The sequence below is a fragment of the Xanthomonas sp. LMC-A-07 genome (assembly GCF_030208825.1).
Taxonomy (GTDB): Bacteria; Pseudomonadota; Gammaproteobacteria; order Xanthomonadales; family Xanthomonadaceae; genus Xanthomonas; species Xanthomonas campestris.
This window is the reverse complement of record NZ_JARVTF010000008.1, coordinates 572,901-630,571: the sequence shown is the minus strand read 5'-3', so window position 1 is coordinate 630,571 and position 57,671 is coordinate 572,901. Positions and strand designations below refer to the sequence as shown.

Sequence of the window (57,671 nt, the reverse complement as noted above, 5' to 3'; positions counted from 1 at the left end):
GTGGCGCCGCAGCGCTGCTTCAGCGTGGCCGACGCCTGTGGCCAGCCGGCGCCGCGTGCGTGGGGCATGGCGCTGCAGGTGTATTCGGCCCGCAGCGCCGACGATGGCGGCATTGGCGATGCGGCCGGTGCCATGGAGTGGGTGCGGCAGGCCGCCGGCGCCAATGCCGATGCGTTGGCGCTGAGCCCGGTGCATGCCTCGCGCCCGATCACCGGCGGCTACAGCCCGTATTCGCCCAGCGACCGGCGGTTCCTGGACCCCTTGCACGCTGCACCGGTGCGCGTGCTGGGCGATGCCGTGCACACGGCGATTGCGGCCGTGCCCGGCCTGCGCGAGCGCCTGGACGGGCTGCATGGCACCGCATTGATCGACTGGCCGGCCTCGGCCGCTGCCAAGTGGAAACTGCTGCGCCAGCTGTCCACGCAGGTGACGCCGGACCACCCGGAGCTGGCCGCGTTTCGCGCCCAGGGTGGCGCGGCGCTGGAGGCGTTTGCGCACTTCGCCGCGCGCGACTTCGGCGATGGCGATGCGCACCTGCATGTGTTCACCCAGTGGCTGGCCGCACGCAGCTGGGCCGACGTGCAACGTGAAGCGCACGAGCGCGGCATGCGGATCGGCCTGATCGCCGACCTGGCCGTGGGCTTCGATCCGAACGGTGCCGAAGCCGCGGCCGCGGCCGACACCGTGCTGCGCGGGCTGGTGCTGGGCGCGCCGCCGGACGCCTTCAATGCCGATGGCCAGCACTGGGGCATCGGTGCGTACTCGCCCACCGCGCTGCGCCGTAGCGGGTTTGCGCCGTATATCGCGCTGCTGCGTGCAGTGCTGCGCGACCGTGGCGGCATCCGCATCGATCACATCCTGGGCCTGCTGCGGCTGTGGGTGGTGCCCGATGGCGCCAGCTCCGGCGATGGCGCCTACCTGGCGTATCCGCTGCAGGACCTGCTCAATCTGCTCGCGCTGGAATCCTGGCGGCATCGCGCCATCGTGATTGGCGAGGACCTGGGCGTGGTACCGCCGGGCATCCGCGAAGAGCTCTCGCGTCGCGGCGTGATGGGCATCGACGTGCTGATGTTCACCCGCGACCAGGAGGGTGCGTTCGTGCCGCCGGCGCTGTGGCGTGCGGACGCGGTGGCCACCACCACCACCCACGATCTGCCCACCCTGACCGGCTGGCGCGCCGGCCGCGACATCGACTGGCGTCGCAAGCTCGAGCTGATCCAGCCCGCGCAGGCGCAGGCCGACCACCAGACTCGCATGCGTGACGCTTCGCGCCTGGACGCGGCCGTGGCCGACGCCGGCCTGGGTAGCGATGCGCCGTTGCTGGATGCGTTGCGCTTCACCGCCAGCAGCGTGTCGCCGCTGGCCCTGCTGCCGGTGGAAGACGCGCTGGCGCTGGACGAACAACCCAATCTGCCGGGCACCGTCGAGGTCCATCCCAATTGGCGCCGACGCCTGCCCGACCCCTTGCCCCAGGCGCAGCTGACCGCCGCGCTGCAGGGTTTTGCCGAGGCGCGCCGCGTCTCGGCCGTTTCGGAACCGCATCCATGATTCCCCTTCGCGCCACCGCCCGCCTGCAGCTGCATGCCGGTTTCACTTTGCACGATGCGCTTGCGCAGGTGCCGTACTACGCCGGGCTGGGCATCAGCCATCTGTATCTGTCGCCGATCGGCACCGCGGTGCCGGGCTCCACGCACGGCTACGACAACATCGACCCCACGGTGGTCAACCCAGAGCTCGGTGGCGAAGACGCTCTGGTGGCGCTGTCACAGGCCGCACGCGCGCACGACATGGGCCTGATCGCCGACATCGTGCCCAACCACATGGCCACGCACGCGCAGAACGCGTGGTGGTGGGATGTGCTGCGCAACGGCCGCAGCGCCAAGCACGCCGACTGGTTCGACATCGATTGGCGCGCCCCGGGCCGCGACGGCAAGCTGTGGCTGGCGGTGCTCGACCGGCCCTATGCCAACGCATTGGCCGACGGCCTGATCACGCTGGTGCTGGATGACGACGGCACGCCCGCGCTGGCGCATTACGACCAGCGCTACCCGATCCGTCCGCAGACCCTCGACGTGCCGGAAGCCTCGGCGCGCGCGCAGTGGCTGCGTGACTACAACGACGGTGCCAAGCGCGGCGACGGCCGCCTGCACAAGTTGATCGAACGCCAGCCCTACCGCCTGAACTGGTGGCGCGTGGGCAACGACATGCTCAACTACCGCCGCTTCTTCGACATCACCTCGCTGGTGGCGCTGCGGGTGGAGCTGCCGGCAGTGTTCGACGCGGTGCATGCGCTGCCGCTGCGGCTGGTGGCCGAAGGCCATCTGGACGGCCTGCGCATCGACCATGTCGATGGCCTCACCGATCCTACCGGCTATGTGCGCAAGCTGCGCAGCCGGCTGGATGCGGCCGGCCGCCAGCGCGGGCTCAAGCCCGGCAGCCTGGGTCTGTACCTGGAAAAGATCCTCGCCCCCGGCGAGCACCTGCCGGCCGACTGGCCCTGCGACGGCACCACCGGCTATGACTTCATGGACCAGGTGGGCGGCGTGCTGCACGACGCGGCCGGCTTCAAGCCGCTGGCGCGCGCCTGGCAGAAGGTGAGCGGGCGCAGTGGCGACTTTGCGCAGGAAGAACGCAGCGCACGCGATGAGATGCTGCGCGGCTCGCTGCAGACCGAGTTCAATCGCGCGGTGGGTGCGCTGTCGGCCCTGGCGCGGCTGGATCCGCCCACCCGTGAGTTCAGCCCGCAGATGCTGGCACGCGGGCTGTGCGTGTTGCTGCGCTGGTTCCCGGTGTACCGCACCTATGCCAGCGCCAAGGGCCTGAGCGGTGCCGATGCGGAGCGCCTGCGCAGCACCGCCGCGCGGGCGCGCCAGGGCATGCCCGAGGCGATCGTGGCGGCGGTGGATGCCATCGAGCGCTGGCTGCTGGACGACAACGGCGCCGACCGCGCGCAGATCGCGCTACGCCGCATCCTGCGCCGCCGGGTGGAGCAGTTGTCGGCCCCGCTCAATGCCAAGGCTGTGGAAGACACCGCGTTCTACCGCCACGGCGTGTTGTTGTCGCGCAACGAGGTTGGCAGCCATCCGACCCATTTCGCCAACGACATCGCGCAGTTCCATGCGCAGAACCAGGAACGCGCCAAGCACTACCCGCGTGCGCTGCTGGCCACCGCCACGCATGACCACAAGCGCGGCGAAGACCTGCGCATGCGCATGGCGGTGTTGTCCGAACAACCGCGCTGGTGGGTGGAGCAGAGCACGCAGTTCGATGCGCTGACCGAATCGCTGGAGGCACCGGCCCTGGCCGGCGGCGACCAGCAGATGCTGTGGCAGACCCTGGTGGCCGCCTGGCCGATCGGGCTGGGCGCCGACCAGGCCGAGCCGCTGGCCGCGTTTGCCGAGCGCGTGGCGCAGTGGCTGCTCAAGGCCGTGCGCGAAGCCAAGCTGCACACCAGCTGGACCGATGGCTCGCCCGATTACGAGCAGGCCGTGCAGGCCACCGTGGAGCAGGTGCTGTGCAGCCGCGCCGGCCTGCCGCTGCGCCGCGCGCTGTTGCGCGCCAGCAACCACATCGCCGCCGCCGGTGCGCGCAATGCGTTGGCGCAGACCACGCTGCGCCTCACCGTGCCCGGCGTGCCCGATCTGTACCAGGGCACCGAAGGCTGGGATCTGTCGCTGGTGGACCCGGACAACCGCCGCCCGGTGGACTACGCCCAGCGCCAGCAATGGCTGACGCTGCGCCGCGACTGGCATGCGCTGCTGCGCAGCTGGCGCGATGGCGCGGTCAAGGCGCGCCTCACCGCGGTGCTGCTGCAACTGCGCGCCGCGCATCCGGCGCTGTTCGCGCAAGGCGACTACCAGCCCTTGAACGTAGCCACCGGCACGCAGGCGCAAGTGATCGCCTTCCGCCGCCAGCATCGTGGCCAAGCGTTGATCGTGGCCGTCACCCGGCTGGGTGCCGGTGAGCAGGCATCTGGCGAGCTGCCGCTGCTGGTGCCGCCGGCGGAATGGGGCAACGCGGCGCTGGCCCTGCCGGATGGGGCGTATCGCAATGTGCTCGATGGCAGCACACTGCAGCCCCAGCGCGGGCGTCTTGCGCTGTCCACGCTATTTGCACGCTCCCCGGTGGCAGTGTTGCTGACCCCCTCAGAGGAAACACGATGAACGACACGCAGCGCCAGGCACGCCTCCGTCAGCTGGCACAGGAAATATGGGAGGCCGAAGGCCGCCCGGACGGGCATGCCGACCGCCACTGGGCCATGGCCGAGCGCCTGGTCGAGGCAGAAATTCGCGCCGCCGAGCAGGGCGCCGCTGCGCCCGCCGGCCCGCGTATCGTTGCATCGTCGTAATCGCGTTCCCGTATTCGTTCACCGCGTTCTAAGGAGTCACCGATGGCCACTCGCAAGTTCACCCAGCGCTCGCGCATTCGCGAAGGCCGTCCCAATCCACTCGGTGCCACCTGGGATGGCCTGGGCGTCAATTTCGCGCTGTATTCGCGCAATGCCACCCGCGTGGAGCTGTGCCTGTTCGACGAGCGTGGCCGTGAGCAGGAACGCATTCCGCTACCCGAATACACCGACGAGGTCTGGCATGGTTACCTGCCCGACGCGCGCCCGGGCCAGCTTTACGGCTACCGCGTGCATGGCCCTTACGCACCCGATGCCGGGCACCGCTTCAACCACAATAAATTGCTGCTGGACCCGTATGCCAAGCAGATTGTGGGCGAGCTCAAATGGGCGCCGCATCTGTTCGGCTACACCATCGGTCACCGCGACAAGGACCTGAGCTTTGACCGCCGCGACAGCGCCGCGTTCATGCCCAAGTCCGCAGTGATCGACCCAGCCTTTACCTGGGGCCAGGACCGCCCGCCGCAGACCCCGTGGAACCGCACCGTGATCTACGAGGCGCACGTGCGCGGCCTGAGCATGCTGCACCCGGCCGTGCCGCCGGAAAACCGCGGCACGTTCTCGGCACTGAAGACCGACGAGCTGATCGATCACATCAGTTCACTCGGCGTCACTGCGGTCGAATTGCTGCCCGTGCACGCCTTTGTCGATGACCAGTACCTGCTGGAAAAAGGCCTGCGCAATTACTGGGGCTACAACACGCTGGGCTTTTTCGCGCCGCAGGGCCGTTACATGTCCACGCGCACGGTGGCCGAGTTCAAGCAGATGGTGGCGCGGCTGCATCACGCCGGGCTCGAAGTGCTGCTGGACGTGGTCTACAACCACACCGCCGAAGGCAACGAGCTCGGGCCGACGCTGTCGTTCAAGGGCATCGATAACGCCAGCTACTACCGCCTGGCCGACGATCGCCGCTTCTACATCAACGACACCGGCACCGGGAACACCTTCGACCTCACCAATGTCGGCGCGCTGCGCATGGTGATGGATTCGCTGCGTTACTGGGTGCAGGAAATGCATGTCGATGGCTTCCGCTTCGACCTGGCCAGCATCCTCGGCCGCGAGCGCTACGGGTTCGATCCTTCGGGCAGCTTCCTGGATGCCGTGCGCCAGGATCCGGTGCTCAGCCAGACCAAGCTGATCGCCGAGCCGTGGGACATCGGCCCCGGCGGTTATCAAGTGGGCAACTTCCCGCCAGGCTGGGTGGAGTGGAACGACAAATTCCGCGACAACGTGCGTGCGTTCTGGCGTGGCGATGGCGGCCAGCTGGCAGAACTGGCCACGCGCCTCACCGGGTCGGCAGACCTGTTCAACCACAGCGGCCGCCGCCCCACCGCGTCGGTGAATTTCGTCACCGCGCATGACGGCTTCACCCTGCGCGATCTGGTCAGCTACGAAGGCAAGCACAACCTCGCCAATGGCGAAGACGGCCGCGATGGCAGCGATCACAATATCTCCGCCAACTATGGCGCTGAAGGCGAGACCGACAACCCCGCCATCAAGCAGCTGCGGCGGCAACAGATGCGCAACCTGCTGGCCACCTTACTGCTCTCGCAGGGCACGCCGATGCTGCTGGCCGGCGATGAATTCGGGCATAGCCAGAACGGCAACAACAACGCGTACTGCCAGGACAACGAGCTGACCTGGATCGACTGGACCGCGGCCACCAAAGCCGCTGCCGCAGACCAGGCCGCGTTTGTGCGTCGCCTGATCCGCATCCGCCAGCGTTACCCGTTGCTGCATCGCGCACGCTTCTTCGACGGCAAGTTCGACGAAGCGTTGGGTCTGAAGGACCTGACCTGGCTGGCGCCCAACGGCAACGAGATGGACGAAGCCGCCTGGCACGACCCCGAAGCGCGCGCGCTGATGCTGCGCCTGGACGGCCGCTCGCCGACCACCGGCCTGCGCGAAATCGCCGCCAATGTGACGTTGCTGATGCTGATCAATGCCGCGCCCACCAGCGTCGCGTTTACGCTGCCGGCGATGCACGACGAACACTGGCGCGTGCTGGTGGACACCGCACGTCATGGTGGCCGCGTGGTCGCCGGTGGCAGCGAATGGAAGGCACCGGCGCATTCGCTCACCTTGCTGGCGGTGGAGCGTGACCGTATCGCCAGCAGCGCCCGGATCGTGTCGGAAGGCGCCCGCTGATGGCGGGGGCGCACTGATGGACGTGTTGTTGGCCGGGGCGACCGGTCTGGTCGGAAAACATGTCCTGCAGCAATTGTTGGCGGATGCGCGCTGCACCGGCGTGGTGGCGATCACGCGCCGGCCGTTGACGCAGATCCACCCCAAGCTGCGCAACCAGGTGATCGACTTCGAACGCCTGGACAGCTGGACCGCACCGCATATGGAAGCGGCCATCTGCGCGCTGGGCAGCACCATGAAACAGGCCGGCTCGCGCAAGGCGTTTTATCGCATCGACCATGACTACCCGATGGCGATCGCGCGCGCCGCCTGCGCGCAAGGCACCTCAGTGTTCGTGCTGAATTCGGCAGCAGGCGCCAATACCGATTCGCGGATCTTCTACAACCGCGTCAAGGGCGAGCTGGAACGCGACCTGCGCGCCGTGGGATTCCCTTCGCTGACCTTCGTACGGCCCGGGCTGATCGGCGGCGAGCGCGAAGAACGTCGTACCGGCGAACATATCGGCAGCCTGGTGCTGGGCGCACTCGGCCCGATCCTGCCACGGCGTTTGCGCATCAACCCGGCCGACCGCATCGCCGCCGCCATGGTGAGCGCCGCGCTGGCACCAGCGCGCGGCGAGCACAGCGTTGGCGCAGCGGAGTTGGCTGGTTGAGCGTGCGGCGGCGCCAGCGACAGCACCCGTAGGAGCGCGCTCGCGCGCGATGAAGCGCTACGGTGAAACCTCATCGCGCGCAAGCGCGCTCCTACAAATTCTCGTGCAGAGCAGTTCCAGCGCAAGTACGCGCAGGCCCTTGCCGACGCTGTAATGGCACGCCACACAGCACGCTGCACGCTGCACATCATCCGCCGCATGCGAACCCCGCTCGTCGTAGGAGCGCGCTCGTGCGCGATGGGCTTTACCGGTAACGCTTCATCGCGCGCAAGCGCGCTCCTACGACTCCGCGCGCAGAAGAAATCTCGTGCACGCATGCGCTGCCTAGGCTGTATCGCACGCCAGATCAAAGCGCCCACGATCTGCAGCCATACGCAGTCCGCTGTCTGTAGGAGCGTGCTTGCGCGCGATGAGGCATCACCGATAACGCCTCATCGCGCGCAAGCGCGCTCCTACCAGGCCCTCAAACAAACGTGGTTCGAAACACACAGCCACACACCACGCCTCACACCCCCAAGGACTGGCCACCATCCACCGCCAGCACCTGCCCGGTGATCCAGCGTGCCTGTGGCGATGCCAGGAAGAGCGCGGCGTCGGCAACATGCTGCACCTGCCCGAAGCCGCCGAACGGAATGCTGTCGCGGATGCGTGCATACAACGCCGGTTCGTCGCGGCTGCGTTGTTCCCACAGCCCGCCGGGGAATTCGATCGAGCCGGGTGCGATCGCGTTGACGCGGATGCGGTCGCGCGCCAGCTCGGCGGCCAGCGTGGTGGTGTAGTAGTTGAGCGCGGCCTTGGCGGTGGAATAGGCGATCGCGCGCGGGGTGGGGCGCTGGCCGTTGATCGAGCTGATGTTGAGGATCACCGCATCGCCACTCTGGCGCAGATGCGGCACTGCGGCGCGGTTGCAGCGCACCGCGGCCATCAGGTCGACATCCAGGCCGGCTTGCCAGCTTTCGTCGTCATTGCCGTGCCCGTAGCCGGAGGCGTTGTTGACCACCACGTCCAGGCCGCCCAACGCCTGTGCAGCGGCATGCACATAGCGCTCGATCTGCGCGGCGTCGGCCAGGTCGCAGGCAAACGTATGCACCGGCGCTCCGTGCGCTGCGAGCCGGGCAGCGGCGTCAGCCAGGCCGTTGGGATTGCGTGCGCACAGCGAGACCTGCGCGCCGCTTTGGACAAAGGCCTGCGCAATCGCCAGCCCGATCCCGCGGCTGCCGCCGGCGATCAGCACGCGTTGCGGTTGTGGGGGAGGTGTGGACATGGCGGCACTCGCATTGGTAAAGCCGCATTATCGATCACCGCCATGCCAGCCACTGTGCACTTACGGCGCTGCGGCCGGCAGCAACCGCGCGGTGTCATTCTGCGCAGCACGGCGCTGCACTGCGGTCGGCGTGCCATGACGCAGCACCTTTCCCAGGCAGTGCCCGCTGTCATCTGAATGCAACCCGTCGTGCGTGACCCGCGCAGCGCAATCCTCATCACCAAGCGGCATGTGCTCATGCGCAATCGCATGCGCGCCGCTAACCATTTGTTTACACACCGCCGCAGCGCTGCGGGCACAACGTGCAGGTCTTCGAGCGGGAACTGCACATGGAAACCCACATCACGGTCATCGGCGCCGGCTTCTGCGGCAGTGCGCTGGTGCGCGCATTGGCACAAGGGGCCGACGCGCAGGTACGCGTCACGCTGGTGGGTGTGGCCGAGACCTTCGGCAGCGGCATCGCCTACGGCGCTGCACGGCCGGAGCATCTGCTCAACGTGCGTGCCAAGGACCTGGGCATCGATGCCCAGGCACCGGCAGCTTTCGCCGATACGCTGCACCTGGGCGAATCGGGACGGCTGGAATTTCTGCCGCGGCTGGCCTATGGCGACTATCTGCGTAGCGAGCTGGATACGGCAGTCAGCGCGGCGCAGGCGTCGGTCGTGCGGTTGTCGCAGGAAGCGGTGGCAGTGGAGCGCGCGCGGCGGGGTTTTCGTGTGTTCCTGGCCAATGGCGATGCGTTCCAGACCGACCAGGTGGTGCTCGCGGTGGGCGCGTTGCAGCCGCAGGCACTGGCCGGCATCGGGCCGCGTTTGAGCGTGCACCCGCGCTACATCGGCTGGCCATGGCAGGGCGATGCGTTGTCGCGGCTGTCGCCCGACGATGACGTGCTGATCGTCGGCACCGGCCTGACCATGGTGGACGTGGCGCTGAGCTTGCACGCACGTGGCCACCGCGGCCGCCTGCTGGCGATCTCGCGGCGCGGCCTGGCACCGCAGGCGCATCTGCGCCAGCCGGGGGCGGCATTGGAGCTACCGCCGCATCTGCAACGGGCCATCAAGGATGCCGATCTGCGCGCCCTGTTGCGTGGCGTGCGCCAACTGAGCGTGGTGGTGGACGATTGGCGGCGCGTGGTGGATGCGCTGCGCCCGCATCTGCAGCCACTCTGGCAACGTTTGGAGCTGGGCCAACGCGCGCGCTTTTTGCGCCATTTGCGCCCGTATTGGGAAGTGGCGCGGCACCGCGTGGCACCAGGTGCGGCCGACCAACTGGCGCAGCTGCAAGACAGCGGGCAGCTGCAGGTGGTGGCGGCGCGGTTGTTGCGTGCGCGCTGGGTGCCGGACGGTGTGGAAGCAGTGATCCGTCCACGCGGGGGCGCCGATGCGCAGACCCGCCGTTTCGATGCGGTGGTGCGCGCCACCGGGCTGGATACCGACATCGACCGCACCAGCGACCCCTTGATCGCCGGCATGCGCGAAGCCGGCTTGCTGCGGGCAGATCCGCTTGGCCTGGGCGTGGATACCGACGCGCAACTGCGCGTGCGCGATGGCGCCGGCCAGGTGGTGCCGGGGCTGTATTGCGTGGGGCCGCTGCTGCGTGGGCGCTATTGGGAAATCACTGCGGTGCCGGAATTGCGTGTGGCCACGCGCGCGTTGGCCGAGCGCTTGCTGCAGGGCGCAACGCCTGCGTTACAGCCGCAACCCGACGCCACACCGCGCGAGGTCAACGCAAGGCCGTAAGGTGTGGATCGGCTGCCGCCACGCGCGTGCAGTGAGATGTCAGGCGGATCAATGTTGGCAGTCATGACAGCGGTGCGATGCGGCAAGGGTTGGCATGGCATTCGTCAGTTGGCTGGCAACGCCATAGCCTCTGCGCGCATGGGCATAGCCGGCGATGTGGATCGGGTGCGCACTTTTGCGCAGCCGTCGTCAAACAGCGCAAACATGCCGCGTGATGCGTAGCGCACTGCACTGCTGCAGACAGCACTGGGTCATGTTGTGGGCCCTGGATTGCCTAGAGTCCAGGCCGCTTCATTCCCCTGTCTGCCTGGAGCTTGCCATGTTTCGTTCCGCATCTATCGCCGTGACCGCCGCGCTGTGCGCCTGCGCGCTGCCCGCCTTCGCCAGTGAAACCCTCAACAGCCGCACCGACGTGCTTGCCGCACTGGAAGCCGGCTACGACGTCAGCGTGAGCACGGACTTGAGCCGCTGCACACCGGAAGAGGGCACGCCGGTGAGCCGCACGCGTGGCGGCCGCCATATCGATGCGTATCGCATCACCGAGGACGGCAACGTGGCCTTCTCCGGCGCGCATTTCACCGTGGCCAACGACGGCAAGCCGATTCAGCAGTTCATGCGTTATCAGCTGCGTCCGGATGGCAGCGTGCGTTTCACCACTTACATGTACGACCTGCCCGGTCTGCAGCAGCGCGGCCCGGTACTGGCGTATCAGTGCGCGTTCAATGAGGGTGCGCGTTTCCACGCGGATTGAAGCGCTCGCACGTGCTGCTAAAAAAGGCGCGCTGGTTTGTTGAACTGCTGCAAGCAGGCGCCTTTGCGCCGCGCACGGAGCACGGCCGCTAACGCGTGCTCCGCTGTCACGCTGCAGCTGCAGCCTGCACGCAACTACAGCCGCAGGCACCGGCAGCGCTATCGCCCTGCACGGCCCGTGACCGTACGCGCAGCCTCAGTGCTGCGCGGGTCCCTGCACCGCCACTGCGGTGGCGGGCGTGCTCTCCCAGCCGCCGCCCAGCGCCTTGAACGCGGCTACCGCGCTGCGGGCCGCCTCGGTCTGCGCCTGCAGTTGCGCATCGGAGGTGCGCAGCAAGGCGTCGTCGGCATTGAGGACTTCGATCAGGCTGACCACACCCTTCTCGTAGGCTGCTGCGGAGGCGCCGCGTGCCTTGCCCAGCGCGTCCACACCTTGTGCCAGCACGGTGGCCTGCTGCTCGCGTTTGACCAGCGCGGTGAGCGCGTTTTCCACATCTTCGGTAGCGCGCAGCACGGCGAGCCGGTAGGCGGCCAGCTGTTCGGCTTCCTGGCCCTTGGCCTGTGCGATCTGCGCGTTGATGCGGCCGAAATCGAACAGCCGCCAGCGCAGCCCGAGCACGCCCGCCGACTGCGCGGCGTCGCCGGTGAACAGGTTGGCGCCGGAGATGGCGGTGGCACTGCCGATCAATCCACTCAGCGAGAATTTGGGGTAGTACTCGGCCATGGCCACGCCGATGCGCGCGTTGGCTGCGGCCAGCCGGCGCTCGGCCACGATCAGGTCCGGCCGCCGCCGCAACAGGTCCCCCGGCGAGGCGGCGCCGGTCACCTGCGGGGCGGTCGGGATCGGCGTGCTGGCCGCCAGCTCGGCCCGGTGGGTGCCGGGCGTGGCGCCCAGCATCACGTCCAGGGCGTTCATCGCGGCGGTCAGCGCGGTTTCCAGCGCGGGCACGCCGGCCTGGGCCTGGGTCAGCGCGCCCTGCGCCTGATGCACCTGCAGGTCGGCCGCCAGGCCCTTGCCCTGCAGTAGCGTCACCATGGCGAGCAGCTGCTGTTGGGTGGCGACCTGGCGCTGGGCCACCGCCAGCCGTGCCTGCAGGCCGCGGATGCTGATGTAGGTGTCGGCGGTCTGCGCCGCCACCGCCAGCCGCGTGGCGGCCGCACCGGCGGCGCTGGCCTGGTAGTCGGCCAGTGCCGCCTGGCGGCCACGGCGCAGCCCCCCGAACACATCGATCTCCCAGCTGGCATTGGCGGTGGCTTCGTAGACGCTCGCATAGCGGTCGAAGTCCGGGGTGTTGCGCAGCACCTGCCCCAGCGGGGCTTCCAGCGATTGGTAGGTGCGGGTGGCCTGACCATTGATGCTGCCGGAGGGCAGCAGGGCGGCGTTGGCCGCGCCCAGCCCTGCGCGCGCCTGGGTCACGCGCGCGGCGGCCTGGGCCAGATCCAGGTTCTGCGCCAGCGCCACCGTGACATACCGGTCCAGGGCCGGGTCGCCAAAGCCGGCCCACCAGCGCGACAGATCGACCGGGGCAGCGGCACTGCGCTGCTCGGCGGCGTCCTGGGCCAGGTAACGGTCCGGCAGTGGGGCGTCGGGGCGAGCGTACTCGGGGCCGACCGCGCAGCCGGCAAGGCTGGCGGCAAGCAGCACGGTGAGGGTGCGCAAAGAGGGCATGGCAGGGCCGGTCTGGCAGTGGAAGTGCAGTGACTATAATACGGATTGGTCACTTTTGTATGTCCCGCGTGGGAGCGTTAAGCTGTGCGCATGAACAAAGCATCCAGTTACCCCGTGTCCGGCCGCGGCCCGGCCGACCATGACGTGCGCGACCAGATCGTCAACGCCGCCACCGAGCATTTCAGCCGCTACGGGTACGAGAAGACCGCCGTCTCCGACCTGGCCAAATCCATCGGTTTCTCCAAGGCGTACATCTACAAGTTCTTCGAATCCAAGCAGGCGATTGGCGAGATGATCTGCAGCAACTGCCTGCGCCAGATCGAGGACGAGGTGCGCGCCGCCGTGGACGAAACCGATTCGCCACCGGAGAAATTACGCCGGATGTTCAAGGTGATCGTGGAGGCGAGCCTCCGGCTGTTCTTCCAGGATCGCAAGCTGTATGAGATTGCCGCCTCGGCGGCGACCGAGCGCTGGCAGTCGGTGGTGGCCTACGAAGAGCGGGTGCAGACGCTGCTGCAGGAGATCCTGCAACAGGGCCGCCAGAGCGGCGATTTCGAGCGCAAAACCCCGCTGGACGAAGCCTCCCGGGCGCTTTACGTACTGATCCGCCCATACACCAATCCGTTGCTGATGCAGCACAGCCTGGACGTCATCGACGAGGTTCCCGGGCTGTTGTCGGGCCTGGTGTTGCGCAGCCTGTCGCCCTAATTCGTTTGTGACTATTGACTGATTTGGTCACAAGTACCAAGATGCGAGCCATCCTAGAACTCCACTGGAACTCGCATGCGTCGGCGCCGTCTTGTTGTTGCATCCCTGCTGTGTGTGCTGCCGCTGGCGTTGGCCGGCTGTGGCGACAAGACCCCGCCTGATCCGCGCACCGCCACGCCGTTGGTGCGGGTGGCGACGGTGGGCGACGCCAGTTCGGCGGCGCGCAGCTTTTCCGGCACGGTGGCGGCGCGGGTCCAGAGCGACCTGGGTTTCCGCGTCTCCGGCAAGGTGTTTGAGCGCCTGGTCGATGCCGGGCAGCGGGTGACCCGCGGCCAGCCGCTGCTGCGGATCGATCCGGTCGATCTCAAGCTTGCCGCGCAGGCGCAACAGGAAGCGGTGACTGCCGCGCGGGCGCGGGCGCAGCAGGCAGGCGAGGACGAAGCGCGCTACCGCGACCTGCGCGGTACCGGCGCCATTTCGGCCTCGGCCTACGACCAGATCAAGGCCGCCGCCGATGCCGCCAAGGCGCAGTTGAGCGCAGCGCAGGCGCAGGCCGATGTGGCGCGCAACGCCAACCGCTACACCGACCTGCTGGCCGACGCCGATGGCGTGGTTATGGAAACCCTGGTCGAACCCGGCCAGGTGGTTGCGGCCGGGCAGCCGGTGGTGCGGCTGGCGCATGCCGGGCGCCGCGAAGCCATCATCCAGCTGCCGGAGACGCTGCGGCCGGTGGTGGGCTCCACCGCGCAAGCCACCTTGTTCGGCAATGCCGGGGTCACCGAGCCCGCCACGCTGCGCCAGTTGTCCGACAGCGCTGACCGGCTCACGCGCACCTTCGAGGCGCGCTACGTGCTTGGCGGCGCCTTGGCCGACGCGCCCCTGGGCACCACGGTGAGCGTCCGCATTCCCGAAGCCGCCACCGCGCAGACGGGGGTGCAGGTGCCGCTGGGCGCGCTGTTCGATGCCGGCAAGGGCACGGGCGTGTGGGTGATCGCCGGCACGCCGGCCAAGGTGGCGTGGCGGCCGGTGCGGGTGCTGCGCCTGGATGACGATCACGCCAATGTCGCCGGCACGCTCGCGCGCGGTGAGCGCATCGTTGCGCTGGGTGCGCATCTGTTGCGCGACGGGCAGCACGTGCGCGTTGCCGGCGCCACCGCCAAGCCCGCGCCTGCGGCAGGAGCGCAGCCGTGAGCGAAGGTCGCTTCAATCTCTCCGCGCTGGCGGTCCGCGAGCGCTCCATCACCTTGTTCCTGATCGTGCTGATCTCGCTGGCGGGCCTGGTGGCCTTCCTCAAGCTGGGGCGCGCGGAAGACCCGGCGTTCACCGTCAAGGTCATGACCATCATCACTGCCTGGCCCGGCGCCACGCCGCAGGAAATGCAGGAGCAGGTGGCCGAAAAACTCGAAAAGCGCATGCAGGAATTGCGCTGGTACGACCGCACGGAAACCTATACGCGCCCGGGCCTGGCATTCACCACCTTGACGCTGCTGGACAGCACACCGCCAGGTGAAGTGCAGGAGCAGTTTTACCAGGCGCGCAAGAAAGTCGGCGACGAAGCCGGCAACCTGCCGGCCGGTGTGGTCGGGCCGATGGTCAACGACGAATACGCCGATGTCACCTTCGCGCTGTTTGCGCTCAAGGCCAAGGGCGAGCCGCAACGGTTGCTTGCCCGCGATGCGGAAACCATGCGCCAACGCCTGTTGCATGTGCCTGGCGTCAAGAAGGTCAACATCATCGGCGAACAACCCGAGCGCATCTTTGTCGAGTTCTCGCATGATCGCCTGGCCACGCTGGGCGTCAGCCCGCAGGACGTGTTTGCCGCGCTCAATGCGCAAAATGCATTGACGGCGGCCGGCTCGGTGGAAACGCGTGGGCCGGATGTGTTCATTCGCCTGGACGGCGCGCTCGACAACCTGCAGAAGATCCGTGACACCCCGCTGGTGGTGCAGGGCCGCAGCCTGAAGTTGTCCGATATCGCCACCGTCAAACGTGGCTATGAAGACCCGTCCACGTTCATGATCCGCAGCGGCGGCGAGCCGGCCTTGTTGCTGGGCATCATCATGCGCGATGGCTGGAATGGCCTGGATCTGGGCAAGTCGCTCGACGCCGAAGTGGGCGCCATCAACGCCGAATTGCCGCTGGGCATGCAGCTGAGCAAGGTCACCGACCAGGCGGTCAACATCGATGCGTCGGTGGGCGAGTTCATGACCAAGTTCTTCGTCGCACTGCTGGTGGTGATGCTGGTGTGCTTCGTCAGCATGGGCTGGCGCGTGGGCATCGTGGTGGCAGCGGCGGTGCCGTTGACGCTGGCGGCGGTGTTCGTGGTGATGCTGGCCACCGGCAAGAACTTCGACCGCATCACGCTGGGCTCGTTGATCCTGGCGCTGGGCCTGTTGGTGGACGACGCCATCATTGCCATCGAAATGATGGTGGTGAAGATGGAAGAAGGCTACGGCCGCGTTGCCGCCTCGGCGTATGCGTGGAGCCACACCGCCGCACCGATGTTGTCCGGCACGCTGGTGACCGCGGTGGGCTTCATGCCCAATGGCTTTGCTGCCTCCACCGCTGGCGAATACACCAGCAACATGTTCTGGATCGTCGGCATCGCGTTGATCGCCTCGTGGGTGGTGGCGGTGGTGTTTACGCCGTATCTGGGCGTCAAGTTGCTGCCGGATCTGAAGAAGATCGAAGGCGGCCACGAGGCGATGTACAACACCCCGCGCTACAACCGTTTCCGCCATGCACTGGAACGTGTGATTGCCCGCAAATGGCTGGTGGCAGGCTCGGTGGTGGGGCTGTTCGTGCTGTCCATCCTGGGCATGGGCGTGGTCAAGAAACAGTTCTTCCCGATCTCCGATCGCCCTGAAGTGTTGGTCGAAGTGCAACTGCCCTATGGCACTGCGATCACCCAGACCAGCGCGGCCACCGCCAAGGTGGAAGCATGGCTGGCCAAGCAGGCCGAGGCCAAGATTGTCACCGCGTATATCGGCCAGGGCGCGCCGCGCTTCTTCCTGGCCATGGGCCCGGAGCTGCCGGATCCCTCGTTCGCCAAGATCGTGATCCGCACCGACAGCCAGCACGAGCGCGATGCCTTGAAGCTGCGCCTGCGCGAGGCGGTTGCACAAGGCCTGGCTCCGGAAGCGCGCCTGCGGGTGACGCAACTGACCTTCGGCCCGTACTCGCAGTTTCCGGTGGCATACCGGGTGAGCGGCGCCGACCCGGCCGTGGTGCGCGACATCGCCGCGCAGGTCAAGCAACGCATGCAGGACAGCCCGATGCTGCGCACCGTCAATACCGACTGGGGCACGCGCACGCCGACGTTGCATTTCACCCTGGATCAGGACCGCCTGCAGGCGGTGGGCTTGAGCTCGTCCGCGGTGGCCCAGCAGCTGCAATTCCTGCTCAGCGGCGTGCCGATCACGCTGGTGCGCGAAGACATCCGCAGTGTGCAGGTGGTGGCGCGTTCGGCGGGCGATATCCGCTTCGATCCGGCGCGCATTGCCGACTTCACGCTGGCCGGTGCCAACGGGCAGCGCATCCCGCTCTCGCAGGTGGGCAGTGTGGATGTGCGCATGGAAGAGCCGATCCTGCGCCGCCGCGACCGCGTGCCCACGATCACCGTCGGTGGCGATGTCGACGATGCCTTGCAGCCACCGGATGTGTCGGCGGCGATCACCCAGCAACTGCAGCCGCTCATCGCCTCGCTGCCGCCGGGTTATCACATCAAGGAAGCCGGTTCCATCGAGGAATCCGGCAAGGCCACCGCCGCGATGCTGCCGCTGTTCCCGATCATGCTGGCGATCACCTTGATCATCATCATCTTCCAGGTGCGGTCGATCTCGGCGATGGTGATGGTGTTTCTCACCAGCCCGCTCGGCCTGATCGGCGTGGTGCCAACGTTGATTGCCTTCCAGCAACCGTTCGGCATCAATGCGCTGGTGGGTTTGATCGCCTTGTCGGGCATCCTGATGCGCAACACGCTGATCCTGATCGGGCAGATCCACCACAACGAGGCCGAAGGTCTGGACCCGTTCCATGCGCTGGTGGAAGCCACTGTGCAACGTGCGCGCCCGGTGATTCTCACCGCGCTGGCGGCGATCCTGGCCTTCATCCCGCTCACCCATTCGGTGTTCTGGGGCACGCTGGCCTACACGCTGATCGGCGGCACCCTGGCCGGCACCATTCTCACGCTGGTGTTCCTGCCGGCGATGTATTCGATCTGGTTCAAGATCCGCCCGGACAACCACAGCGCAGCACCGGCGCCACTGCCTGCCTGAGGTGTCGCGGCGCCGACCACCGGGCCGGCGCCGATTCGGTAATGCACGTTTGCGCTGCAGAAATATCGCGGTTTTCGCACGCACCCTGGCCTCGCGGCTGCGGTGTCGTGTCCTGTCACGCTTCATCCCATGCAAGGTAGCCTTATGCAACAGCAAACTGTGGTGATCATCACTGGCGTGTCCTCGGGAATTGGCCGCGCGGCGGCCGCGCGCTTCGCCACACGCGGCTGCCTGGTTTACGGCACGGTGCGCGATCGAGCCAATGCCGTGCCATTGCCTGGCGTGCAGTTGATCGAGATGGATGTCCGCAACGCCGCGTCAGTGAGGGTGGCCATCGATGCCGTCATCGATCAGACCGGCCGCATTGATGTGCTGGTCAATAACGCAGGGTCCAACCTGGTAGGGGCCATCGAAGAAACCAGCACCGACGAGGCAGCTGCGTTGTTCGACACTAACGTGCTCGGCATCTTGCGCACTGTGCAGGCGGTGGCGCCTTTCATGCGGGCCAAGCGCCAGGGGCGCATCGTCAATGTGAGCTCGGTGCTGGGATTTCTGCCAGCGCCCTACATGGGCGTGTACGCCGCCTCCAAGCACGCGGTGGAAGGCCTGTCTGAAACGCTGGACCATGAGCTGCGTCAGTTCGGCATCCGCGTGAGCCTGGTGGAGCCTTCGTATACCAAGACCAGCCTGGGCAGCAATTCGCCCCTCACGCAGTCAGCAGTCAGCGACTACGATCGCGAGCGCGGGGTGGTCAGCCGTGCGGTGATGCAGACCATCACTGCTGCGCCGCCACCGGACCGCGTGGCGGAAACGGTTGTGGACGCCGCGCTGGGCGCATGGCGCATGCGGCGTACGCCTGCGGGTGAAGCCTCGTTGTTGCGTACCTTGCGTCGCTTCATGCCCTCTGCTGCAGTGGATTCGAGCTTGCGCAAGAAGCTGGGGCTGCGCTGAGTTTGATGCGGACACTGTGCGTGCTGCTGATGTGACGTGCTGAGGCACTGCATGGCGCTGCACGCGTGATACTGGCTGCTGTGTGAGTCGCATGCGCGCCGGATAGCGCGGCGCGGTGTGGCGTGGCCGATCAATGCGTACCGACGTCAGCGCAGCATGCGGCGCAGTTTGGTCCATTCGATCAGCGCCTGCATCGCAGTGCCCAGCGCAGTGCCGAGTTGGGTCAAGGCGTAGCCGATCCGTGGCGGAATCTGCGCATAAGCGGCCGCTGCACGATGCCGTCGGCCTGCAGTTGCTCGAGCTGCCGCGCAAGCATCCTTTGGGTTGATGCCATTGATGCGCCGCTCCAGATCGGAAAAATGCAGCGGTGCCTCGGCGGATAACAGCCGGCACAGGATGATGGTCTTCCACGTGCCCTCGAGCACACGCAGTGCATCGGCGGTGGATGCGGCCCACTCCAGGCGTTGTTGCGGGCCGCCACAGTCCCCGTCGCGCGTGGCCGTCCTATGCCTTCGGTAAGTCACTTACTTTTTCGTGCGTTCTTCTCATTGCTGCACGCGGCCCCAACACTGGTGTCTTGACCACGTGATGAGGCACACCGATGCGGATTGGAATCATTGGAACCGGCAATATCGGCGGCACCCTGGCGCGCAAGCTGCATGCCGCGCAACACGACGTCCGCGTTGCCAACTCGCGCGGTGAGCAGGGCGTGCGCGCGTTTGCGCAAGAGATCGGCGTGACCCCGGCGGATGTGCGCGAGGTGGTGCGCGATGTCGATCTGATCGTGCTTGCGATTCCATTGCCCGCCATTGCCGAGCTTGCGGCCGGGCTGTTCGACGCAGTGCCGCCGCAAGTGCCTGTGATCGACACCAGCAACTATTACCCGGGCATGCGCGATGCACGCATTGCCGCGCTCAATGCCGGCACGCCGGAAAGCGCCTGGGTGTCCGAGCAGATCGGCCGGCCGGTGATCAAGGCGTTCAACAACATCCTGGCCGAGTCGCTGGCCGAGCGCGGGACACCGGCCGGCAGTGCGGGGCGTCTGGCGGTTGCGGTGGCCGGCGACGATGCCGCCGCCAAGCAGACCGTGATGCAGCTGGTGGATCAGGTCGGTTTCGATCCTGTCGATGGTGGCGCGCTGGCCGACTCCTGGCGGCAGCAGCCCGGCACCCCAGCGTATTGTTGCGACGACGACGCAGCGCGCATGCGTGCGGCGCTGGCTGCAGCGGTCCCGGGTGTGGCGCCGGGCAAGCGCGATCAGCTGCCGCAGTGGTTCGCCAAGCTCGGCCCCAATCCCAGCCATGCGCAGATCATTGCGATGAATCGTGCGTTGAACACGCCGACTGAGCCTGCCGGTGCGTGCCACCGGGACGGCGCTGGAGTGCCGCCCGGTGCAGCGCTGGTCGGTGGGGAAGCGTGCCGCCAGTCTGGCGTCTATCGCCTGGCTAGCGCGTCCGCGTGGCGGCACTGCTTCAACCGGTAGCGCGTCCGCCAGATCGTTGTCTTGACCAGCGCTTCTGCATCAGGCGTCACTGACCTGATCGTCGAAAGCCCGTCTTCTGACACTGCCGGGCTGTGCGGCCAGCGCGTGACCTCAAGGCCGCTGTGGCCGGCGATTCACCCAGAATGGCCGCGCGGCCTCACAATAGGCGGCCAGTTCCGGAACGATGTCCCCATGCGCAAGACCTACCAGCTCAACCTCGAAGGCAAGAACCGCGACCGTCTGCTGGAAGCCAGCAAGAACGATATCCGCAAGTACATCCGCCGCGAGCGCCGCAAGGATTTGCCGGAAGGCGCCGATTACTGGGACTTCGACATGCGCTTTGGCGTGGACGAAGCCAGCGCCGCGCCGCTGCCGCCGGCCGAGTTGATCCGCGCGATCAATGCGCTGACCAGCGAAGGCGGCGACCAGTATTTCGTGGAGATCCTGCGTAAGCCGGGCAAGCGCACTCCGCGTGTGGCCGGCGAAAGCGACCACGGCGATGAGCTGGATTTCGAGCAGGACTAAGAGCGTCCCGCGCCTGCGCGCTGCCGGCTCTGGCCGTCACCGCATGCGCGGGCTTACCACCCGCCTGCGCACCAGCCGCACCACGCTGGGGTTGAAGCGCGCATCGGCGCGCCGGTATCAGTGCTGGTCGCCGGATGCCGCGGCGGCCTGGGCCGCGCGCAGCTTGTCCTTCTTGTTCGGGCGCTTGCCCTTGATGCCGCCGGTGGTGTCCGGCGCACGCGCGGTTGCATCGGTTTGCGGCGCGGCGGTTGGCTCGAAGCCTGCCAACACCTCGACCGGCACGCGCGCACCCTCACGTTTTTCGATCAGGCGCCACTGCGGTTGACTGTCCGGTGTGACGAAGCTGATCGCGGTGCCGCTGGCACCGGCCCGCGCGGTGCGGCCGATGCGGTGGGTGTAGTCCACCGTGGCGCGGGGCAGGTCGTAGTTGAGCACTGCGGGCAGCGCGGCGATGTCGATGCCGCGCGCAGCCAGATCGGTGGCCACCAGCACCTGCACCTCGGCCTGTTTGAAGGCGTGCAGCGTGCGCTCGCGCCGGCCCTGGCTCAGGTCACCATGCAGCGGCAGTGCGGTGATGCCGGTTTTTTCCAGCTTCTCGGCGACTTTTTCGGCGGTGTGCCGGCTGGCCACGAACACCAGCAGCTGCGGCCAGCCGTGGTCCTGCAGCAACTGCCGCACCAGCTGGGTGCGCAGGCCGGCGTCCACGGCGATGGCGCGCTGGGCGATGGCCGGGGCCTGCTCAGGGGTGGCCGCGATGGTGATGCGCAGCGGGTCGCGCAGGCGGCGCTTGGCCAAGACCGTGATTGCCGGCGGAAAGGTGGCCGAGAACAGCACGCTCTGCCGCTGCGCCGGCAGCAGCGTCAGGATGCGTTCGAGCTCGGCGCCAAAGCCCAGGTCGAGCAGGCGGTCGGCTTCGTCCAGCACCAGCGTGGCCACTGTGCCCAGCTGCAGCGCGTTGTGTTCTACCAGGTCCAGCAGGCGCCCTGGCGTGGCCACCACGATGTCGGCGCCGCCCCGCAACGCCATCAGCTGCGGGTTGATGGAGCTGCCGCCGGTAGCGGCGACGATCTTCAGCCGTCGCGGTAGATGCGCGGCCAGCTGCAGCAGGCTCTGCTCCACCTGGGCGGCCAGTTCGCGGGTGGGCACCAGGATCAGGCCACCGAGCACGCGCGGTGCCTGGTCCGGCGCCTGCATGCGCTGTTGCAGCAGCGGCAGCGCATAGGCCAGCGTCTTGCCGGAGCCGGTCTGCGCCATGGCGATCAGGTCGCGCCCGGCCAGCATGGCCGGAATTGCCTGCTGCTGGATCGGCGTGGGCGTGTGGTGCCCGGCCTTGGCCAGTGCGGTATCGAAACAGGGCTGCAGCGTTGGCGACAGCGAGAGGTGGGCAAATGACATACGGCGATTATCCGACCATTTGCAGCGCAGCGGCTGACTGCGGGCGTGATGGGGGTTCTATGCCTGTGTCTGCGAAGGAAAACGGACGCTCCGGGGCCGGCATCAACGCAGGCGAGGTAGCGCGTCGTGGTGGCGCTACGCAGGCTGTTGTTCCGAGGTGTCTGCCGTGCAGCAGCATGCGGCTACCCATGCAGCGGTGTCGTGCTGTAGCGCAGCCAGGTGCAAAGGCGCGGCGCACTCGATCTGTCAGTGCAGGCACGCAAATGCCGCATGGGTTTGAGCATGCGGCGTGCCTGGCTTCCTCAGCTTACGGGCAAACAGCCTGAAAACCACTGGCGGAATTGCGTGCATCACTGCGCGCACAAACCAACATTCCGCACAGACGAATCGTCATGGGGAGCTGCGGTGCAGCACGCAGTGCGGTTGCACGGATTCAACAGGGTCTGGCGCAGAGCGCACGACGGCAGTAGGGCGCAAGGCAGCGCCTAGCACGAGCACGGTCCAGGGCGCTGCAACAGCCCAGTGACGCCATCTGGCGCCACTGGACAACCACTCAGTTGGCCAATGCCAGATCGTCGATCAGTGCGCGCAAAAAACGCGCCGCTTCGCCACCGGTGGCGGCGCGGTGGTCGAAGGTCAGCGACAGCGGCATCACCTTGTGCGTTTCCACCCCGCCCATCACCGGGGTGAGCTGGTAGCGCGCACGGCCGGCGGCGACGATCGCCACGCACGGCGGCACCACCACCGGTGTGGCGTAGCGGCCGGCAAACATGCCGAAGTTGGACAGCGAGATGGTGTAGCCGCTCAGCTCGGACGCGGCGATGCTGCGGTTTTCCACCTGCTGGCGCAGGCGATTGATGCTCTCGCGGATGCCGTGCGCGTCCAGCATGTCGGCGTTGCGCAGTGCCGGCACGAACAGGCCTTCTTCGGTGTCCACCGCAATGCCGATGTCCACCTGCGGGTGCAGCGTGCGGCTCAGCGCCTCGCCGTCGAACCAGGCGTTGAGCGCGGGCACGGCCTGGCAAGCGCGCACGATGCCGCGTACCAGGCGCACGGTGACGTCGTTGCCGGGTTGCCAGGCGTGCAGGTCGGCGTCGTCGTTGAGCGTGGTGGGCACCACCTTGCTGTGCGCATCGGCCATCACGCGTGCCATGTTGCGGCGCACGCCCTTGAGCTGTTCGGGCTGGCCCTTGACCAGGGTGCCCGGCGATTGCGTGCGCATCGGCTTGCCGCTGGCCGACAGCGTGGAGCGCGCCTGGTCGGCAGTGCGTGTGGTGTTGTTGGCCTGCGGCGACGTCGTGCCGGCTGCGGCCGGGCGCTGCCCATGATCGCCGCCAAGGCTTGCCGCCGCTGCGCCGCCGATTGGCGCGATCACTGCGCCACGCACGGCCTGCGCCGTGCCTGCCGCCGCCGCCTGCTTCACGTCCACCAGCGTCACCGTGCCATCCGGGCCGGTGGCGCGCACCTGGGTCAGGTCCACGCGCAACTTGCGTGCGAGCGCGCGCACCACCGGCATGGCTCGCACGCCGCCCACGGCGATGGCCTGCTCGCTCTGCACGGCGTTGGAGCTCTGCATCGCGCCGACCACGGTGCCGGCATCGTCGCGGCCACCGTCGCTGTCGGCATCGGCAATCTCGCCGCCCTCATCGGAGGCCACCACGCGGGTGGTGGGGCCGGCCGCGCTTTCGCCGGTGCTCGGAGTCGGCGCTGCGGCAGGCGCGCCATGGCCATGCCCGTGGCCGGTGTCCTGGCCGTCGGCACGCTGCGGCTGCGAGGCATCCAGCGCGAACTGCGCCAGCACCGCACCGGTGGTGATCACATCGCCGGCCGCGCCAGCCAGCTTGACCACGGTGCCGGAGAACGGCGAGGGCACCTCGACCACCGCCTTGGCGGTCTCCATCGACACCAGCGGGTCGTCCAGGCGCACGGGGTCGCCCTCCTTGACGAACCATTCGACGATGGTGGCGTCGGGCAGGCCTTCGCCCAGGTCGGGCAGGTGGAAATTCTTGGCTTCGCTCATGGCAGGTTCTCTTGCGCCGTCTGCAACTGCGGCGTGGTGTCGTCGAGGAGTTCGAGGTCGGCGGCCGGCAGCCAGCCCTGCGTGCCATCGGCACGCTCGGACCACCACCACCCCCCGTGTTCGTAATGCAGCAGCACGTGCTCGCCCTGGTGGGCATCGAGCTCGCGTGCATCGTAATCACGCAGCGCTTCAGCCAGACCGTCGCCCAGCGGGCGCAGCCAGGCCACAGGCGCCCAGCCGGCATGGCCTTCACCGGTGTTCACCCAGGCAAACGCCGGCCATTCTTCATCGCGCACCCCAATGGCGACCTGCTGGCCGGCATGGAAGCGGATCGGGTTGGCGTAAGCGGCGCGGTAGTCGCAAAGCAGGCGGGCGCGCATGTCAGCCGGCAGCCACCGCGCGGCGGGCGGCGGTGACGATGCGCTCCACGCTGGGCAGGAACTTCATCTCCAGCCGGAACAGCGGGATGTGCGTGTCATAGCCGGTCACCCGTTCCACCGGAGCGAGCAGGTCGTACATCGATTTTTCGGCCAGCTGCGCAGCAATCTCCGCACCGAAACCGGCGGTGCGCGGGGCTTCCTGCACGATCACGCAGCGGCCGGTCTTGGCGACCGATTCGGCAATGGTGTCGAAATCCAGCGGGCGCAGCGTGGCCACGTCGATGACTTCGGCGCTGATGCCTTCACCGGCCAGTTTGTCAGCTGCTTCCAGCGCTTCCTTGACCTGCGCGCCCCAGGTCACCAGGGTGACGTCGGTGCCGTCGCGCAGCACGAAGCAGACATCCAGCGGCAGCGCTTCGCCGTCATTGGCCACCACTTCCTTGTACTGGCGGTAGATGCGCTTGGGCTCCATGTAGATCACCGGATCCGGGTCGCGGATCGCGGCCAGCAACAGGCCGTAGGCACGCTGCGGCGAGGACGGCAGCACCACGCGCAAACCAGGCACGTTGGTGAAGATGGCTTCGTTTGCTTCGCTGTGATGTTCCGGTGCGCGGATGCCGCCGCCCCACGGCACGCGCAGCACCATCGGGCAATGCAGGCGGCCACGGGTGCGGTTGCGCAGGCGTGCGGCGTGGCAGATCAGGTGATCGACCATGGGATACACGAAGCCGTCGAACTGCGCTTCGGCCACCGGCTTCATGCCTTGCGCGGCCAGGCCGACGCTCAGCCCGGCGATGGTGGTTTCATCCAGCGGCGTGTCGAGCACGCGCGCGCTGCCGAAGCGTTGCTGCAGGCCGGCGGTGGCGCGGAACACGCCGCCGTTGACGCCCACGTCCTCGCCCAGCACCAGCACCGCGGGGTCGTGTTCCAGCTCCCAGGCCAGCGCCTGGGTGATGGCTTCGATCAGGGTGATGGGCGAACTCATGGCGATCTCTCCGCGCGTGGCAGCGGCGTTGTAAGGGGCACTGGCCTGCTGTGAGCCGGCGAGCTGTGCGTGGTTGAGCTCATCCATGACGGGCCTCCAGGGCGATGACCTCGGCGCGCTGGGCCAGTAGTTCGGCCGGCGGGTCGCCGTACAGATAATCGAACATCGCTTCCGCCGGCTGCACCGGGGTATTGAGATACGCATTGACCTCTTCGTCGATGCGCGCGCCGCACTCGGCCTTCCAGGCGTCTTCCTGCGCCTCGTCCCACAGACCTTGCGCAGTGAGATAGCGGCGCAGGCGCAGCATCGGTTCGCGTGCCCAGGCCTGCTTCACTTCGTCCTCGCCACGGTAGCGGCGGGCGTCGTCGGCGGTGGTGTGGTCGGTGAGGCGATAGGTGAGGAATTCGATCACGGTGCCGCCATCGCCAGCCAGGGCGCGCGCACGTGCCTGGCGCATGGCTTCGAGCACGGCGATGAGGTCGTTACCGTCCACCTGCAGGCAGTGCAGGCCGCCGGCCAGGCCCTTCTGCGCCAGTGTCTGCGCACCGGTCTGCGCCGAGCGCGGCACCGAGATCGCCCAGCCGTTGTTGATCACGCACAGGATCAGCGGCAGCTTGTAGGCGCCGGCCGAGTTGAGCGCGGCGTAGAAGTCGGTCTTGGAGCTGCCGCCATCGCCGCAGCACGCCACCGCCACCTGCGCCTTGCCCTGCAGCTTGAACGACAGCGCCGAGCCGGCCGCGTGCAGGCATTGGGTGGAAATCGGCACGCAGATCGGGAAGTCGATCGCCGCATCGGCATCGCGCGGGTAGTCGCTGCCGCGCTCGTCGCCGCCCCAGTACAGCAGCACATCGCGTGGACGCACGCCGCGTTCGAACATGGTGCCGTATTCACGGTAGCTGGGCGCGAACACATCGCCGCTGCGCATCGAAGCGCCGATGCCCACATGGGTGGCCTCGTGGCCCAGGCTGGCGGCGTAGGTGCCGAGCTTGCCGGTGCGCTGCAGCGCGATCGACTTGCTGTCGAAGGTGCGCACGAACAGCATGCGCTTGAACAGGGCGAGCAACTGTTGCGGGTTGGCGGCGTCGGCCGGCAGATCGTCGCGGACCAGTTGGCCGTCCGCATCCATGTATTGCAGATATTCGATTTCGAACTGCGCGGCTACGCTCATTGCGGCGACACCTTCATCAAGAAGTTTCAAATGATATGAGTTGCGATGTTAAGGACGGCGAAGCAAAAAGCTGTCCTGCACCGCAGCACACAATGATGCTGGGTTGCACAAAAAAAAGGGCGCGGACCAGGCCGCGCCCTTTGCCACAGTTGAAAACTGCGACGTGTTGCAGTGCGATCAACGCAGCCCGGCGCCGCCTCCAATTGGAGTGCTGATCCGCGCAGCGTTGTCGGCCGGGTTCGCATCCGGTGAACTGGAGCTGGCCGTGGCCTGCACCTGCACCGCGCGTTCGGCCGGGATCGGCTTGGTCGCCACGGTCAGCTGGAAGGCGGTCTGCGCACCGGGCTGCAGCGCAGCCGTAGTGGTGCAGACGAACACCGCACTGCGCAGCGACTGCAGCTGCTTGTCGCAGCGCCAGCCGCGTGGGGGCACCAGCAGCGACAGCGCAGACAGCGTGTTGCCCTCCACGCGCACGCTGACGCCGGTTGCCGGTGCGTTGCCGCGGTTGTCCACCAGCACGCGATAGCTCGCGTTGAAGGCGGTGGTCGGCAGGCTGGCGGGGCCTTCCAGACGCACGGCCAGGTCGCTGCGCAACCGGGCCTGCACGGCCACCTTGGCGGTGTCGGTGTTGTTGTCCGGCTGCGGGTCGGGCGATTGCGAGGCGACCGAGGCGGCCAGGGTGAGCGTGCGGCCCGCCAGGTCCGCACCGGCATCCAGCTGCACGGTGAAGCTCTGCGCGTTGCCGGCGGCCAGGAGCGGGATGTTGCAGGTGAACGTGGTCTGCGTGGCATTGGTTAGGTTTTGGCAGATCCAACCGGCGGGCGCGGTGATGCGGGCTTGCACCGGGAGGTCGAACACCAGCGCGAGCGCTGTGAACGGTGCCCGATCCGGACCGCCGTTTTCCACATCCACGGTGTAGTCGATGCGCTCGCCTTCGAGCACCTGATCACGTGCTGCGGTAACTGCCACGCGCATGTCTGCATTCACCTGCGGCGTCATGCGTAACAGCACCACGGTGGGATCGTGATCGGACAGGCGGGTGGGCGTGTTGGCATCGTTGCGCGCGGTGCCGGGGAAGTCGGCATTGATGCGTGCATGGCCCACCGACAACGAGGCGATGTTGGATGCGCGCATCAAGGCGTCGTTGGCCAGGATGTGGTCCAGCGACTGCACGTTGCCATCGAACGCGTAGGAGTAACTCTGGTCCGGTGTGTTGAACCAGGTCAGGTCGGTGTAGTCCGGGTCAACCAGATCGATGCCATCACCGCTGACCACCGTCTGCGCATCCGCGGCCGGCTTGCCGGTGACCGTGCCCATCGCGTCCACATAGCCATCGTTGAACTCGAAGGCGTTGAAGTCGCCCATCACCAGCACGCGTTCGGCCGGATCCAGCTGCTGGCGCGCCTGCAGTAAACGCGCCAGGTAGCTGGCCTGCGCCTGGCGCTTGGCACGGATGCGGGTGCCGGCGGCGTCATCGGTTTCGGCGCCGTTGAGCGAGCGCTGATGCACCACGATGGTGGTCAGCGGCAGCACGCGGCCGTCGGCCTGATGCACGCGGGTGCTGAGCACCAGCGGCGGGCGGTCGTTGAGCAGGCTCACCGCGCCGCCCGGTTCGGTCCAGGTGGTGGCCTTGCCTTCCTGCGCCACCGAAACCACTTCGACGCGCGGTACACCGCCGCTGACGTCGGCGGTCTTGACCAGGAAGCCGACGTCGATGCCGCCAACGTCATTGCCTTCCTGCAGATACGCCACGTACTTGGGGTCCTGCTGGCCGGCGGCCACGGCGTCGGTGTTGATGCGGGCGGCCAGGGTCTGCAGCACGCTGATGTTTTCCACTTCCACCGTGCCCAGGATGTCGGGCGTGTGCAGATAGTTGCGGATCGCCAGCGAGGCCTTGTTGAGGCGGGCCTGGAATGCAGCCGGAGTGAGCACCGGTTCGCCGATCGCCGGGTCGTTCTGGTCGTCGAAGAAGCGCTCCATGTTGTAAGTGGCCACGGCCACGTCGTCGGCTTGCGGCCGCGGCGCCGGACGCGGCTGGTCGGCACCGTTGCAGCTCACCTGCGGGGTGCGTTCCGGGTACAGCGTGTAGCGGCGGAAGCTGTAATCCAGCGGGCCGACGACATTAAACACGCGGCAGCCGGCGGCCAGATCCAGGCGCTCGGCGCCCACCCCGGCACTGCCGACGGCGATCACTTCCGGATTGGTGTTCCAGCGCGGCACGCCCGCCGGCGAGCCGGCCGGCAGGGGGTCGGGCAGTTGCACGCCGGGCTCGCGGAAGGCGCGCGGCAATTCACTGACCACGGCATGGAAGACGCCGTTGCTGGTGGCGGTGGCGGTGGTCTCGTTGACGTTGCCGCCGGTGGGCGCATTGACGGTGAGGCTGGGCGCCGCCACGCGCATGCCTTCCAGCGCTTCGAGCTGATCAAAGGCGCCATTCGGGTTGGGCAGGGCCGGGCTCAGCAGCATGGGCTCAGGCAGCGCATTGCCGGTGGAATCCAGCAGCACGGTCAGGGTGCCGCCAATCTCGGTCAGCGGCGGCTGGGTCGGGTCGGCGGTGGGCACGTATTCGATCACCGTGCCCTGCACGCGCACCCGGTTGCCGATGGCGGCGGTGTCCGGCGGGGCGCTGCCGGTATACACATACACGCCTTCGGAGGTGGCCGGGTCGGCATCGGCTTCGGCCGTCGGTGCCTGCAGGAAAAAGCCGGCGCTGCGGCGCGCAGTGACGATCCCGGAGGTCGCCACCACCTGGCCTTCCAGCGGCGAGCGTGCGCCCTTGCCCTGGATGGCGTGGATCGGCAGCAGCTGGAAATCGTCGTTGACGATGGTGCCAGTGGCGCTCAGCGTAGCCGGCAGCGCGCCGGTGAGGCCGCTGATCTGCAGGGTGAAGGTTTCATCGGGTTCGGGCGTGGTGTCACCCAGCACCTCCACCGCAACGGTGGCAGTGCGCTCGCCTGCGGCGATCTGCACGCTGGTGGCGGGCAGGGCCACGTAGTCGCTGCCGGCCACGGCGGTGCCATTGGCGGTAGCGGCGGTGAAGCGCACGCCACCGGCACCGGCCGGCTGGCTCAGGCTCAGCGTGAACACGACGCTGCGGCTGCCGGCGTTGCCTTCGGCCTGGCTGGCATCGGCCAGCGTGGCGATCGGCTGGCCGCCACCGCTGCACAGCCGTGCGCCGCTGGCGGCATTGCGCGGGGCCGGGGCGCCAGCGGCGAAATCGGCAGCGTTGTTATTGGTGTCGCTGCAGCCTTCGCTGCCACGCAGCACCGCCAGCGTGTTGCTGGGCGCCGGGGCGGGCGCGTTGCCTTCGGCGCAGCTGGCATTGCTGCCGTAGCCGACCAGATCAGCGTATTCGGTGGGGCAGGTGCCGCTCAGCGCGGCGGTGCTGTTGCGCAACGCCACCTTGCCGGCAGTGCCGCTCATGGCCAGCGTGCCGGTGGCATCGGGCGTGGGCAGCGCAACGCTGCCGCCGCTGCCATCGGCCTGTTTGATCAGGTAATAGCCACCGGCCGGCACCGTGCCCGCCAATGGCGTGGTCTGCCAGCTGCTGCCGGCGGCCGAGGCGTATTGCACCGACCAGCCGTCCAGGCTGACCGTGGTGGTGCCGGTGTTGTGCAGCTCGATGAAATCGCTGCGGAGGGTGGCGCCACTGTTGCCGCCACCGCCGTAGACCTGGCTGATGACGACTTCGGCGCTGGCGTGGCCGGCAAACGCCAGCGCACAGACGAATAAGGCTGCACGACGCTGCAACACTTGCATGAGATGAGAGTCCCCTGATCCTTGAGACGTGGAGCGCTCCCCTGGTCCGGCCACGTCCCTGGCCGGCAGCGCTGTTCGATTCTGCATGAATTTGCAGGCTCAGGTTGACGATAGGGTGACACCGGCGCAGCGGCTGCGACTGGACCTGTGGAGAGAGCCGGTTTTTTCAGCAGTGAAGGACCGCCGGGCGCGACTGCGCGCGGCGCGGCAGAGCCCGCTGATCGATGACGTGCCTGCGCTACTGCCGCGCCAGTCAGGCTTCCAATCCGAGCCGATCTTCAGCACCAAGCACCAGCAACGCGCATTCTTTCCCGAATCCCGAATCCCGAATCCCGAATCCCGAATCCCGAATCCCCATTCCCCATTCCCCATTCCCCATTCCCCATTCCCCATTCCCCATTCCCACCCCGCTGCCAAGCCGGCCCCACCGCGCTACCCTTGCCTGCCCATCGTCAGCGCTTTCCCATGCCCGTCGACAAGAACCTGCGTGACCTGGAACCCGGCATCCACACCGATCTGGAAGGGCGGCTGACCTACGGCGGCTACCTGCGCCTGGACCAGTTGCTGAGTGCGCAGCAGCCCTTGTCCGAGCCGGCGCACCACGACGAAATGCTGTTCATCATCCAGCACCAGACCTCCGAGCTGTGGCTGAAACTGCTGGCCCACGAACTGCGCGCGGCCATCGTGCATCTGCAGCGCGACGAGGTCTGGCAATGCCGCAAGGTGCTGGCGCGCAGCAAGCAGGTGCTGCGCCAGCTGACCGAGCAATGGTCGGTGCTGGAAACGCTGACCCCCAGCGAGTACATGGGGTTTCGCGATGTGCTCGGCCCCTCGTCGGGCTTCCAGTCGCTGCAATACCGCTACATCGAGTTCCTGCTGGGCAACAAGAATCCGCAGATGCTGCAGGTGTTCGCTTATGACCCTGCCGGCCAGGCACGGCTGCGCGAAGTGCTGGAAGCCCCGAGCCTGTACGAAGAATTCCTGCGTTACCTGGCGCGCTTCGGGCATGCGATTCCGCAGCAATACCAGGCCCGCGACTGGACCGCCGCGCACGTGGCCGACGACACGCTGCGGCCGGTGTTCGAGCGCATCTACGAAAATACCGACCGCTACTGGCGCGAGTATTCGCTGTGCGAAGACCTGGTGGATGTGGAAACCCAGTTCCAGCTGTGGCGCTTCCGGCACATGCGCACGGTGATGCGGGTGATCGGCTTCAAACGCGGCACCGGCGGCTCCAGCGGCGTGGGGTTCCTGCAGCAGGCCCTGGCACTGACCTTTTTCCCGGAGCTGTTCGACGTGCGTACGTCCGTAGGCGTGGACAACCGACCGCCGCAGGGGAGTGCGGACGCTGGGAAGCGCTGAGCGAGGCAAAAAGCTTGGCAACGCAGGGGGGCGCTGAAGCTCGGGAGAGCACTTACTCGGGAAAGCACTTAGTGGAGAAGTCGCTCGAAGCCCCTCTCCCGGCGGGAGAGGGGTTGGGGTGAGGGTACGGGCCTCATCCCCGGGATCAGCTACTTGCTGATGCTCGTACTTCGGCGATCGGCACCAACCAGCGACATCGCACCCTCATCCGCCCTGCGGGCACCTTCTCCCGGCGGGAGAAGGGGAAGCGGGCATGCGGCGGTGGGAGATGCGGGCGTTTCCACCCATCCCCATCCGGTCGCCGCGTCCGGCGAATTTGACGCGTACATGACGTCTAAGTGATCCTCGCGCGTCGCCCCGGGTTCGCCCCAGGCACCCAGCCATTACTGAATACGCAAGGGACACTTCATGAGCGTTGACGCTGCCGCGCCGACTTCCGCTTCCACTCCGCCGCAACCGCCTGCGCCTCCCCAGTTCCCCACCTTGCTCGGCCACCCCCGGCCGCTGTGGATGCTGTTCATGACCGAATTCTGGGAACGCTTTGCGTTCTACGGCATTCGTTGGGCGCTGGTGCTGTACATCGTGGCGCAGTTTTTTGGCGGCGAAGCCAGCGGCCAGGCCCCGGCCGGGCGCACCTACGGCGCCTATCTGGCGCTGGTGTACGCAGCGGCGATCTTCGGCGGCTACGTGGCCGACCGCGTGCTCGGCTACCAGCGCTCCATCCTGGTGGGCGCGGCGGTGATGGCCACGGGCCTGTTCCTGATCGCGGTGCCCAACCATGTGGTGTTCGAGATCGGCCTGGCCACCGTGGTGGTGGGTAACGGGCTGTTCAAACCCAACATCTCCACCATGGTCGGCAAGCTGTATTCAGTGGCCGACCCGCGCCGCGACAGCGGGTTCACCATCTTCTACATGGGCATCAACCTCGGCGCGATGATCTCGCCGGTGCTGACCCAACTGCTGGCCGAAAAGGTCTTCGGCACCGAAGCCATGCCGTCCTACAAGATGGTGTTCATGGCCTCGGGCATGGGCATGCTGATCAGCCTGGTCTGGTTCTGGATCGGCCGCCGTCAGCTGGCCGGCATCGGCGCCCCGGCGCCCAACGCGCAGGGCATGGGCCGCGTGCTGATGGTGCTGGGCGGCTGCCTGGTGTCGATCCCGGTGGTGTATTTCCTGCTGGCAGTCGGCGCGGATGTGCTGCAGGCGGTGCTCACGGTGCTGTTCATCGGCCTGTCGGTGCTGCTGTTGATCGAAGGCATCCGCGAGGGCAAGGTGCAGCGCGACAAGGTGATCGCGATGCTGATCATCTTCGCCTTCAACGTGCTGTTCTGGATGTTCTTCGAACAGGCCGGCAGCTCGTTCACCTTCCTGGCCGACAACATCGTCAACCGCACGTTCGGCGATTGGACCTTCCCCACCGCCTGGTTCCAGTCGGTGAACTCCATCGCCATCATCGCCCTGGCGCCAGTGATCGCCTGGATCTGGGTCAAGTCCGGCCGCTTCAATCCGTCCATTCCGCGCAAGTTCGGCCTGGGCCTGATCTTCAACGGTCTGGCGTTCCTGCTGCTGATGTTTGCGCTCTCCAGCCTGGTGAGCGACGCCGGCAAGATCCCGTTCTGGACCTTGTTCATGGTCTACGTGATTCAGTCGGTGGGTGAGCTGTGCCTGTCGCCCATCGGCCTGTCGATGGTGACCAAGCTGGCCCCGGTGCGTCTGGTCGGTTTCGGGATGGGCGGCTGGTTTTTGTCTACCGGCATCGGCAACAACCTGTCGGGGATTTTTGCCGGCCATGTCAGCGGTAGCGAAGGCATGAGCGTGTCCTCGGCCCTGGGCGGGTATACCTTCGGGTTCTGGGCGCTGCTGGGCGCTGGCGCGTTGCTGTTCCTGATCGCGCCGTTGATCAACAAACTGATGCATGGTGTGAAGTGAGGAGAACCGCAATGCCGATCAAAGCGACTGTCTGTGGCCTGCTAATGGCAGGTCTGTTGAGCGCCTGCGGGCAGCCCACCGACCAGCAACAGGCGCCACGGCCGCTGGACACTTCCATGCAAAAACCACCCAGTGCCGATCCCAGCCAGCCGGTGTCCTCGGGCAACACGCCCACCGCGGCGGATATCGCTGCGGCGGCCGCGCTCAATGCGCAGTACGACCCCTCGCGCGATCCGGCAGCGGATCTGGAAACGGCCAAGGTCGAAGCCAAGCGCGGTGGCAAGCGCATCGTGCTCAATGTCGGCAATGCCGCGTGCGCGCCGTGCCAGGCACTGGACGAGGTGATGGGCGGCGATGCGGAGCTGCGCAGCTTCCGTGACGCGCATTTCGTGGTGGTCAAGGTCAACCGCGATGCGTCCAACGAGAATGCCGCGTTCCTGTCGCAGTTCGCCCAGCTCAACGACTTCCCCTCGCTGCTGGTGCTGGACAACGACGGCAAGCCGCTGACGCTGCAGGCCGGCCCGGAACTGCGCAAGGGCGATGGCTACGACCGCAAGAAGCTGTTCGACTTTCTCAAGCAGTGGGCGCCGCCGGACGCCTGAGCACGGTTCCTGCTGGAGTTAAAACAAAAACCCCCGCCAGTGCGGGGGTTTTTGTTGAGGGTGGCTTGCTGGATCGCTGCGTGCCGCATGTGCCCAAGCCGATCCGGGCGTGCAGGTGCGTGGCAGTGGACGCCCAGCAGCGCAGATAACCGATGCGGTGGTGCAGGTGCGTGCTGGCTAGCGCAACGCAACGCACCGCGCTCTGCCGGGAATGGCGCGACGACGCCGGCTGCGAATGCGCGCGCGTGAAGCGACGCAGTGGGCCGCGAACCTGTGACTGCGCAGAGACCGCGCGGCTCTGCTTGCGTAGCCGCAGGTCGCGACACACGTCGTAGGCCAACGCCCCGGCACATGCAACGCTGGCCGCGACAATTTCATGCCATCGCCATGCGGCGCATCGAACAGACCGCAGGCGTGCTCTTCCAGAACGCGGATGGCGCACAGCGCACGCCCGAACCAGCGCTGCTCCCCGAAGCCGCACCGCAGACCCGCACTCAGTCCTTGCTGGCCATCCGCGGCAACCCGTCCTTGGCCAGGCGGTCGATCAGCCGTTCCAGCGTCTGCTGTTCTTCGGCGCTGAACACCGACATCAGCCGCTGCTCCATCTCGTTGACCAGCGGTGCCACGGTTTCGTACACCTGGCGCCCGGCCGACGACAGCGCCAGCATCGAGCGGCGGCGGTCGTCGCCGTGCGTTTCGCGCCGGATGAAGCCCCGCTCCAGCAGGCGCGCCACCGCGCGGCTCACGGCAACTTTGTCCATCGCCGTGCGGTCTGACACTTCACTGGCCGAGGAGCCCGGATACAGTGCCAGGATGGTGATCACCCGCCACTCGGGAATGGCCATGCCATAGCGGTCGCCGTAGACCTTGGCGATGTTGCCGCTGATGCGGTTGGACAGCACGCTGAGGCGATAGGGCAGGAACTGCTCGAGGTTGAGCAGGACGGGATGCGGCGACGGTGTGGGGGTGTCGAGATCGCTCATGTTGCACTGTGTCTTGATTTTGGTTTCATTTGCAACTACAAACGGAGGGTGGCCTGCGCATTCTCGCGGGTCTTCTGCCACCCCGCATAGCCCCGCGGGCGCCCTAGCGTGGAGAAACGACGATGAGCGCACAACCGAACACCACTGCAACGCGCCCAGACCCGGGCATGCAGGTCACCACCTTTGAAAATCCGATGGGCATCGACGGGTTCGAATTCGTCGAATTCGCCGCCCCCGCCGGCCAGGCTGCGCAATTGCACGACTACTTCCGCAAGATGGGCTTCACCGCGGTGTTGCGCCACCGCAGCCGCCCGATCACGGTGTATCGCCAGGGCGGGGTGAATTTCCTGCTCAACGAAGACCCGGATTCGTTCGCGGCCGATTTCGCCGCCGCGCACGGCCCCTGCGCCTGCGGTTTTGCGATCCGCTTCCGCACCCCGGCCGATACCGTGCTGCAGACCGTGCTCGGCAACGGCGGCGAAGCCGTGCAGAACAAGCCCGACACGCGCGCGGTGCCGGCGCCGGTGGTCAAGGGCATTGGCGATTGCATGCTGTACCTGGTGGACCGCTACGGCGAGGCGGGGAGCATCTACGACGCCGACTACGAGGCAATCGAGGGCGCCGACCAGCACCCGGCCGGCTTCGGGCTCACCTTCATCGACCACCTGACCCACAACCTGTACTTCGGCAACATGCAGCAGTGGTCGGATTACTACGAGCGGCTGTTCAACTTCCGCGAGATCCGCTACTTCGACATCAAGGGCGCCAAGACCGGCCTGGTGTCCAAGGCGATGACTGCCCCGGACGGCATCGTGCGCATTCCGCTCAATGAGTCGTCCGACCCGAAGAGCCAGATCAACGAATACCTGGACGCTTACCAGGGCGAAGGCATCCAGCACATCGCCTGCTTCACCGACGACATCTACACCTCGGTGGAACGGATGCGCGCTGCCGGCGTCACGTTCCTGGACACGCCGGACACCTATTTCGACGTGGTGGACCTGCGCATTCCCGATCATGGCGAAGACGTCGAGCGCCTGCGTCGCAACAAGATCCTGATCGACGCCGACGTGGACACCAAGCAGCGCAAGTTGCTGCAGATCTTCACCACCAACTGCATCGGCCCGATCTTCTTCGAGATCATCCAGCGCAAGGGCAATGAAGGCTTCGGCGAAGGCAACTTCCAGGCCTTGTTCGAAAGCATCGAGCGCGATCAGATGAAGCGTGGGGTGCTTTGATAGCCGGGATTTGGGCGTGGCTATTTGGAATTGGCTCTGAAGCGGTGTGTTGTGCTGAGTGAGGCGTGACTGGTGCGGATGGTTGGACGTGCTGAGGATTGAGCGATGCGCCATGTCTGAAAGCATCTTGCGACTAGCGTTAGAAGCATCTGGCGATCCGTTTGACACGATGTGCAATGCAAAATCAGCGCGGAAAGCCCGTCGCACATAGGTGCAGAGGGCGCTGCTTGCGGGCCACTGACGCGCGGAGCGAGATCACAGGGTGACGTCTGACGCAATGAAACGCTAAAAACGCAGGCGCCTAAAGCCCCTCTCCCGACGGGAGAGGGGTTGGGGTGAGGGTACGGTGGAGCGATGAACATCAAACCGCCATTGCCCACTGTCGCACTCACCAACGCGCGTGCGTTACGCGCGAAGATGACAGACGCAGAACGTGAGCTTTGGCGCTGTCTACGCAGCAACCAGCTGCAAGGTCTCAAGTTCAGGCGTCAGCATCCAGTTCCACCGTACATCGCGGATTTCTGTTGCGTGGAAGTAAGGTTGATTATTGAGCTCGATGGATCGCAGCATCAGGCATCCAGCGATCAGGCAAGGACGCGGTGGCTTCAATCGAAGGGATGGACAGTGCTGCGGTTCTGGAACAACGATGTACTGCTTTCGCTGGATGCGGTGCTCGAGGCGATCTGTCGTGTCGTGGCGCCGCCGTACCCTCACCCCAACCCCTCTCCCGACGGGAGAGGGGCTTGATCCTCCGAGCTTGAGCTCTTTTTCGGTAAGAGCGGCTTGATCCAACTCGATCCCACCCTTCTGCTGTCGTGTAGGGCGGGTCAACATCCGGACGCACCCATGCACAACGACCAGCGTTACATGACCGGCTTCGGCAATGAATTCGCCAGCGAGGCAGTAGCCGATACCTTGCCGGTTGGGCAGAACTCGCCGCAGCGGGTGGGGCATGGGCTGTATGCCGAGCAGTTGTCGGGCACTGCATTCACCGCGCCGCGTAGCGAAAACCGGCGCAGTTGGCTGTACCGCATGCGTCCTGCCGCGGTGCACGGGACGTTCTCGCTGATCGAGCAGGCGCAGTTCCACAACGATTTCGGCCACGGACCGGTGCCGCCGGACCAGTTGCGCTGGAGTCCGTTGCCGTTGCCGCAGGCACCCACCGATTTCATCGATGGCCTGTATACGATGGCCGGCAACGGCGGCCCGGAAGCAATGAACGGCGTGGCCGTGCATCTGTATGCGGCCACTGCCTCCATGCACGATCGCTTCTTCTATAACGCCGATGGCGAGCTGCTGCTGGTGCCGCAGCTGGGCCGGCTGCGGGTGCACACCGAGCTCGGCGTGCTGGAGCTGGAGCCGCAGCAGATCGGGGTGATTCCGCGTGGCGTGCGCTTCCGGGTCGAGCTACGCGACGGCACCGCACGCGGCTATGTGTGCGAGAACTTCGGTGGTTTGCTGCGCCTGCCCGACCTGGGGCCGATCGGCAGTAATGGCCTGGCGAATCCGCGCGACTTCGAAACCCCGTGTGCGGCCTTCGAGCAACGCGAAGGCCGCTTTGAACTGGTGGCCAAATTCCAGGGCCACCTGTGGCGTGCGGACATCGGCCATTCGCCACTGGACGTGGTGGCCTGGCATGGCAACTACGCGCCGTACCGCTACGACCTGCGCCGCTTCAATACCATCGGTTCGATCAGCTTCGATCACCCGGACCCGAGCATTTTTACGGTGCTGACCTCGCCCAGCGACACGCACGGCACGGCCAACATGGATTTTGCGATCTTCCCGCCGCGCTGGCTGGTGGCCCAGAACACCTTCCGCCCACCGTGGTTCCACCGCAATGTGGCCAGCGAGTTCATGGGGCTGGTGCACGGCGTGTACGACGCCAAGGCCGATGGCTTCGCGCCGGGCGGTGCGTCGCTGCACAACTGCATGAGCGGCCACGGCCCGGACGCGACCACCTTCGACAAAGCCTCACACGCGGACCTGTCGCGGCCGGACGTCATCACCGAGACCATGGCCTTCATGTTCGAAACCCGCGCCGTGCTGCGCCCCACCGCGCAAGCGCTGCACGCACCGCATCGGCAGGGCGATTACCAGCAGTGCTGGGCGGGGTTGCGCAATGCATTTCAGGCGCCGCCGGCTAGCTGAGTATGGTAGCGCCGGCGCAGTAGTGTGGTGTTGAAGCTTCGCCGCTCGTTACGCCGCATGCTGTTACGAATCGCCCTAAACCCCGCAACAGCGCAAGTGTTCGGAAGCACCCGCGACGGGCGCTGCGTTTTTTTTGCTGAGGGATATGGGCGGTTGGTCAGCGACCATATGCAAAACGTGGACGGCGCCCAGTCGCTGCGTTTACGCCAAGCCATTGAGCTCATCACCAGTTGCATAGCGACAGCATTGGCTCCGATGCGCATCCCATCAGACGCTTACGTTTCATCAGTTGCATCGCGTGACCAGCTGGCGCTTAAATAAGCCAGCATCTTGTAACTAAGCCAGCATCTTGATGGCATGCCGTAAGTCGATTGCAGCCACTGCATTCGCTTGCAAGCACATGCGTCGTGCCACCCATCGCCGCGTCAACTAAACCGATGCGTTATCCGCATGGTGCACGATTGATGGCGCAGCCGTGCCACTCGCTTCCGCCGACGTGTCAGGCAGCAACTCCGCAATGCGCGCACGCACGCGTTCGGCATAACTGGCCGAGGTGAATTGCGGCAAGGCCTGCTGCGCCTCGGCAATGGCGGCATGAATCTCGATGTCGCTGCGTGCGGCCTGCAGGCGACGGTGCAGCAGGACCGCCACCGGGTTGCGCTGCAACTGCAGGATATCCAGCAGATACAGGCGTGCGTTGGTGGTCGCGCGCCGCCGCTGCCGTTGTTGTTCTTCTTCGCTCAGCAAGGGTGCTGCCGGCTCGGCGTCGCTGGGTGCTGAAGGTGCTGCGGCGGAGGAGGGAGGCGCCGCGTTGGTCGCCACGTTTGCACCCAGGTGCAGATAGCCTAGCGCGCACAGGGTCTGCACCAGCGTGGTGGCCTCGCCGCCGAGCAGCGCTGCCAGGGTGTCCAGATCGCGCTGGCCATCGGCCAGGATCAGTGCACGGCGCTGCAGCAAGGTCAGCGGGCTGCGATGGGATTGCAGCGCGGTCAGGGCGAGATCGGTCTTGCGTGGGTACATGGCGGTGGTCCTGCGAAGCCGCCAGGGTGACTGTCGCCAATGAAGCGACGATGACATCGGCGCGACCGCATGACGGCAGACGCCGTGAATACCCCAAGCCGCGCACCTGCCACGCCCCGAACACGCAACGCCTGCACATGGCCGCGATGCGCACTGTGTACGCTGATGGCGACTTGGTGGGGAGTGCAGGCATGACATCCAGACTGATTGCAGTGATCGCGTTCGCGGCATTGGCCACCGGCTGCAGCCGCACCGCTGAAACCCCGGCCGCGGATGACGCCGCTGCGTCCAGCCCGCCGGCAGCGCCCGCCGCCGAGGCGGACCAACCGCGCGGCGACGTTCCGCCGGCCACCGCGCCGCCGGGCAGCCTGCCGCCACGCCTGCGTCAGGACCCGGCCGCATTGGCGCGCCTGGATGGCTATGGCGACCTGCGCCTGGGCATGGACGCCGCGCAGGCGCGTGCGGCCTGGGGCGGTGCCTTACGCGGCGATGCAGCGGCCGATGGCGGTTGCTACCTGTTGCGCCCGCAATGGGCCGACGACGCGCGCCGCTTCGGTTTCATGTTCGAGGGCGACCGGCTGGTGCGTTACCAGACCAACGAGCCCAAGGAAGTGGCGCCCGGTGGCGGGCGGGTGGGCATGACGGTTGCCGAGTTGCGCGCGCTGTATCCCGATGGCCTGACGGAACAACCGCACAAGTACATCCCCGGTGCGCTGAGCCTCCGGCATGCCGACGCGCAATCGCAAAGCGCGCTGGTGTTCGACACCGATGCCGACGGCAAGGTGACCAGCTGGCGCGTGGGTGTGGCGCCGCAGGTGGATTACGTGGAAGGCTGCGGCTGATCCGGGCAGCGCAGCGCGGTGCTATACGTCAGTGTCGCCTGCGTTCAATGACCAAACCCGCATCGAACGCAGCATCGCGGGACAACCGGAGTGCGCTGACCAGTCAACCCATCAACCGCCGGAGTTGTGCTCCGACGTCGACCGGTCCGGCGTGGTTTCCATGTTCTCGCCCACATCGCCTTGCGCCGGCGGCAGCCCTTCTTTTTGCATGTCGCCGTGGTTGGGGACTTCCGGGCGGTCTTCCATCATCAGCGACAGCGCGGCCTTGGCCATCAGGTGGGCGCTGATTGGCGCGGTGATGAACAGGAACACGGTGATCAGCAATTCGCGCGGTTGCGGGTCCACACCCAGGAACAGGTGATAGCCGACCGAGCCCAGCAGCACGCAACCCACGCCCAGCGTGCTGGCCTTGGTGGGCGCATGCAGGCGCTTGAAGAAGTCCGACAACTTCACCAGCCCGAACGCACCGATCAGGATGAAGAAGGTGCCCACCAGCAGCAACGCGCTGAGCAGATATTCGGTGAGCGCGATCATTCGACGATATCCCGGCGCAGCACATACTTGCTGAGCACCACCGTGCTGCCGAAGCCCAGCATGGCGATCACCAGCGCGGCCTCGAAATAGATCGGCGAATCCAGGTACATGCCCAGCAACATCAGCTCGGCAATGGCGGTGATGGAGAGCGTGTCCAGTGCCAGGATGCGGTCCGGCACGGTGGGCCCGCGCAGCAGCCGCCAGAGCGACATCACCATGGCCAGAGCCACCGCATGCATGCACACGACGATGGTCGTTTCGATGAAGGTATGGCCGGTCATGGAAAGATCTCCATCAGGGGCATTTCATAGCGTGACTTGATCTCGGCGATCAGCGCATCCGGGTCATCCAGATGCAGCACATGCACGAGCAGGTATTTGCGGTCGTCCGACAGCGCCGCCGACACCGTGCCCGGCGTCAACGTGATCATGCTGGTGAGCGCGGCAATGCCGTGGATATTCTCGATGTCCAGCGGCACCCAGATAAAGCCGGGGTGGATACGCGATTCCGGCCCCAGCACCTGCAGCGCTACCTTGATGTTGGAGCGCACGATATCGACAGCGGCCACCAGCAGCATGCGCGGTACCGAACGCAACGAGCCGATGCGCGCGAACTCGCGGTCCAGCCGCGCGGCGAAGATCGGCACCACCCAGCCGAGCAGCAGGCCGAGCACCCACTGTTGCGGCCCGAAGCTATCGCTGAGCAGCAGCCAGAACAGAAACACCATCACGCTCAGCGGGCGCGAGGGAAACAGCCGGCGTGGCCAGGACACCTGTGCGCTCATGGCTGCCTCCGTTGCGGCGTGGTCCCGCGCACCTGTTCCAGATACGCGCCGGGGTCACGCAGCTGCGCACCGGCCGCATCGGTGTAGTGCATCAACGGCCCTGCACCGATCGTCATCGCCACCAGGCCGCTCAACAGGATGATCGTGGCGGCGGTTTCCACCGGGCGCATGCGCGCGCGCCGTTGCGGCAGGCGCTCCGGTGCGTCGTCCTCGACCGCTTCTTCCACCGCCTCTGGAACGCGCCAGAATAGGCGTACGCCTGCACGCGTGAGGCCGATCACTACCAGCAAACTGCTGCCCAGCACCGCGCCCCACACCGGGGTCACCAGATCGCCGGGCACATGCTGCAGTAGCGCGGCCTTGGCCAGGAACCCGGACAGCGGCGGCAGGCCAGCCACGGCAACGGCCGCAATCATGAACATCGCGCCGGGAATCGCCCGCCCAGGCAGTGGGGCAACCACTTCCTTGCGATCACTGGCGCGACCACGGCGCCGGCGGATCAGGTCCGACACCATGAACAACGCCGCCGCCACAAAGCAGCTATGCGGCAGGTAATACAGGCCGGCGCCCAGCGCACGTGCATCGTCCAGCGAGAAGGCGATGAACAACGTCGCCGCCGAAAACACCACCAGGTACGACACCATCACCCGCAGCCGCGAAGCTGCCATCACGCCGAAGGCCGCCATCACCAACGTGCCGATGCCCAGCCACAACAGCGCGTGCCGGCCGAAGCCGTGCAATGCGCCTGCGCCGGCACCGAACCACAGCGACGACACCCGCAGCACCGCGTACAGGCCCACCTTGGTCATGATGGCGAACAAGGCCGCCACCGAGGCCGGTGCGCGCGAATAGGTTTCCGGCAGCCACAGGTACAGCGGCAGCAGTGCGGCCTTGCTGCAGAACACCAGCAACAACAATCCCAGGGTGGCCTTCGCCAGCGGCACGTCAGGTGCGGGCAGGGTGGCGATGCGCTGCGACAGCTCGGCCATGTTGAGCGTGCCGAACAAACCGAACAACAGCCCCAGCGCAATCAGGAACAGCGTGGAGGCGCAGACGTTGAACACCACGTAGTGCAGGCCGATACGCATCTGCAACCCGCGCCCGCCGCTGAGCAGCAGGCCGTAGGAGGCGATCAGCATCACCTCGAAGAACACGAACAGGTTGAAGATATCGCCGGTCAGAAATGCCCCGTTCAAGCCCATCAGCTGGAACTGGAACAGCGCATGGAAATGCGGCGCACGGCGGTCCCAGCCGGCGCAGGCGTGCAGCAGGCAGGCCGCGCCGAGCACCAGCGTGGTCATCAGCATCCACGCGGCCAGCCGGTCGCCCATCAGCACGATGCCCAGCCGCGCCGGCCAGTCGCCCAGCAGGTACACCAGTACCTCGCCGTGCGCAGCGCGGGCGAACAGGGCGACCACTGCCATCGCCAGCAGGGCCATGCTGGTCCAGGCCACAGCGCGTTGCACACGCGGGCCATAGCGGCGGTGTTCGACAAACAACGACGCCGACGCGCCAAGCATCGGAATCAGGATCGGCAGGATCAGCAGATGGTTCATCGGCGCGCCTCACGCGTGTCTTCGCCGGTATCCGCATCTTCGTGCGCATCCACGTGGTCGCTGCCGTTGTCGCTGCGGCTGCGGATCGCCAGCACCAGGCTCACCGCGGTCATCGCGAAGGCAATCACGATCGCGGTGAGCACCAGCGCCTGCGGCAGCGGGTCGGTGTGCTGGCTCAGGTCGGCGGCAATGCCGTCGCGCAGCACGGGCGGCTGCCCGCTGCGCAGGCGCCCACCGGCGAAGATCAGCAGGTTGGTCGCGTACGACAGGAAGGTAAGCCCCAGGATCACGTCGAAACTGCGCGCACGCAGCAGCAGGTAGATCGCCAGGGCGGTGAGCACGCCGATCGCGCTTGCCAGTGCCAGTTCCATCAATGCTGCTCCGCAGTGCGCGTCGAACGCTGGGTGGGATCGATCTCGCCGCGATGCGAGTCGCGGGTGCGCGAGGGTTTGATCGTGCCCATCATCGACAGCATCAACATCGCCGCACCGAACACCACCAGATACACGCCGGTGTCGAAGCCCAACGCGCTGGCCAGCTCCAGCTCGCCCAGCCATCCCAGCGGAATCTCGGCGTGCCCGCTGGTGAGGAACGGCCGGCCGAACAGCAGCGAGCCGGCACCACTGAGCAGTGCGCACAACAGCCCGATGCCGATCAGGCGGATGTAGTCGAACCCGAAGCGCGACTCCACCGACGCCGCGCCCTGGATCACGTACTGCATCAGCAACGGCACCGCCAGCACCAGGCCGGCAATGAAGCCGCCGCCGGGCGCGTTGTGGCCGCGCAGGAACAGGAACAGCGACACCGTGAGCGTCAGCGGGAACATGATCTGTGCCAGATCCGCCGGCACCGGCAGCTTGATCGCCGGGCCGGGCATGGTGCGTTCCGGTGCCATGCGCGAGCGCCGCAGCAGCGCGTGCACCACCAGCCCGGCGATGGCGAACACGGTGATCTCGCCAAACGTATCGAAGCCGCGGAAGTCCACCAGGATCACGTTGACCACGTTGCGCCCATACGCCTCCGGCAAGGCGCGCTGCAGCATCTCGCCGGCGATGGTCGGGCTAGGCTGGGTCATCAACGTGTAGGCCAGCGCCGCCAGGCCGCCACCGGCAACGATGGCAATGCAGGCATCGCGGGCTTTACGCAGCGGCGCGCGTTCCGGGCGCGAGGTTTCCGGCAGGTAGTTCATCGCCAGCAGCATCAGCACCAGCGTCACCATCTCCACCAGCAACTGCGTCAGTGCCAGGTCCGGTGCAGACAGGAACACGAAGGTCAGGCTCACCGCCAAGCCGGTGCCGCCCAGCACCAGCACTGCCAGCAAGCGTTGCCGGTACAGGAACAGGCTGCCTAGTGCGCAGGCCAGCATCAGCAGCCACAACGCCCAGCCCAGCAGCGGCATGGGCGCCGGTGTCGGCCACGGTCGCAACGCGCCGCCCTGCAGGAACGGCACCAGCGCCACCACCACCGCGCTGAGCACCAGCAGCATCAACATGCGTTGCAGGTTGCCATTGGTGATCGCGTCGGTGGCGCGTGCGGAGGCGGCGAACAGCGCCCGCAGATTCCAGTTGAACAAGGCCTTGCCCGGTGAGCGGTTTTCGATCGCGTACAGATCCAGCAGCTTGCGCAGCGCCATGTACAGCAGCACGCCGCCCACCACGCCGGCGATGCTCATTGCCAGCGGCCAGTTCAACCCGTGCCACAGCGCCAGGCTGTAATCGGGCAGGCGATCGCCCAGGATCGCGCTGGCGCCGGCACGCAGCACCGGTGCCACCGTCCAGGCTGGCACGATGCCCACCGCCACGCAGGTCAGCACCAGCACTTCCACCGGAATCTTCATCCAGCGCGGTGGCTCGTGCGGGGTGCGGTCCAGGTCGCGCGGGCCCTGGCCGAAGAAGGTGTCGTGCACAAAGCGCAGGCTGTAGGCCACGCCGAGCAGGCCGGCCATCAACGCCGCGCCGCTGGCGAGCAGGCGCAGCAGCTGCGGGCCTTCGGCCTCCAGCGCCACGGCGAAGAACATTTCCTTTGAGAGGAACCCGTTGAGCAGCGGAATGCCGGCCATCGCCAGCGATGCGGTGATCGCCAGTGCGCTGGTGAACGGCATCAAGCGGCGCAGGTTGCCCAGCTTGCGCATGTCGCGCGTGCCGGTTTCGTGGTCGATGATGCCGGCGGCCATGAACAGCGAGGCCTTGAACACCGCGTGGTTGAGGATGTGGAACACGCCGGCCACCACCGCCATCGGCGTGGACAGGCCGAACAGCATGGTGATCAGGCCCAGGTGCGAGATGGTCGAATACGCCAGCACGCCCTTGAGATCGTGCTGAAAAATCGCATGCCATGCGCCCAGCAGCACGGTGATCGCGCCGATGCTGGTCACCGTGTATAGAAACAGGTCGGTGCCGGCCAGCGCCGGGTGCAGGCGCGCCAGCAGGAACACGCCGGCTTTGACCATGGTGGCCGAATGCAGATACGCCGACACCGGTGTGGGCGCGGCCATCGCATGCGGCAACCAGAAGTGGAACGGAAACTGCGCGCTCTTGGTAAAAATGCCTAGCAGCACCAGCACCAGCGCATACGGGTACAGCGGGCTTGCACGGATCAGATCACCCGAGGCCAGCACCGCATCCAGCTGAAAACTGCCAACGATGCGGCCGATCAGCAGCACCCCGCCCAGCAACGCCAGGCCGCCGCCGGCGGTGAGCACCAACGCCATGCGTGCGCCCTCGCGCGCATCCTTGCGATGCGACCAGAAGCCGATCAGCAGGAAGGAACTGAGGCTGGTGAGTTCCCAGAACACCATCAGCAGCAGCAAGTTGCCCGACAGCACCATGCCCAGCATCGCGCCCATGAACAGCAATAAATACGCAAAGAAGCGCGAGGCGCTATCGCGTGCACTCAGGTAGTAATGCGCATACATCACCACCAGCGCGCCGATCGCCAGCACCAGCAGCGCGAACATCCAGGCCAGCCCGTCCATGCGCAGCGAGAACAGCAGCCCGATCTGCGGTAACCAGGCATGTTCGCTGCGGATGATTTCCCCGCGCAGCACGGCCGGTGTCAGCAGTGCCAGGATGCCCAGGCCGGCCAACGGCGCGGCCGCAGCCAACCACGCAGTGATCGAACGGGAGGTGCGCCACGACAGCGCCACGGCGGCCGCCATCAGGAACGGCAGCGCGAGCAGAATTTCCAACGGTGCAGGCATGCAGGGAACACGAGATTCGCGAGCAGGCCAGAGAGCTTAACAAACCGTTGACTGACGCCGGCGTCAAGGTGAGCGCGCGCTTGTCGGGAAAACGACAGGAGTTGCCGTCGCACCGCTGCGTTGCACTGGGTATGCTGACGCTATCGCCACCGCCTGCGTACCTTGTGACTGCTGCCAATCCCGCTCCTTCCGTCGCTGCCGCTGCACCCCGTGCCCTGGTCTTCGGCGGCAGTGGCCAGATCGGCGAACGCCTGCTCACCCGCCTGCTGGGGCGTGGCTGGCAGGTCACCGCCTGGTCGCGCGCGCCGCGTGCCGCACGCGCAGGACTCATCTGGCGGCAAGGTGACCTGGCGGCACCGGCGGTGGCGGGCGAGAGTTTCGAGGTGATCTTCAGCTGCGGCCCGCTGGACCACTTCGCGCACTGGTACGAGACCAACGCGGTGAGCACGCCGCGCATCGTCGCGTTCGGTTCCACCAGCGTGGAGGTCAAGGAACATTCGATCGATGCCGCCGAGCGCGATGTCGCCCAGCGGCTGGCCAATGCCGAACAAGCGCTGTTCTCCGCCGCCAAGGCGCGTGGCGCCGCGGCCACCGTGCTGCGCCCCACCCTGGTCTACGGCGCCGGCCGCGACCGCACGCTGACCCAGATTGCCGGGCTGGCCAGGCGCACGGGCGCGTTCGTGTTGCCGGCCAATGCCACCGGGCTGCGCCAGCCGGTGCATGTGGACGATCTGGCCAGCGCGGCATTGGCGGTGGTCACCCAGCCGGCCACGCATCAGCGCAGCTATGCGGTGGGCGGCGGCGAAGTGCTGGCCTACACGCAGATGGTGGAACGCGTGCTGGAAGCCTTGCCGCGGCCGGCCCGGCTGTATCAGGTGCCGCCTTCGCTGTTCGGTCTGGCGCTCACCACCGCGCAGCGCCTGGGCCGGCTGCGCAGCATGAATACCGCCGCGTTGCAGCGCATGCGCGATGACCTGGTGTTCGACCTGGAGCCGGCGCGGCGCGACTTCGGCTATGCACCGCGTGCGTTCCGCCCGCTGCCGGAAGAGCTGGGCATCGGCGAGTAGCCTGCGTTGGCGTCAGCGCGGTATCGCTGACTCGGGGAACCCGAAGATCAGAACCGCCAGCCCAGGTGCCGATATAACTTCGCCAGCACCCACAGCGGCCCGATCAGCAGATAGGTCAGGTCGGTCAGAAAGCTCGGCTTGCGGCCTTCGATCTTGTGGCCGACAAACTGCGCGATCCACGCCAGCACGAACACCGTCACCGCCAGCGTGAACAGGCCACCCAAGCCCAGTCGGCCTTCGATCAGCCGGCACAGGCAGCCGAAAAAGAAAAAGATCGCCAGCATGCCCAGGCCAAGCGGCCGCGACAGCCGGTTGTAATACGACCACACTCCGAACATTGCCAGCGCCGCCCACACACCGCTGCTGAACCAGGTGCCGCCCACCGGGATGCACCACAGCAAGGCCACCACCGACCACAGGATCGCGGGCACCGCCAGCACGTGGATCTGCTGGTTGGTCGCATTGCGGTGGTCGTCGGAATAACTGGCGAAATAGCGCTCGAGCGGGCGCGCGGTCGTGGTGCGTTCGGTCATGTTCCCTCCCAGGAATGGCCCAAGCATACGCGCGCGGATGGCCGCAGTGGCGCTTGCGGGGCAGCTGCCGGGAACAGGATCTGCCACGCACCAGCGCGTGGCAGGTCCCCTGTGTTGCGCATCACGCTCCGCGCAGCGGCGATTGCCCGCCAGGCGGGAGAGGGGGGGCAGCGGCGTCGTCCATTGCATCCACGCCGGTTCTCGCGCACCGGCCTCGCCCACTGCAAACGACGGCCCGCGGCCAGACCTGGAGCAGCGATCAAAACGACTGCGCAGTCGCCAGGCGGGCGCGGCCGGTGCTTGAAATCGGCATGTATCCACGTACACGCCGGTTCCTCCGTGCCGTCCGCACCCACCTGACGACTGCTTGCTCCGTTTTGTTAGCCGCTCTAGTTGACCGAGACCGCACTCCAGGCCGCAGCCACCGCCCGGTACTGGCTGGAGGTGATGCCATACAGATCGGTTGCCGCGCTGAGCGTGGCGCGCCGTGCCGCGGCGTAGTTGGTGGACGAGGTCATGTAGACAGTGAGCGCGCGATACCAGATGCGGCTGGCCGCAGCCCTGCCGATCGCGGTCAAGGCCGTGTTGCCGTTGCAGACCAAGCCGGCCGGCGTCACGTTCCAGCTGGTGCCTGCACCGAAGCCACTCGGCACCACCGCGCCTTCGGCCAACAGGTAATAGAAATGGTTGGCCACACCGGAGCTGTAATGCACGTCGAGCGAGCCCAGGCTGCTGCTGTAGCAGTCCGGTGAATCGCCATCCAGGCTCGGCTTGAACATGTAGCGCAGCGCCAGCGTGCCGGTGGTGTTGCGGGGCACGATCTTCTCGCCGATCAGGTAATTGCCCGGCTGCGCGCTGTTGTTGGCCGAGTACTCCACCATCGCGCCCATGATGTCGGAGGTCGCTTCGTTCAAGCCGCCGGATTCGCCGGAATACACCAATCGCGCTGTCCGGCTGGTCACGCCATGGGTCATCTCATGGCCGGCCACATCCACCGACACCAATGGTGTAAATGCGCTGCCATCGCCATCGCCGAAGGTCATGCAAAAACAGCTATCCGACCAGAAGGCGTTGTTGTAGCGGCTGCCGTAATGCACGCGACTACGTGCACCGGCGCCGTCGTTGGCGATGCCGCTGCGTGCATGCGTGGTGCGATAGTAGTCCCAGGTCAACGCCACGCCGTAATGCGCATCCACCGCTGTTGTCACCGTATCGCTGTTGGCGCCGCTGCCCCATGCATTATCGGCGTCGGTGACCAACGTGCCGTTGCCGGAGGTGCTGTTGCGCATGGTGTAGGTGGCACCGCCACCGCGACTCAGATCGGTCAGCTCATACCCGCTGCTGCAACGCGTGGTCGACAGCGCCACGCTACCGGCATAAAGCGCGCGCCCGGTGCCGGCCGCGCTGGTCCCACCGGCGCAGGCGGTATGCACCGTGTCCCAGGACTCGAGAATGCGTTGATCCACCGCATCGACGATATAATGCATTTCGGTAGGCGTCTGATCGGGTTTGATGCCGCTGTAGATCACCTCGTACACCAGGCGCGGCGAGCCTTGCCGCGCGTACAGCGCCAGGCTTGCACGCGGTGCGGCATCGGACGCCACATCGAAGCGCGTGCCGGCCACGCGCATAGCCGTCGCCGCATCGATGCCGGGCACCGTGGCCGGGCGTAGCGTGGTGGCCATGGTCTGGCTCAACTCGCGCATCACCCCGCGCCGCGAATGCACCACCACATCGCCACCGATCACCGGCAACCCCTGATACGTGCGGTCAAAACGCACATGCTCGGTGCCATCGGCATCGACGATGCTGTCGCGCGCGATGAAGGCATCGGCCGGCGCACGATTCACCAGCGCTGCGGCGTTGTTTCCCAGCAGGGACTGCGCGCGCGATACCGCCGCAGTGGTCGACAAATCAGTCGCAGTAGCGACAGCAGAAAACGATAGCGCGCAGCAAATTGCCGCGCCCAGTACATGGAATTGCATGACGACTCTCTCCAGAAAACGTGCAATGCAAAGACCGGCTGCCCCCCCGATAGCCGGTCGCCGATGACACCTAGGGTGCCGGTAGCTACGCTTGCACAGTCCCGAACTGGACAGTAGTAAAAGTTACAGAGGTATTGCGTTCTGTGCGGTGGGCCACTTTGCGCTGCGGACCGCATCGCAGAGATGTGCCTGTCCCGTTGCGCGTAAGGCTCCCGCACGACTGCATCCGCGCAACATCTTGTCGCGTTCAGCAGGTTTAGAGCAGCTATCAAAACGACTGCGCAGCCGCCAGGCGGGCGCGGCCGGTGCTCGGAATCCTCACGTACCCACGTACACTCCGGTTCCTCCGCGCCGTCCGCACCCACCTGACGACTGCTCGCTACGTTTTGTTAGCCGCTCTTAGTGGAAGCGCCGACGTGCGCGTCGTGCGGAAGACAATCACAGTGAATGACGCGGCCCCGCGGGTTCAAATATTCAAATATGTGACGTCTCGCTTCTACCCGAGTGCATGAAGCTGCGGCAGGTAAACGGCAGATACAAAAAAGCCGGCCAGACAGGCCGGCCGGCTCTTTCGTGCATCGTGAACTCAGCGACTGCCGATGGCGACCTTTTGCTGCTCTTCGTGCGCCTGTTGCTGTTGCGACTGCCCAGCCAGAAGCTGCGCGCTGGTCTGCTCCAATGACGGGGCAGGCTGGTTCAGATCCACCGCCGCACGGAACCCCGGCGTGGAGCCCATCACGAACGCCTTGCCGTCCTGCACCGTCACGTTCTGCAGCTTATCTGCGCTGTCGATGCCATTCTGCTTCGCCTGCAAAGTGACGTTGGCAGCAGTCTCATTAGAGATCATGCTCGGCAGCTTGCTGCGGATTGCGTTATGCAACGCATGGTCCGGATGCGATGCATCGTTGAGCGACGGCCCCTTGGGCGCAGCGACCTGCGTCTCGCCCGCCTGCGACTGGGTCTGTGCCGGTTGTGCGGACAGCGCGCCCTGCGTATTGCGGCCCACCACCCCATCGGGCTGCAGCCCATGCTGCTTCTGAAACGCGATGACCGCCTCCCGTGTGTTGTCCCCAAAACGACCATCTTCCGCAAGCCGGTTTCCCTGCGCATCGCGAACGCCGAGACGGTTGAGGTCCTGCTGCAACTTGCCGACATCGCCGCTCTGCTCGCCATGACGCAGCGTGCCATTGCCAGCCGGTGCCGATGGCTGCGATTGACGGGCGCCCGACTCCTGCTGGTGACCTTGATTCCAGAATGTCTCTGGACTGGTCAACTTGCCGTTGGCATCGCGCAGTTGGTAATGCACATGCTGTGCGTACTGACTATTACCGTTCGGTCCGCGTCCGCCCATCGTGCCGATGGCATCGCCTGCGGACAGCGTCTGGCCTTCTTTCACCTTGAGTGCGTCCAGGTGCAGGATCTCGTGCGAGTTACCCTGTGCATCGCGAATCTTGACCGTGCCGTAGTTGCCGCCCGCGAACGTCACCGTTCCGGAGACCGGCGAATGCACCGTCGGGTGCTGCAGGTTACGGCCTTGCTGACCACCTTCGTAGTTGAAATCTGTACCACCGTGCGGCCCGTGGCTACCGCGGTGCTCACCATAATGACCGGTAATGTGCGGGTCGGTGCTGCCTTGACCGGGCAGCATGCGTTCCATCGTTTGCTGGAAATTGCTGCGAGTGGCATGGCTAGGTTCGGCCGTCTGCGTCACTGGCGTCGGCTGGCCTACTGCATTGCCCTGCGTTTGTGCAAGACGCTGCTCGACAAACTGGGTGTAGTTGTCCAGATGAGGCGCAATCTCGCGCCGTGACAGAGCCAAGCCACCATAATCCTTGCTAGGACCATCATGGTGATACTTGTAAATGTAATCCTCGCCCTGGCCGCGGCTACGCGCGAGGTCCCGGTTATCAACGAAATGTTGCACCAATGCCTGCGACTGCGTTTCCACGTCGAAGCGGTTGGACGCGTTGACGCCATAATGCGCGCCAGTACGGTCAATGAATTGACCTAGGCCAGAGGCAGACGTTGTCCCCGCAGCTGCATCCGGGTTGAAGCCTGACTCAACTCGGGCGATGGCAAGGACGTATGCAGTCTCGCGCGCCGAAAGCCCTGCATCTCGCGAGGAATCGATAAGACTATCGATTACCCGTGACTGGGTTTGTGGGCTAGCATCGCCCCAGCGACGCGATTCGCCATGCAATCTGCCATCTCCGCTGTCGATGGGCTCGCGGTAATGGCTCCAGGGTTTGATCCGGTCACTGCTGTATGCAGCGCCGCGTGGTTGAACCATTTCGGTATAAATCGTGGTGTCGGTCATATCGTGCGTTCCTTTCTATGAGACAGATTCTTCCTTGTAACGGGTGCTGCTCCATGTACTGCGTACCACTTTCACCATGCGCCGCAATCGGCGCATAGACTTCCTTTGCTCAGGGCTGGAAAGGCTCCAATTCCGGGTGCTTCAGTCCTAACTCTTCGAGCTTGTGTTCGTATTCGTCGTTATTCGGGCTCTGCTGGCCGTCCTGCGTATGCAGTGGTGGTGTCGCATGATTCAGCAACTGACCCTTGATGTCATACAGGAAGAACCATTCGCAAAATTCGCAGCCGTAGGGAAGCTCGCCGTACTGGACGACAAAGTACGTGCCTCCTTTTGCGTCTTCCGCGCAACCCAGTCCCACTGCGGTGTAGTCCGCCATCTCTGGAGGCGCTGCCACTTCCTGGCGCTGGCCATCGTGCTCCATTTCCAGGTGGGTCTTGGTGGAGCCGCTGCTCTCGGATGGCAACGCGCTCAGGTGCAGGCGCACGCCGGAGCATTCCTTGATCATGTCGTTCCGTCCTTGTGTATCTGCTTCTGTCGAAGTCGGAGATGGGGTAGTGGCAGATGGCGTACTAGGCGCGCTGGTGGTGGCAGCTACGGGCCCTGGCTTGTCACCGCATGCGGAAAGCACCAGGCTCAGGCCGAGAGCAGGTAGCACGGAGATGAAGCGTCGCATCAAGTCGCCTCTTTGACGGTTTGAGTTGTAGGTGACGATAGCCAAGCCGGCAGAACCTGCTTCCAGCGCCCACCGACGTTACAAAGACTGGTCGTCCACCTTGACCAGCATCCAGCAGGGGCGCTGCGCGAAGTGGTAGACCTGCTGATCGCCGGTGTCCGGTGTGCGGACCAGTACCTGGCGGCCATCGGCTTCTTCGGAAATCGCGACCTCGCGGCCGCCGTTGCGGGCTGCCTCCAGGTTCGGGATGACAGGCCATTCGACCTTGGCAAGCGAAACCGTGCGGGTGACCGGGGTGGGCTCGGGCTGTGCGTCCGGGTCGAGTTGGATCATCGTCAGCGGATCGGCCGTGGCTTTTTCCTGTACCGCAATGTCTGCACTGAAGCTTTTCAGAAAGGCAGAGAAGTCGGCGCTGGGACAGGTTGTCGCCTGCGCGGGCGTTGCCGGAACGGTGGCGGATGCCGACGCTGCAGGTGCTGCATTCGCAGCAGGTGTCGCAGCGCCGGCTGGCTCAGCTTGCGGCTTGCAGGCAACCAGCGCCAGGCTCAGTGCGAGAGCGTGCAGGGACGTTCGGAAAAGGGCCAATGGATCCTCCTGATCATAGCGGGCAAGCTGGAGCGCGGGCGGGATGTTATACGCGCGCTGCTTGCCGATGTGTGAAGGCTTGCGGAGCGTGGGTTGCACCAACTGGCCGGCATGCGGCAGGCCAATGTCCTCACAGAACCAGCAGCCTGACGGTGGCCCCGGGGCTCGGGTGAGTCCGCGGCCGTTGATTGCTGTCAGCAAAGCCAGGTGATCTCGATCGAGCCTGTGCAAAGATCATCATGATTTGATCATGGTTTTGGCCGGAAATTTATCCGGTATGGCGCGGCTGACTATATCCCGTTAGAAAATACATCGAGTGCATCCGCACCCACCCATCCCTGTGCGCAGTCGCCGACATACTGGCCTGGGGCAGCGGCATGGCAACTCCCGCCAGTGGCGCTCTTCGAACGTTGGATCGGCCTGTCGCCATATGTTCGGCATACCGAGTTGTTTATGCATCCGGCAACACTGTCTGCAGGAATCGCAATGACGTAGTAATACAGAGGATTCTGTCCGGCGCGGCCGATCGCTTGAATGCAGACGAGCTGGCCCTGCGCCAGCCTGGCTCTGGCGATCACGCTACTGCCAGTGGTCGGCACCGCATCAAGTGCATCCACCCCGCTTGCCTGCGCCACGCCGGCAAACAAGCCCGCATCGTCACACGCAGGCGAGAGCTCCACGTCGTAGAAATCGCCGGCATCGACATTTCCGGCCGTGCAGCCGTTTGCCATGTTCGCATCGGCACACTGCACGCCGCTTGCCTGTAGTAACGTCGCGAGACGGTCATTGAGGGAAGCGCCAGAAGAAGCCGGTGCGCGCGTTGCTGCAGGCGCCGATGCCGATGCCGTCGATGTGACTGGCGGCGTGGCAGCAGGGGCTGATTCGCCGGCGCTGCACGCGCTTACTGCAAGCAGCCCGGGCAGCAGTGCGTTGCGTAACGCCGGCAATCTGTGGAATGAAAAATGTGAGAGTGCCATTGCGACTTCCTTGGCTAACAGACCCCGTCAGGCGCGTCCTTCAGCGCTCAAGAAAGAGCGCTGCCCGCCATTGCTGCTTTAGTACAGCCTCAAAGCCTCGGGAGTGGGGCCTTGAAGATCAATCGACCGAAATACCCGCCAGCCTCTGCAACGCCTCGGCGTATTTGGCGCGCGTGCGTTCGATCACTTCGGCCGGCAGGCGCGGGCCAGGTGCGGTCTTGCCCCAGTCCAGCGTCTCCAGGTAATCGCGCACGAACTGCTTGTCGTAGCTCGGCGGGCTGGTGCCCAGTTCGTACTGGTCGGCTGGCCAGTAGCGCGAGGAATCCGGTGTCAGCATCTCGTCCATGATGTACAGGCGGCCATCGGCGTCGGTGCCGAATTCGAACTTGGTGTCGGCCAGCAAAATGCCGCGTTCGGCCGCAAAATCGGCGGCGAAGCGATAGATGCGCAAGGTGGCATCGCGCACGCGCTCGGCCAGCTCGGCACCGACGGTCATGACCATCGCATCGAAGTCGATGTTCTCGTCATGGTCGCCGACCGCGGCCTTGGTCGAAGGGGTAAAGATCGGCTCGGGCAGTTTCTCGGCCTGGCGCAGGCCATCGGGCAATTCGATGCCGCTGATCTTGCCGGTGCGCTGATAGTCCTTCCAGCCGCTGCCGATCAGATAGCCGCGTGCGATCGCTTCCACCGGCACCGGCTTGAGCTTGCGCGTGACCACCGCGCGCTTGGCGTACAGCGCCGGATCCACGCCCTCGGGCAGCACCTGCTCGACGCGGATGTCCACCAGATGGTTGGGCATCAGGTGTTCGGTCTTGTGGAACCAGAAGTTGGACACCTGGCAGAGCATTTCGCCCTTGCCGGGAATCGGGTCGGGCAGCACCACGTCGAACGCAGACAGGCGATCGGTGGCCACCATCAACAGATAGTCGCCGGGGGGCGCATCGGCGGGCAGGCGGTCGCGGGGAATGTCGAAGACATCGCGGACCTTGCCACGGTGGCGCAACGGCAGGCCGGGGAGATCGGATTGCAACAGCGTGGTCGACACAGGCACTCCTAAGGACGTCGCAATGACGCTGTCCCCAGGACCCGGCGGGCCCGCGGGTAGGCAGCGGGCCGCGTAGTGTACGGTGCTTCGCGGCGCCCCGCTGCACGCAGTGGCTGGCAGGCGTTGCACTGCCAGCTGGCGGCCATGGCCGCTGGGCCGAACCGGCAGGGCCGACGGTCGCACCCGGGTGTCAGGCACGCTGCCGCCGGCATGCGCGCGTCGCAAACCTACCCGGTACTTCGCCCATGAGCGCCTCGCACGCCGATCGACAGCCAAGCCACACAGGGCTTCGGGTAAAATCGCCGGCCCGCCTCTCGGCTGCCGATCGCCCCCATGTCCTGGTACGGAAAATTGCTCGGCGCACTTGCCGGCGCCTTGCTGTTCCGCGGGGCGCCGCTGATCGGGGTGATGATCGGCCTGGCGATCGGGCATGCGGTGGATGCGGGCTGGTTCAAGCGCCGCGAAGAGAACCCGTACGAGGCATTGGGCCTGGAAGCAGACGCCACCAAAGCCGAGATCGACCTGGCCTATCGCCGCCTGATGTCGCGCTACCACCCCGACAAGGTGGCCAATGCCAGCCCGGAAGACCGCCGGCAGGCCGAAAAGAAGGCCAGCCAGATCAACGCCGCCTACGACCGCATCCAGCGGCAGCGCAAGCGCTGAGCTCTGACGGAGAGCGGGGCAATGGGCCGCAGCAGGATCATCAGATCAATGCGGGTCTGCCTGATCGCATTTGCCCAACATCAGGTGTGCGTTGCCGAGCCATCCTCAGCGTCTGACGTCGCGCATTGCGGGCACAGCCTCTCCTACAGGCCTGGCTCTCTCGGGCCAGAACTGCAGGAATGTAGGAACAGGCCTTGGAACAGTCCGCGACTGGGCCTTGAGCGCGCCAAATTAAACGGAGACTCGATGCGCGCATCGCTTGGCGAAGCGCGTTCCAGAACCGACCCTGCAACAGTCGGCGAGGTCTTACATAAACGCCCAGGAACCTAGAGATTCCCGGGCGCACACGGGGCGAATATGTCACCCAGGGCCCAGCCCTCAGACCAGGCCCTTTCGCCGGATCAGAAGCGGTAGCTGGCGGTCAGGCGGACCGCATTGGACGAAAAATCCGTGTCCGTGCGGCGCAGGTCGGTGCCGGCTGGGTTCACGCGCAGGAACGGGTTGGTCGCCGGGGCGGTGCCTGGGCCGACGCGCACGCGGGTGTCTTCGTCCTGCAGGCGGGTGAACAGATATTCCACGCCCACCGAGACATGGTCGCTCAAGCGACGCTGCAGCCCGATCCCGGCCTGGTAGCCATTTGCGCTGTCGCCACCGCTGCCAGTGAAGCTGTTGGCGGTGTTGCTGCTGGCAAAGCTGTGGTCGAACTCGCCGCGTGCCACGCCGGCGGTGACATACGCCAGGTAGTCGCCCTGCGCGCCGAACGCATAGCCCACGCGCCCGCGCAGCGCGGCGGTGCGATTGAGCTGGCGGGTAAAGGTGTACAGCGCCGGTGTGGTGCTGAAGGCGCTGACGCTGTCGCGCAGGTCGTTGCGCGTGTACTCGGCCACCACGCCGTAGACCCAGTCGCCCACCTGCCAGTCGTAGCCGGCGCGCACGCCGTATTCGGCGCCGCCCTTGTCCTTGCTGCACCCGCTCGCCGGCGTGCGCCCGGCCGCGGCGCCACCGCAGAAGCCCGGCGAAAACGCATCCGCCCCGGTGGCGGTGCTGACCTGGTCGCCGTCGCGGCCATCCAGGTTGGTATCGAAGCCGAAACGGCCGCCGGACACGCCGGCCGGGTCGGCACCGCCCACATTGGCCCCCAACGAGAAGCCGGACCAGTCAGCGGGGCCGGATTGCGCCCAGGCCGAGGGGGCCAGGGCCAATAGAACGAGGGCAGCGGAAGCGAGCGGGGTGGTTTTCATGCGGTCTCCTGACATCTGGCGCGGCGCGCCGGTTTAGTACCTACGCGCTCGCGTCCGCTGCGGATGCAGGCATCGTCGCGTTTTGGGAGGCGGTCGTGGATTTGGAAGGC

General features: G+C 66.3%; 47 protein-coding genes and 2 other RNA genes (1 of these 49 only partly in view). 24 read left to right on the top strand and 25 right to left on the bottom strand.

Annotated features, from left to right (window positions below):
* The 5 genes in view from malQ to QRM89_RS10135 are tightly spaced (at most 42 nt apart) and all read left to right on the top strand, a layout consistent with a single transcriptional unit that may run on beyond the window.
* Positions 1-1,548, top strand: the 3' portion of a protein-coding gene (malQ, locus tag QRM89_RS10155) for a 4-alpha-glucanotransferase (RefSeq protein WP_285447937.1). Its footprint begins 384 nt before the window's first position; 1,548 of the gene's 1,932 nt are visible here — the last part of the coding sequence; its start codon lies beyond the left edge, outside the window; the stop codon is at positions 1,546-1,548.
* On the top strand, positions 1,545-4,163 hold the full coding sequence (gene treY / locus QRM89_RS10150; RefSeq protein WP_285447936.1) for a malto-oligosyltrehalose synthase: 2,619 nt from the start codon (positions 1,545-1,547) through the stop codon (positions 4,161-4,163). The genes malQ and treY overlap by 4 nt, the downstream gene beginning before the upstream one ends.
* Positions 4,160-4,348 (top strand): DUF2934 domain-containing protein, encoded by a 189-nt coding sequence (locus QRM89_RS10145; RefSeq protein WP_011035666.1) that lies wholly within the window; start codon positions 4,160-4,162, stop codon positions 4,346-4,348. Before treY ends, QRM89_RS10145 begins: the two co-directional genes overlap by 4 nt.
* Positions 4,349-4,390: 42 nt before the next feature.
* Positions 4,391-6,553, top strand: a complete 2,163-nt coding sequence (gene glgX, locus QRM89_RS10140; protein WP_011035667.1) for a glycogen debranching protein GlgX — start codon at positions 4,391-4,393, stop codon at positions 6,551-6,553.
* Between the two features lie 16 nt (positions 6,554-6,569).
* A complete protein-coding gene (locus QRM89_RS10135) occupies positions 6,570-7,202 on the top strand; it encodes an NAD(P)H-binding protein (protein ID WP_285447935.1) in 633 nt (210 codons plus the stop codon).
* A 505-nt stretch (positions 7,203-7,707) separates the two neighbouring features.
* Here the strand turns inward: QRM89_RS10135 and QRM89_RS10130 are convergent.
* Complete coding sequence (locus QRM89_RS10130; protein ID WP_285447934.1) at positions 7,708-8,466, bottom strand: SDR family NAD(P)-dependent oxidoreductase; 759 nt, start codon at positions 8,464-8,466, stop codon at positions 7,708-7,710.
* 329 nt (positions 8,467-8,795) lie between these two features.
* On the opposite strand from QRM89_RS10130, the gene QRM89_RS10125 reads away from it, so the two are divergent.
* Both QRM89_RS10125 and QRM89_RS10120 read left to right on the top strand, forming a co-directional pair.
* Positions 8,796-10,205: an FAD/NAD(P)-binding protein gene (locus tag QRM89_RS10125; RefSeq protein WP_285447933.1), complete on the top strand. Its 1,410-nt coding sequence runs from the start codon at positions 8,796-8,798 to the stop codon at positions 10,203-10,205.
* A 319-nt stretch (positions 10,206-10,524) separates the two neighbouring features.
* On the top strand, positions 10,525-10,956 hold the full coding sequence (locus QRM89_RS10120; protein ID WP_115576010.1) for a VirK family protein: 432 nt from the start codon (positions 10,525-10,527) through the stop codon (positions 10,954-10,956).
* Positions 10,957-11,151: 195 nt separating this feature from the next.
* Here the strand turns inward: QRM89_RS10120 and QRM89_RS10115 are convergent, their stop codons facing one another.
* Positions 11,152-12,624: an efflux transporter outer membrane subunit gene (locus QRM89_RS10115; RefSeq protein ID WP_285447932.1), complete on the bottom strand. Its 1,473-nt coding sequence runs from the start codon at positions 12,622-12,624 to the stop codon at positions 11,152-11,154.
* 90 nt (positions 12,625-12,714) lie between these two features.
* Here QRM89_RS10115 and QRM89_RS10110 point away from each other — a divergent pair, with 90 nt between their 5' ends.
* From QRM89_RS10110 to QRM89_RS10095, 4 genes are all read left to right on the top strand, one after another.
* Positions 12,715-13,332, top strand: coding sequence for a TetR/AcrR family transcriptional regulator (locus QRM89_RS10110; protein ID WP_193552134.1), 618 nt, complete (start codon positions 12,715-12,717; stop codon positions 13,330-13,332).
* A 75-nt stretch (positions 13,333-13,407) separates the two neighbouring features.
* Positions 13,408-14,523, top strand: coding sequence for an efflux RND transporter periplasmic adaptor subunit (locus QRM89_RS10105; protein ID WP_285447931.1), 1,116 nt, complete (start codon positions 13,408-13,410; stop codon positions 14,521-14,523).
* Positions 14,520-17,609, top strand: coding sequence for an efflux RND transporter permease subunit (locus QRM89_RS10100; protein WP_285447930.1), 3,090 nt, complete (start codon positions 14,520-14,522; stop codon positions 17,607-17,609). Before QRM89_RS10105 ends, QRM89_RS10100 begins: the two co-directional genes overlap by 4 nt.
* A 144-nt stretch (positions 17,610-17,753) precedes the next feature.
* Positions 17,754-18,560: an oxidoreductase gene (locus QRM89_RS10095; RefSeq protein ID WP_323370754.1), complete on the top strand. Its 807-nt coding sequence runs from the start codon at positions 17,754-17,756 to the stop codon at positions 18,558-18,560.
* A 146-nt stretch (positions 18,561-18,706) separates the two neighbouring features.
* Here QRM89_RS10095 and QRM89_RS10090 read toward each other — a convergent pair whose 3' ends face one another.
* Complete coding sequence (locus QRM89_RS10090) at positions 18,707-19,084, bottom strand: winged helix-turn-helix transcriptional regulator (protein ID WP_285447929.1); 378 nt, start codon at positions 19,082-19,084, stop codon at positions 18,707-18,709.
* 77 nt (positions 19,085-19,161) lie between these two features.
* Here QRM89_RS10090 and QRM89_RS10085 point away from each other — a divergent pair, with 77 nt between their 5' ends.
* Positions 19,162-20,043, top strand: coding sequence for an NAD(P)-binding domain-containing protein (locus tag QRM89_RS10085; protein ID WP_285447928.1), 882 nt, complete (start codon positions 19,162-19,164; stop codon positions 20,041-20,043).
* Positions 20,044-20,235: 192 nt separating this feature from the next.
* Positions 20,236-20,568 carry a DUF6172 family protein gene (locus QRM89_RS10080; protein WP_057671235.1) on the top strand — a complete coding sequence of 111 codons (333 nt, stop codon included), beginning with the start codon at positions 20,236-20,238 and terminating at the stop codon, positions 20,566-20,568.
* 117 nt (positions 20,569-20,685) lie between these two features.
* On the opposite strand, the gene QRM89_RS10075 is transcribed toward QRM89_RS10080, so the two are convergent.
* From QRM89_RS10075 to QRM89_RS10050, 6 genes are all read right to left on the bottom strand, one after another.
* Positions 20,686-21,963, bottom strand: a complete 1,278-nt coding sequence (locus QRM89_RS10075; RefSeq protein ID WP_115541183.1) for a DEAD/DEAH box helicase — start codon at positions 21,961-21,963, stop codon at positions 20,686-20,688.
* Between the two features lie 553 nt (positions 21,964-22,516).
* Entirely contained in the window at positions 22,517-23,983 is a 1,467-nt protein-coding gene (locus QRM89_RS10070; protein WP_285447927.1) for a dihydrolipoamide acetyltransferase family protein, read from the bottom strand.
* The gene (locus QRM89_RS10065; protein ID WP_040940478.1) at positions 23,980-24,363 is read right to left on the bottom strand and encodes an SH3 domain-containing protein; all 384 of its coding nucleotides are present in this window, start codon (positions 24,361-24,363) and stop codon (positions 23,980-23,982) included. Before QRM89_RS10065 ends, QRM89_RS10070 begins: the two co-directional genes overlap by 4 nt.
* A gap of 1 nt (position 24,364) precedes the next feature.
* Complete coding sequence (locus QRM89_RS10060) at positions 24,365-25,435, bottom strand: alpha-ketoacid dehydrogenase subunit beta (RefSeq protein ID WP_042597370.1); 1,071 nt, start codon at positions 25,433-25,435, stop codon at positions 24,365-24,367.
* Positions 25,428-26,516, bottom strand: coding sequence for a pyruvate dehydrogenase (acetyl-transferring) E1 component subunit alpha (pdhA, locus tag QRM89_RS10055; protein WP_285447926.1), 1,089 nt, complete (start codon positions 26,514-26,516; stop codon positions 25,428-25,430). The genes QRM89_RS10060 and pdhA overlap by 8 nt, the downstream gene beginning before the upstream one ends.
* A 177-nt stretch (positions 26,517-26,693) precedes the next feature.
* Positions 26,694-30,275 carry a lamin tail domain-containing protein gene (locus QRM89_RS10050; protein WP_285447925.1) on the bottom strand — a complete coding sequence of 1,194 codons (3,582 nt, stop codon included), beginning with the start codon at positions 30,273-30,275 and terminating at the stop codon, positions 26,694-26,696.
* A gap of 465 nt (positions 30,276-30,740) precedes the next feature.
* Here QRM89_RS10050 and QRM89_RS10045 point away from each other — a divergent pair, with 465 nt between their 5' ends.
* The 3 genes from QRM89_RS10045 to QRM89_RS10035 all read left to right on the top strand — a co-directional run bounded on the left by QRM89_RS10045 (position 30,741) and on the right by QRM89_RS10035 (position 34,168).
* Positions 30,741-31,637 (top strand): tryptophan 2,3-dioxygenase family protein, encoded by an 897-nt coding sequence (locus QRM89_RS10045; RefSeq protein WP_011035685.1) that lies wholly within the window; start codon positions 30,741-30,743, stop codon positions 31,635-31,637.
* Positions 31,638-32,045: 408 nt separating this feature from the next.
* Complete coding sequence (locus tag QRM89_RS10040) at positions 32,046-33,566, top strand: oligopeptide:H+ symporter (protein ID WP_274392836.1); 1,521 nt, start codon at positions 32,046-32,048, stop codon at positions 33,564-33,566.
* 11 nt (positions 33,567-33,577) lie between these two features.
* Positions 33,578-34,168, top strand: a complete 591-nt coding sequence (locus tag QRM89_RS10035) for a thioredoxin family protein (protein WP_070689500.1) — start codon at positions 33,578-33,580, stop codon at positions 34,166-34,168.
* 494 nt (positions 34,169-34,662) lie between these two features.
* On the opposite strand, the gene QRM89_RS10030 is transcribed toward QRM89_RS10035, so the two are convergent.
* The gene (locus QRM89_RS10030) at positions 34,663-35,151 is read right to left on the bottom strand and encodes a MarR family transcriptional regulator (protein ID WP_285447924.1); all 489 of its coding nucleotides are present in this window, start codon (positions 35,149-35,151) and stop codon (positions 34,663-34,665) included.
* Between the two features lie 122 nt (positions 35,152-35,273).
* Here QRM89_RS10030 and hppD point away from each other — a divergent pair, with 122 nt between their 5' ends.
* The 3 genes from hppD (at position 35,274) to hmgA (ending at position 38,540) form a co-directional block, all read left to right on the top strand.
* Positions 35,274-36,389 carry a 4-hydroxyphenylpyruvate dioxygenase gene (hppD, locus tag QRM89_RS10025; RefSeq protein WP_012437179.1) on the top strand — a complete coding sequence of 372 codons (1,116 nt, stop codon included), beginning with the start codon at positions 35,274-35,276 and terminating at the stop codon, positions 36,387-36,389.
* A gap of 354 nt (positions 36,390-36,743) precedes the next feature.
* Positions 36,744-37,136: an endonuclease domain-containing protein gene (locus QRM89_RS10020; RefSeq protein ID WP_285447923.1), complete on the top strand. Its 393-nt coding sequence runs from the start codon at positions 36,744-36,746 to the stop codon at positions 37,134-37,136.
* 99 nt (positions 37,137-37,235) lie between these two features.
* A complete protein-coding gene (gene hmgA / locus QRM89_RS10015) occupies positions 37,236-38,540 on the top strand; it encodes a homogentisate 1,2-dioxygenase (protein ID WP_285447922.1) in 1,305 nt (434 codons plus the stop codon).
* Positions 38,541-38,969: 429 nt separating this feature from the next.
* On the opposite strand, the gene QRM89_RS10010 is transcribed toward hmgA, so the two are convergent.
* Positions 38,970-39,560, bottom strand: coding sequence for a hypothetical protein (locus QRM89_RS10010; protein ID WP_285447921.1), 591 nt, complete (start codon positions 39,558-39,560; stop codon positions 38,970-38,972).
* A 215-nt stretch (positions 39,561-39,775) separates the two neighbouring features.
* Here QRM89_RS10010 and QRM89_RS10005 point away from each other — a divergent pair, with 215 nt between their 5' ends.
* Positions 39,776-40,402 carry a lectin gene (locus QRM89_RS10005; RefSeq protein ID WP_172666315.1) on the top strand — a complete coding sequence of 209 codons (627 nt, stop codon included), beginning with the start codon at positions 39,776-39,778 and terminating at the stop codon, positions 40,400-40,402.
* Positions 40,403-40,513: 111 nt separating this feature from the next.
* Here QRM89_RS10005 and QRM89_RS10000 read toward each other — a convergent pair whose 3' ends face one another.
* The 6 genes from QRM89_RS10000 to QRM89_RS09975 are packed head-to-tail and all read right to left on the bottom strand — an operon-like array spanning position 40,514 to position 46,475.
* A complete protein-coding gene (locus tag QRM89_RS10000; protein WP_042597345.1) occupies positions 40,514-40,936 on the bottom strand; it encodes a Na+/H+ antiporter subunit G in 423 nt (140 codons plus the stop codon).
* The gene (locus QRM89_RS09995) at positions 40,933-41,217 is read right to left on the bottom strand and encodes a K+/H+ antiporter subunit F (RefSeq protein WP_014509232.1); all 285 of its coding nucleotides are present in this window, start codon (positions 41,215-41,217) and stop codon (positions 40,933-40,935) included. The genes QRM89_RS10000 and QRM89_RS09995 overlap by 4 nt, the downstream gene beginning before the upstream one ends.
* The gene (locus tag QRM89_RS09990; protein WP_274318051.1) at positions 41,214-41,720 is read right to left on the bottom strand and encodes a Na+/H+ antiporter subunit E; all 507 of its coding nucleotides are present in this window, start codon (positions 41,718-41,720) and stop codon (positions 41,214-41,216) included. Before QRM89_RS09990 ends, QRM89_RS09995 begins: the two co-directional genes overlap by 4 nt.
* Positions 41,717-43,276: a monovalent cation/H+ antiporter subunit D gene (locus QRM89_RS09985; protein WP_285447920.1), complete on the bottom strand. Its 1,560-nt coding sequence runs from the start codon at positions 43,274-43,276 to the stop codon at positions 41,717-41,719. The genes QRM89_RS09990 and QRM89_RS09985 overlap by 4 nt, the downstream gene beginning before the upstream one ends.
* Complete coding sequence (locus QRM89_RS09980; RefSeq protein WP_005990640.1) at positions 43,273-43,647, bottom strand: Na+/H+ antiporter subunit C; 375 nt, start codon at positions 43,645-43,647, stop codon at positions 43,273-43,275. Before QRM89_RS09980 ends, QRM89_RS09985 begins: the two co-directional genes overlap by 4 nt.
* Complete coding sequence (locus QRM89_RS09975; protein WP_285447919.1) at positions 43,647-46,475, bottom strand: monovalent cation/H+ antiporter subunit A; 2,829 nt, start codon at positions 46,473-46,475, stop codon at positions 43,647-43,649. Before QRM89_RS09975 ends, QRM89_RS09980 begins: the two co-directional genes overlap by 1 nt.
* Before the next feature lie 164 nt (positions 46,476-46,639).
* Here QRM89_RS09975 and QRM89_RS09970 point away from each other — a divergent pair, with 164 nt between their 5' ends.
* Positions 46,640-47,542, top strand: a complete 903-nt coding sequence (locus QRM89_RS09970) for an NAD-dependent epimerase/dehydratase family protein (RefSeq protein ID WP_192884028.1) — start codon at positions 46,640-46,642, stop codon at positions 47,540-47,542.
* A 47-nt stretch (positions 47,543-47,589) separates the two neighbouring features.
* Here the strand turns inward: QRM89_RS09970 and QRM89_RS09965 are convergent, their stop codons facing one another.
* The gene (locus QRM89_RS09965; protein ID WP_285447918.1) at positions 47,590-48,075 is read right to left on the bottom strand and encodes an Mpo1-like protein; all 486 of its coding nucleotides are present in this window, start codon (positions 48,073-48,075) and stop codon (positions 47,590-47,592) included.
* A 311-nt stretch (positions 48,076-48,386) separates the two neighbouring features.
* Here QRM89_RS09965 and QRM89_RS09960 point away from each other — a divergent pair.
* Positions 48,387-48,461, top strand: a non-coding RNA gene (locus tag QRM89_RS09960) — sX9 sRNA.
* A gap of 3 nt (positions 48,462-48,464) precedes the next feature.
* Here QRM89_RS09960 and QRM89_RS09955 read toward each other — a convergent pair.
* Complete coding sequence (locus QRM89_RS09955) at positions 48,465-50,060, bottom strand: M4 family metallopeptidase (RefSeq protein WP_285447917.1); 1,596 nt, start codon at positions 50,058-50,060, stop codon at positions 48,465-48,467.
* Positions 50,061-50,380: 320 nt separating this feature from the next.
* Here QRM89_RS09955 and QRM89_RS09950 point away from each other — a divergent pair.
* A non-coding RNA gene (locus QRM89_RS09950) (sX9 sRNA) lies at positions 50,381-50,455 on the top strand.
* A gap of 191 nt (positions 50,456-50,646) precedes the next feature.
* On the opposite strand, the gene QRM89_RS09945 is transcribed toward QRM89_RS09950, so the two are convergent.
* The 5 genes from QRM89_RS09945 to QRM89_RS09925 form a co-directional block, all read right to left on the bottom strand.
* Positions 50,647-52,377 (bottom strand): peptidoglycan-binding protein, encoded by a 1,731-nt coding sequence (locus QRM89_RS09945; RefSeq protein ID WP_285447916.1) that lies wholly within the window; start codon positions 52,375-52,377, stop codon positions 50,647-50,649.
* Positions 52,378-52,486: 109 nt separating this feature from the next.
* A complete protein-coding gene (locus tag QRM89_RS09940; RefSeq protein ID WP_183111942.1) occupies positions 52,487-52,882 on the bottom strand; it encodes a hypothetical protein in 396 nt (131 codons plus the stop codon).
* Between the two features lie 246 nt (positions 52,883-53,128).
* Positions 53,129-53,635, bottom strand: coding sequence for a hypothetical protein (locus tag QRM89_RS09935; protein WP_285447972.1), 507 nt, complete (start codon positions 53,633-53,635; stop codon positions 53,129-53,131).
* A 290-nt stretch (positions 53,636-53,925) separates the two neighbouring features.
* Positions 53,926-54,612, bottom strand: a complete 687-nt coding sequence (locus QRM89_RS09930) for a hypothetical protein (protein ID WP_285447915.1) — start codon at positions 54,610-54,612, stop codon at positions 53,926-53,928.
* 118 nt (positions 54,613-54,730) lie between these two features.
* Entirely contained in the window at positions 54,731-55,657 is a 927-nt protein-coding gene (locus QRM89_RS09925) for a phosphoribosylaminoimidazolesuccinocarboxamide synthase (protein ID WP_285447914.1), read from the bottom strand.
* A gap of 333 nt (positions 55,658-55,990) precedes the next feature.
* Here QRM89_RS09925 and QRM89_RS09920 point away from each other — a divergent pair, with 333 nt between their 5' ends.
* Complete coding sequence (locus QRM89_RS09920; protein WP_011035707.1) at positions 55,991-56,320, top strand: DnaJ domain-containing protein; 330 nt, start codon at positions 55,991-55,993, stop codon at positions 56,318-56,320.
* Between the two features lie 401 nt (positions 56,321-56,721).
* Here QRM89_RS09920 and QRM89_RS09915 read toward each other — a convergent pair whose 3' ends face one another.
* Positions 56,722-57,561, bottom strand: coding sequence for an outer membrane beta-barrel protein (locus tag QRM89_RS09915; RefSeq protein WP_103700922.1), 840 nt, complete (start codon positions 57,559-57,561; stop codon positions 56,722-56,724).
* Between the last annotated feature and the right edge of the window lie 110 nt (positions 57,562-57,671).

Bases quoted from the DNA above. Each gene is read 5' to 3' on its own strand.
- QRM89_RS09930 (WP_285447915.1), bottom strand. From the start codon at position 54,612: ATGGCACTCTCACATTTTTCATTCCACAGATTGCCGGCGTTACGCAAC.
- QRM89_RS09975 (WP_285447919.1), bottom strand. From the start codon at position 46,475: ATGCCTGCACCGTTGGAAATTCTGCTCGCGCTGCCGTTCCTGATGGCG.
- QRM89_RS10125 (WP_285447933.1), top strand. From the start codon at position 8,796: ATGGAAACCCACATCACGGTCATCGGCGCCGGCTTCTGCGGCAGTGCG.
- QRM89_RS10110 (WP_193552134.1), top strand. From the start codon at position 12,715: ATGAACAAAGCATCCAGTTACCCCGTGTCCGGCCGCGGCCCGGCCGAC.
- QRM89_RS09955 (WP_285447917.1), bottom strand. From the start codon at position 50,060: ATGCAATTCCATGTACTGGGCGCGGCAATTTGCTGCGCGCTATCGTTT.
- QRM89_RS09965 (WP_285447918.1), bottom strand. From the start codon at position 48,075: ATGACCGAACGCACCACGACCGCGCGCCCGCTCGAGCGCTATTTCGCC.
- QRM89_RS09940 (WP_183111942.1), bottom strand. From the start codon at position 52,882: ATGATCAAGGAATGCTCCGGCGTGCGCCTGCACCTGAGCGCGTTGCCA.
- QRM89_RS09990 (WP_274318051.1), bottom strand. From the start codon at position 41,720: ATGAGCGCACAGGTGTCCTGGCCACGCCGGCTGTTTCCCTCGCGCCCG.
- QRM89_RS10105 (WP_285447931.1), top strand. From the start codon at position 13,408: ATGCGTCGGCGCCGTCTTGTTGTTGCATCCCTGCTGTGTGTGCTGCCG.
- pdhA (WP_285447926.1), bottom strand. From the start codon at position 26,516: ATGAGCGTAGCCGCGCAGTTCGAAATCGAATATCTGCAATACATGGAT.
- QRM89_RS10000 (WP_042597345.1), bottom strand. From the start codon at position 40,936: ATGATCGCGCTCACCGAATATCTGCTCAGCGCGTTGCTGCTGGTGGGC.
- QRM89_RS09915 (WP_103700922.1), bottom strand. From the start codon at position 57,561: ATGAAAACCACCCCGCTCGCTTCCGCTGCCCTCGTTCTATTGGCCCTG.
- QRM89_RS10135 (WP_285447935.1), top strand. From the start codon at position 6,570: ATGGACGTGTTGTTGGCCGGGGCGACCGGTCTGGTCGGAAAACATGTC.
- QRM89_RS10130 (WP_285447934.1), bottom strand. From the start codon at position 8,466: ATGTCCACACCTCCCCCACAACCGCAACGCGTGCTGATCGCCGGCGGC.
- QRM89_RS10060 (WP_042597370.1), bottom strand. From the start codon at position 25,435: ATGGATGAGCTCAACCACGCACAGCTCGCCGGCTCACAGCAGGCCAGT.
- QRM89_RS10120 (WP_115576010.1), top strand. From the start codon at position 10,525: ATGTTTCGTTCCGCATCTATCGCCGTGACCGCCGCGCTGTGCGCCTGC.
- QRM89_RS10070 (WP_285447927.1), bottom strand. From the start codon at position 23,983: ATGAGCGAAGCCAAGAATTTCCACCTGCCCGACCTGGGCGAAGGCCTG.
- hppD (WP_012437179.1), top strand. From the start codon at position 35,274: ATGAGCGCACAACCGAACACCACTGCAACGCGCCCAGACCCGGGCATG.
- QRM89_RS10030 (WP_285447924.1), bottom strand. From the start codon at position 35,151: ATGAGCGATCTCGACACCCCCACACCGTCGCCGCATCCCGTCCTGCTC.
- QRM89_RS09985 (WP_285447920.1), bottom strand. From the start codon at position 43,276: ATGAACCATCTGCTGATCCTGCCGATCCTGATTCCGATGCTTGGCGCG.
- QRM89_RS09945 (WP_285447916.1), bottom strand. From the start codon at position 52,377: ATGACCGACACCACGATTTATACCGAAATGGTTCAACCACGCGGCGCT.
- glgX (WP_011035667.1), top strand. From the start codon at position 4,391: ATGGCCACTCGCAAGTTCACCCAGCGCTCGCGCATTCGCGAAGGCCGT.
- QRM89_RS10035 (WP_070689500.1), top strand. From the start codon at position 33,578: ATGCCGATCAAAGCGACTGTCTGTGGCCTGCTAATGGCAGGTCTGTTG.
- QRM89_RS10040 (WP_274392836.1), top strand. From the start codon at position 32,046: ATGAGCGTTGACGCTGCCGCGCCGACTTCCGCTTCCACTCCGCCGCAA.
- QRM89_RS10080 (WP_057671235.1), top strand. From the start codon at position 20,236: ATGCGCAAGACCTACCAGCTCAACCTCGAAGGCAAGAACCGCGACCGT.
- QRM89_RS10085 (WP_285447928.1), top strand. From the start codon at position 19,162: ATGCGGATTGGAATCATTGGAACCGGCAATATCGGCGGCACCCTGGCG.
- QRM89_RS09995 (WP_014509232.1), bottom strand. From the start codon at position 41,217: ATGACCGGCCATACCTTCATCGAAACGACCATCGTCGTGTGCATGCAT.
- treY (WP_285447936.1), top strand. From the start codon at position 1,545: ATGATTCCCCTTCGCGCCACCGCCCGCCTGCAGCTGCATGCCGGTTTC.
- QRM89_RS10020 (WP_285447923.1), top strand. From the start codon at position 36,744: ATGAACATCAAACCGCCATTGCCCACTGTCGCACTCACCAACGCGCGT.
- QRM89_RS10010 (WP_285447921.1), bottom strand. From the start codon at position 39,560: ATGTACCCACGCAAGACCGATCTCGCCCTGACCGCGCTGCAATCCCAT.
- QRM89_RS10050 (WP_285447925.1), bottom strand. From the start codon at position 30,275: ATGCAAGTGTTGCAGCGTCGTGCAGCCTTATTCGTCTGTGCGCTGGCG.
- QRM89_RS09980 (WP_005990640.1), bottom strand. From the start codon at position 43,647: ATGGAACTGGCACTGGCAAGCGCGATCGGCGTGCTCACCGCCCTGGCG.
- hmgA (WP_285447922.1), top strand. From the start codon at position 37,236: ATGCACAACGACCAGCGTTACATGACCGGCTTCGGCAATGAATTCGCC.
- QRM89_RS09920 (WP_011035707.1), top strand. From the start codon at position 55,991: ATGTCCTGGTACGGAAAATTGCTCGGCGCACTTGCCGGCGCCTTGCTG.
- QRM89_RS10075 (WP_115541183.1), bottom strand. From the start codon at position 21,963: ATGTCATTTGCCCACCTCTCGCTGTCGCCAACGCTGCAGCCCTGTTTC.
- QRM89_RS10045 (WP_011035685.1), top strand. From the start codon at position 30,741: ATGCCCGTCGACAAGAACCTGCGTGACCTGGAACCCGGCATCCACACC.
- QRM89_RS10115 (WP_285447932.1), bottom strand. From the start codon at position 12,624: ATGCCCTCTTTGCGCACCCTCACCGTGCTGCTTGCCGCCAGCCTTGCC.
- QRM89_RS10095 (WP_323370754.1), top strand. From the start codon at position 17,754: ATGCAACAGCAAACTGTGGTGATCATCACTGGCGTGTCCTCGGGAATT.
- QRM89_RS10145 (WP_011035666.1), top strand. From the start codon at position 4,160: ATGAACGACACGCAGCGCCAGGCACGCCTCCGTCAGCTGGCACAGGAA.
- QRM89_RS10065 (WP_040940478.1), bottom strand. From the start codon at position 24,363: ATGCGCGCCCGCCTGCTTTGCGACTACCGCGCCGCTTACGCCAACCCG.